This window comes from Bradyrhizobium sp. SUTN9-2 (genome assembly GCF_003122645.1).
Classification (GTDB): Bacteria; Pseudomonadota; Alphaproteobacteria; order Rhizobiales; family Xanthobacteraceae; genus Bradyrhizobium; species Bradyrhizobium yuanmingense.
Map to the genome: position 1 here is coordinate 4559995 of NZ_LAXE01000001.1, position 51294 is coordinate 4611288.

The 51294-nt window shown below is 65.1% G+C and carries 36 protein-coding genes and 1 pseudogene; 23 read left to right on the forward strand and 14 right to left on the reverse strand.

Translation table 11 applies throughout. From position 1 onward, the window contains the following. From XF30_RS21225 to XF30_RS21255, 7 genes are all read left to right on the forward strand, one after another. On the forward strand, positions 1-1024 hold a 1024-nt coding region (locus XF30_RS21225; protein ID WP_244608990.1), incomplete at its 5' end, for a DNA polymerase III subunit delta'. A 108-nt stretch (positions 1025-1132) separates the two neighbouring features. After that, positions 1133-3079 (forward strand): methionine--tRNA ligase, encoded by a 1947-nt coding sequence (gene metG / locus XF30_RS21230; RefSeq protein ID WP_109143758.1) that lies wholly within the window; start codon positions 1133-1135, stop codon positions 3077-3079. A gap of 13 nt (positions 3080-3092) precedes the next feature. After that, entirely contained in the window at positions 3093-3869 is a 777-nt protein-coding gene (locus tag XF30_RS21235) for a TatD family hydrolase (RefSeq protein ID WP_036039597.1), read from the forward strand. A 13-nt stretch (positions 3870-3882) separates the two neighbouring features. Then, positions 3883-4680: an MBL fold metallo-hydrolase gene (locus tag XF30_RS21240; RefSeq protein WP_109143759.1), complete on the forward strand. Its 798-nt coding sequence runs from the start codon at positions 3883-3885 to the stop codon at positions 4678-4680. A gap of 158 nt (positions 4681-4838) precedes the next feature. Continuing rightward, positions 4839-5432 (forward strand): TRAP transporter small permease, encoded by a 594-nt coding sequence (locus XF30_RS21245; protein WP_109143760.1) that lies wholly within the window; start codon positions 4839-4841, stop codon positions 5430-5432. A 2-nt stretch (positions 5433-5434) separates the two neighbouring features. Beyond that, positions 5435-6748 carry a TRAP transporter large permease gene (locus tag XF30_RS21250; RefSeq protein WP_035999234.1) on the forward strand — a complete coding sequence of 438 codons (1314 nt, stop codon included), beginning with the start codon at positions 5435-5437 and terminating at the stop codon, positions 6746-6748. A 39-nt stretch (positions 6749-6787) separates the two neighbouring features. Continuing rightward, positions 6788-7765 carry a TRAP transporter substrate-binding protein gene (locus tag XF30_RS21255; protein ID WP_057029200.1) on the forward strand — a complete coding sequence of 326 codons (978 nt, stop codon included), beginning with the start codon at positions 6788-6790 and terminating at the stop codon, positions 7763-7765. Positions 7766-7819: 54 nt separating this feature from the next. Here the strand turns inward: XF30_RS21255 and XF30_RS21260 are convergent, their stop codons facing one another. The 4 genes from XF30_RS21260 to XF30_RS21275 form a co-directional block, all read right to left on the reverse strand. Next, positions 7820-9469 (reverse strand): acyl-CoA synthetase, encoded by a 1650-nt coding sequence (locus tag XF30_RS21260; RefSeq protein ID WP_192893208.1) that lies wholly within the window; start codon positions 9467-9469, stop codon positions 7820-7822. 21 nt (positions 9470-9490) lie between these two features. Further along, complete coding sequence (locus tag XF30_RS21265) at positions 9491-11380, reverse strand: TRAP transporter large permease (protein ID WP_109143762.1); 1890 nt, start codon at positions 11378-11380, stop codon at positions 9491-9493. A gap of 30 nt (positions 11381-11410) precedes the next feature. Further along, on the reverse strand, positions 11411-12442 hold the full coding sequence (locus XF30_RS21270; protein WP_109143763.1) for a TRAP transporter substrate-binding protein: 1032 nt from the start codon (positions 12440-12442) through the stop codon (positions 11411-11413). A gap of 480 nt (positions 12443-12922) precedes the next feature. Then, positions 12923-13801, reverse strand: coding sequence for a ferritin family protein (locus XF30_RS21275; RefSeq protein WP_109143764.1), 879 nt, complete (start codon positions 13799-13801; stop codon positions 12923-12925). A gap of 199 nt (positions 13802-14000) precedes the next feature. Between XF30_RS21275 and XF30_RS21280 the strand changes: the two are divergent. From XF30_RS21280 to XF30_RS21315, 8 genes and pseudogenes are all read left to right on the forward strand, one after another. Continuing rightward, a pseudogene (locus tag XF30_RS21280) lies at positions 14001-16294 on the forward strand (4Fe-4S binding protein). Between the two features lie 22 nt (positions 16295-16316). Beyond that, positions 16317-18263: a TAT-dependent nitrous-oxide reductase gene (gene nosZ, locus XF30_RS21285; RefSeq protein ID WP_109143765.1), complete on the forward strand. Its 1947-nt coding sequence runs from the start codon at positions 16317-16319 to the stop codon at positions 18261-18263. Between the two features lie 13 nt (positions 18264-18276). Further along, positions 18277-19635, forward strand: coding sequence for a nitrous oxide reductase family maturation protein NosD (locus XF30_RS21290; protein ID WP_109143766.1), 1359 nt, complete (start codon positions 18277-18279; stop codon positions 19633-19635). Then, positions 19632-20552, forward strand: a complete 921-nt coding sequence (locus XF30_RS21295; RefSeq protein WP_109143767.1) for an ABC transporter ATP-binding protein — start codon at positions 19632-19634, stop codon at positions 20550-20552. The genes XF30_RS21290 and XF30_RS21295 overlap by 4 nt, the downstream gene beginning before the upstream one ends. After that, complete coding sequence (locus XF30_RS21300; protein WP_109143768.1) at positions 20549-21376, forward strand: DUF2705 family protein; 828 nt, start codon at positions 20549-20551, stop codon at positions 21374-21376. The genes XF30_RS21295 and XF30_RS21300 overlap by 4 nt, the downstream gene beginning before the upstream one ends. After that, complete coding sequence (locus tag XF30_RS21305) at positions 21373-21942, forward strand: nitrous oxide reductase accessory protein NosL (RefSeq protein WP_036039555.1); 570 nt, start codon at positions 21373-21375, stop codon at positions 21940-21942. The genes XF30_RS21300 and XF30_RS21305 overlap by 4 nt, the downstream gene beginning before the upstream one ends. Continuing rightward, complete coding sequence (locus XF30_RS21310) at positions 21939-22934, forward strand: FAD:protein FMN transferase (protein ID WP_109143769.1); 996 nt, start codon at positions 21939-21941, stop codon at positions 22932-22934. The genes XF30_RS21305 and XF30_RS21310 overlap by 4 nt, the downstream gene beginning before the upstream one ends. 291 nt (positions 22935-23225) lie before the next feature. Next, positions 23226-27047 carry a Dyp-type peroxidase domain-containing protein gene (locus tag XF30_RS21315; protein ID WP_109143770.1) on the forward strand — a complete coding sequence of 1274 codons (3822 nt, stop codon included), beginning with the start codon at positions 23226-23228 and terminating at the stop codon, positions 27045-27047. A gap of 27 nt (positions 27048-27074) precedes the next feature. On the opposite strand, the gene XF30_RS21320 is transcribed toward XF30_RS21315, so the two are convergent. The 4 genes from XF30_RS21320 to XF30_RS21335 all read right to left on the reverse strand — a co-directional run bounded on the left by XF30_RS21320 (position 27075) and on the right by XF30_RS21335 (position 33762). Then, positions 27075-30164: an ATP-binding protein gene (locus XF30_RS21320; protein ID WP_158284399.1), complete on the reverse strand. Its 3090-nt coding sequence runs from the start codon at positions 30162-30164 to the stop codon at positions 27075-27077. 302 nt (positions 30165-30466) lie between these two features. Further along, positions 30467-31294, reverse strand: a complete 828-nt coding sequence (locus XF30_RS21325) for a hypothetical protein (protein ID WP_109143772.1) — start codon at positions 31292-31294, stop codon at positions 30467-30469. A gap of 87 nt (positions 31295-31381) precedes the next feature. Beyond that, on the reverse strand, positions 31382-32674 hold the full coding sequence (fsrB, locus tag XF30_RS21330) for a siderophore utilization protein FsrB (RefSeq protein WP_036028050.1): 1293 nt from the start codon (positions 32672-32674) through the stop codon (positions 31382-31384). 212 nt (positions 32675-32886) lie between these two features. Beyond that, positions 32887-33762 carry a helix-turn-helix domain-containing protein gene (locus XF30_RS21335; protein ID WP_244608991.1) on the reverse strand — a complete coding sequence of 292 codons (876 nt, stop codon included), beginning with the start codon at positions 33760-33762 and terminating at the stop codon, positions 32887-32889. 255 nt (positions 33763-34017) lie between these two features. Between XF30_RS21335 and XF30_RS21340 the strand changes: the two genes are divergently transcribed. The 5 genes from XF30_RS21340 (at position 34018) to XF30_RS21360 (ending at position 40056) form a co-directional block, all read left to right on the forward strand. Further along, on the forward strand, positions 34018-35238 hold the full coding sequence (locus XF30_RS21340) for an amino acid ABC transporter substrate-binding protein (RefSeq protein WP_109143774.1): 1221 nt from the start codon (positions 34018-34020) through the stop codon (positions 35236-35238). 64 nt (positions 35239-35302) lie between these two features. Further along, the gene (locus XF30_RS21345) at positions 35303-36178 is read left to right on the forward strand and encodes a branched-chain amino acid ABC transporter permease (protein ID WP_109143775.1); all 876 of its coding nucleotides are present in this window, start codon (positions 35303-35305) and stop codon (positions 36176-36178) included. After that, entirely contained in the window at positions 36175-37845 is a 1671-nt protein-coding gene (locus tag XF30_RS21350; RefSeq protein ID WP_204524516.1) for a branched-chain amino acid ABC transporter ATP-binding protein/permease, read from the forward strand. The genes XF30_RS21345 and XF30_RS21350 overlap by 4 nt, the downstream gene beginning before the upstream one ends. Then, positions 37838-38569 carry an ABC transporter ATP-binding protein gene (locus XF30_RS21355; protein ID WP_036028046.1) on the forward strand — a complete coding sequence of 244 codons (732 nt, stop codon included), beginning with the start codon at positions 37838-37840 and terminating at the stop codon, positions 38567-38569. Before XF30_RS21350 ends, XF30_RS21355 begins: the two co-directional genes overlap by 8 nt. Positions 38570-38604: 35 nt before the next feature. Next, positions 38605-40056: an aldehyde dehydrogenase gene (locus tag XF30_RS21360; protein WP_109143776.1), complete on the forward strand. Its 1452-nt coding sequence runs from the start codon at positions 38605-38607 to the stop codon at positions 40054-40056. A 51-nt stretch (positions 40057-40107) separates the two neighbouring features. Here XF30_RS21360 and XF30_RS21365 read toward each other — a convergent pair whose 3' ends face one another. From XF30_RS21365 to XF30_RS21375, 3 genes are all read right to left on the reverse strand, one after another. Then, a complete protein-coding gene (locus XF30_RS21365; RefSeq protein WP_244608992.1) occupies positions 40108-42348 on the reverse strand; it encodes a TonB-dependent siderophore receptor in 2241 nt (746 codons plus the stop codon). 327 nt (positions 42349-42675) lie between these two features. Further along, complete coding sequence (locus XF30_RS21370; RefSeq protein ID WP_109145800.1) at positions 42676-44664, reverse strand: primary-amine oxidase; 1989 nt, start codon at positions 44662-44664, stop codon at positions 42676-42678. 15 nt (positions 44665-44679) lie between these two features. Then, a complete protein-coding gene (locus XF30_RS21375; protein WP_109143778.1) occupies positions 44680-45870 on the reverse strand; it encodes a serine hydrolase domain-containing protein in 1191 nt (396 codons plus the stop codon). Between the two features lie 179 nt (positions 45871-46049). Between XF30_RS21375 and XF30_RS21380 the strand changes: the two genes are divergently transcribed. Continuing rightward, on the forward strand, positions 46050-47039 hold the full coding sequence (locus XF30_RS21380; protein ID WP_109143779.1) for a helix-turn-helix domain-containing protein: 990 nt from the start codon (positions 46050-46052) through the stop codon (positions 47037-47039). A gap of 6 nt (positions 47040-47045) precedes the next feature. Here the strand turns inward: XF30_RS21380 and XF30_RS21385 are convergent, their stop codons facing one another. The 3 genes from XF30_RS21385 to XF30_RS21395 all read right to left on the reverse strand — a co-directional run bounded on the left by XF30_RS21385 (position 47046) and on the right by XF30_RS21395 (position 49872). Beyond that, positions 47046-47711, reverse strand: coding sequence for a methionine ABC transporter permease (locus XF30_RS21385; protein ID WP_057029183.1), 666 nt, complete (start codon positions 47709-47711; stop codon positions 47046-47048). Further along, positions 47701-48840 (reverse strand): methionine ABC transporter ATP-binding protein, encoded by a 1140-nt coding sequence (locus XF30_RS21390; RefSeq protein ID WP_192893210.1) that lies wholly within the window; start codon positions 48838-48840, stop codon positions 47701-47703. The genes XF30_RS21385 and XF30_RS21390 overlap by 11 nt, the downstream gene beginning before the upstream one ends. Before the next feature lie 225 nt (positions 48841-49065). Beyond that, on the reverse strand, positions 49066-49872 hold the full coding sequence (locus tag XF30_RS21395; protein ID WP_109145802.1) for an enoyl-CoA hydratase/isomerase family protein: 807 nt from the start codon (positions 49870-49872) through the stop codon (positions 49066-49068). 118 nt (positions 49873-49990) lie between these two features. Here XF30_RS21395 and nthA point away from each other — a divergent pair, with 118 nt between their 5' ends. Then, entirely contained in the window at positions 49991-50623 is a 633-nt protein-coding gene (nthA, locus tag XF30_RS21400) for a nitrile hydratase subunit alpha (RefSeq protein WP_035999337.1), read from the forward strand. After that, positions 50620-51294 (forward strand): nitrile hydratase subunit beta (gene nthB, locus XF30_RS21405; protein ID WP_109143780.1); only part of this gene is annotated, 675 nt, incomplete at its 3' end. The genes nthA and nthB, both read left to right, overlap by 4 nt.

The following is a 51294-nucleotide window of genomic DNA, read 5'->3' on the forward strand; positions in this document are numbered from 1 at the left end:
CGAAACCGCCATACCGCATCCGCGCGAGACGTCGCAGCTGTTCGGCCATCGCGAGGCGGAGGCCGCGCTGCTTGATGCCTATCGCAGCGGACGCATTCCGCATGCCTGGCTGATCGGCGGGCCACAGGGGATCGGCAAGGCGACGCTGGCCTATCGCATGGCGCGCTTCGTGCTCACCCATGCGCAGCCGCTGGCGCCGGCCGTGCAGCGCGCCGAAAGCCTTGCGATCGATCACGACGACGCCGTGGCGCGGCAGGTGGCGGCCGGCTCGCATGGCGGCCTGCTGACGCTCGAGCGCACCGCCAACGAGCGCGGCGTGATGCGCACCGTGATCACCGTGGACGAGACGCGCGAGACGATCGGTTTCTTCGGCTCGACCGCCGCGGCCGAAGGCTGGCGCGTCTGCATCGTCGACACCGTCGACGAGCTCAATCCGAACGCGGCCAACGCGCTTCTGAAGATCTTGGAGGAGCCGCCGCAGCAATCGCTGTTCCTGCTGGTGAGCCACGCGCCCGCGCGGGTGCTCGCCACGATCCAGTCGCGCTGCCGCAAGCTGCGCCTGCGGCCGCTCGCGACGAACGATGTGATCGGCGCCGCCGCTTCGGCGGCTGAGCTCGATCCGAACGATGCCGCGCTGCGCGAGGCGGCCGAGGCCTCCGAGGGCAGCGTCGCACGGACGCTGACGTTGCTCGGTGGCGAGGCCCTGAAGCTTCAGCAGCGCACGGCGGCGCTGCTCGCGCGCCTGCCGCAGGTCGATCCGCGCGAATTGCACACGCTCGGCGATTCGCTCGGCACCAGCGACCGCGTGGCGCTTGCGGCCTTCATCGACGGCATCGACCGCTGGATTGCGGAGCGCCTGCATGCGGATGAGGCCAATGCCAACCAGAACCTGCCGCGCCTTGCGCGGCTAGCTGAGGTATGGGAAAAGATCGTCCGCGCCGCGCGCGACACCGAAACCTACAATCTGGAGCGAAAGCCCTTGGTTTTCTCGGTGTTCGGCTGGCTGGCGGACGCAACGCGCTAAAGCATGATCCGGAAAAGTGCGCAGCGGTTTTCCGAAAGATCATGCGCAAAACAATAACGGAACGCCGAGCCGTTTCCAAAATTCGAGAAGCCGGTAAAGGAATTCGTGGTGGCAACGCGAGCTAAGAAATCCGTCAAACGCAAGAGCGGCAAGAAGGCTGCGAAGAAGGCCGTCAAGAAAGCCGCGAAAAAGGCCAAGGCGCGCGCGGCCAAAGCTGCCAAGAAGGTCAAGAAGACCAAGAAGGCTGTCGTCAAGAAGAGCGTGAAGAAGGGCGCCGCAAAGAAGGCCGCGAAGAAGCAGGTCGTCGCCAAGAAGGCGGTGAAGAAAGCTGCCAAAAAGCCGGCCAAGGCTCCGGCGAAGAAGGTTGCGAAAAAGGCGGCTGCGCCTGCCGTGACCGCCGCACCGACTCCCGTCGTGACGCCTGAGAAGCCAAAGGCGCCGAAGCCAAAGGCTCCTCGTTCGCCGAAGCCCGTCGCTTCTGCGCACGTTGCCGCGCCTGCGGTTGCCGCCGCGCGCGACAACATCTTCTACATCACCACCGCGATCGCCTATCCTAACGGTAGCCCGCATATCGGTCATGCCTATGAGGCGATCGCGACCGACGCCCTGGCGCGCTTTGCGCGGCTCGACGGCAAGGATGTGTTCTTTTTGACCGGCACCGACGAGCACGGCCAGAAGATGATTCAGACGGCGGCGAGCGAAGGCATGTCCACCGCCGCGCTCGCGACGCGCAATGCCGGCCGCTTCAGAGAGATGGACGAGCGCCTGGACGTGTCGTTCGACCGCTTCATCCGCACCACCGAGGAGCAGCATCACCGCTCCAGCCAGGAGATCTGGCGCCGCATGGAAGCGAACGGCGACATCTACGCTGACACCTATTCGGGCTGGTACTCAGTCCGTGACGAGGCCTATTACGCCGAGGACGAGACGCGTGTGAACGACGATGGCGTGCGCTTGGGGCCGCAGGGCACGCCGGTGGAATGGGTGGAGGAGAAGAGCTATTTCTTCCGCTTGTCGGAGTACCAGGACAAGCTGCTCAAGCTCTATGCGGATCAGCCCGATTTCGTCGGGCCGGACTCGCGCAAGAACGAGGTGGTGAGCTTCGTCAAGGGCGGCCTGCGCGATCTCTCGATCTCGCGCACCACGTTCGATTGGGGCGTGAAGGTGCCCGGCGACGAAGAGCACGTGATGTATGTCTGGGTCGATGCGTTGACCAACTACATCACCGGCGTCGGTTTCCCCGATGAGAGCGACAAGAACTGGCGCTATTGGCCGGCCGACGTGCACGTCATCGGCAAGGACATCATCCGCTTCCATGCGGTGTATTGGCCGGCCTTCCTTTTGTCGGCGGGCATCCCGCTGCCGAAACGGGTCTATGCCCACGGCTTCCTGTTCAACAGGGGCGAGAAGATGTCGAAGTCGGTCGGCAACACTGTCGATCCCTTCAACCTCGCCGACCAGTACGGCGTCGACCAGTTGCGCTACTTCTTCTTGCGCGAGGTGCCGTTCGGCCAGGACGGCAACTACAATCACGAGGCGATTGTCGCGCGCATCAACGCCGATCTCGCCAACGATCTCGGCAATCTCGCGCAGCGCTCGCTGTCGATGATCGCAAAACAGCTCGGCGGCGTGCTGCCCGAGCCCGGCGAGTTCAGCGACAACGACAAGGCGATCCTGGCGATGGCCGACGGCATGATCGCTGCCTCGCGTGAAGCCATGGCGACGCAGCAGATTCATCAATGGCTCAACGCCGTCTGGGCCGTGGTCGCGGAGGCCAACCGCTATTTTGCGGGTGAAGCGCCGTGGGCGCTCGCCAAGACGGATCCGGCCAGGCAGAAGACGGTGCTCTACGTCACCGCCGAAGTCGTGCGTCAGATTGCGATCCTGGCTCAGCCCGCGATGCCGACCGCCTCCGGCAAGCTGCTCGACAGCCTCGGCATCCCCGAAGCCGAGCGCAATTTTGACATGCTCGGCGGCGCCAAGCGCATCGCGCCCGGTTCGACGCTGCCGGCGCCGATGCCGGCGTTCCCGCGCTACGTCGAGCCGGCGGCCTGAAGGCGTTCGCACGATGCTGGTCGACAGTCATTGCCATCTGGATTTTCCGGACTTTGCGGAAGATCTCGACGGTATCGTGTCGCGGGCGCGAGCCGCCGGGATCGCCCGCATGGTCACGATCTCGACGCGGGTCCGGCGGCTGCAGGACCTGCTCGCCATCGCGGAGCGCTATGACGACGTCTATTGCTCGGTCGGCACCCATCCGCATCATGCGGACGAGGAGGACGGCATCGCGCCGGATGAGCTGATTGCGCTGACCCAGCATCCCAAGGTCGTCGCGCTCGGCGAGGCCGGGCTCGATTATTTCTACGACAACGGCTCGCCGGAGGCGCAGGCGAGGGGCTTTCGCGCCCACATCGCCGCCGCCCGCACCACCGGCCTGCCGCTGGTGATCCATACCCGCGAGGCCGACGAGGACTGCGCGCGCATCCTGGAAGAGGAGGCCGCAAAGGGATCGTTTCGCGCCGTCCTGCATTGTTACACGGGCGGGCGCGAGCTGGCACTGAAGGCGGTGTCGCTCGGGCTCTATATCGGCTTCACGGGAATCCTGACCTTCAAGAAATCGGAGACCTTACGCGCGATCGCAGCCGAACTGCCGCCCGACCGTATTCTGGTCGAAACAGACTCGCCTTATCTTGCGCCCGGCAAGTTTCGGGGCAAACGCAACGAGCCGGCCTACGTGGTCGAAGTCGCAAAAGTGCTCGCCGAGACGCGCGGCGTGTCGCTCGACGAGATCTCGCGCCAGACCAGCGAAAACTTCTTCCGCCTGTTCTCGAAGGTGAAAGCTTGAGACTGGGAGCCACATGACGCTGACGCTGACGATCCTGGGCTGCGGCTCCTCCGCCGGCGTGCCGCGCCCGGCGCTCGGCTGGGGCGCCTGTGATCCCAACAATCCCAAGAACCGCCGTCGCCGCTGCTCGCTGCTGGTCGAACGGACGTCCGAGCATGGCACGACACGCATCATCATCGACACCTCGCCGGACCTGCGCGAACAATTGCTCTCGACCAATGTCGACCACATCGACGCGGTGTTCCTGACGCACGAACATGCCGACCAGACCCACGGCATGGATGATCTGCGCTCGGTCGTCATGCACATGCGCCGGCGCATTCCAACCTATTTCAACCAGTCGACCGCCAAGGACATCCTGTCGCGGTTCTCCTATTGCTTCATCTCGCCCGAGGGCAGCGATTATCCGCCGATCCTGACGCGGCATTCGATCGAGGCGGGAGAAAGCCAGACCATTCTGGGGAAGGGCGGCGCGGTGACGATGACCGCCTTTCTGGTGCAGCACGGCAACATCCCCGCGCTCGGCTACCGCATCGGGGATGCGGCCTACACGCCTGATCTCAATGATATCCCGCGCGAGAGCTGGGAGGCGCTGGAAAATCTCGATCTCTGGATCGTCGACGGCCTGCGTTACACCGGCCATGTCAGCCATTTCAGCATCAACGACGCGCTGTCCTGGATCGAGCGCTTCAAGCCGAAGCGCGCGGTCATCACCAACATGACCGCCGACGTCGATTATGAGGTTATCCGGCAGTCGCTGCCCCCTGGCGTGGTGCCGGCCTATGACGGGCTGCGGCTCGAGACGCACTAAACCCGCGGTGGAAATTCTCCTGCCAGCCGGCATAGACCTTGCTTGCACCGGCCCCATCATGTTGATCTAACGTCTGAAAGACAGGCGTTGGGCAGGGCGATATTCAAACAGGACCGGCAGTCGGATGCTATCGGTCCGTCGAGTCGCCTCGTGTGAGGATGGGGATCGCGTTGGCAGAGGACGAAGTAGCGACTCAGGGACCGGTACGACGCGCGCTGGACCTCCTCTATCTCGGCGCGGGCTATGCCGCGGGCGTCTTCCTGGTCGCGATCTTCGCAATCATGATGGTGATGTCGGTCGGGCGCCAGTTTGCGCTCAACATTCCCGCCGGCGATGATTTTGCGTCCTGGTGCATGGCGGCGATGGCGTTCCTCGGCCTCGCTCACACCTTCAAGCGCGGAGAGATGATCCGCGTCGGCCTGTTGCTGGAGCGCTTGCACGGGCGGACCAAGCAGATCGCGGAGGTCGTGGCGCTCGGCATTGCCGCTGCCTTCATTCTCTACTTCACCCGTCATGCTGTGCAGATGACCTGCGATTCCTGGCGCTTCAACGACGTGGCGCAGGGCGTGGTCGCGCTTCCGCTCTGGATTCCCCAGCTCGGCTTCGCCGGCGGCCTCGTGATCCTCTCGATCGCGCTGATCGACGAGATGGTCAACGTCATCGGCGGCAACCGTCCGAGCTACGAGAAGGGCTCGCCCGACGAAACTCCGGAAGAGTTCGTCGAACGCATCTCGCAGGGCGGTGGGGGCTGACCATGGCCAGTCTCGGCATGATCGAGCTGTCGTTCGTCCTGCTCGGCGTCATGATCCTGCTGCTGGGAAGCGGCGTCTGGATCGCGGTCTCGCTCGGGCTGGTCGGCTTCGTGGCGATGGCGCTCACCACGAGCCTGCCGCTCGGCACCGTGCTTGCGACCACCACCTGGAGCGCGAGCTCATCCTGGACACTGGCGGCCCTGCCGTTGTTCATCTGGATGGGAGAGATTCTCTTCCGCACCAAATTGTCGGAGGAAATGTTCCGCGGCCTGTCGCCCTGGGTGCAGTGGCTGCCGGGACGGCTGACACATGTGAACGTGATCGGCTGCGGCATCTTCGCGGCGGTGTCGGGTTCGTCGGCGGCGACCTGCGCGACGATCGGCAAGATCGCGCTGCCGGAGCTCGACAAGCGCGGCTATGACAAGGGCCTGAGCCTCGGATCGCTGGCGGGCTCAGGCACGCTCGGCCTGCTGATCCCGCCGTCGATTCCGATGGTGGTCTATGCCGTCACGGCGAACGTCTCCGTGCTTCAAGTGTTTCTCGGCGGCTTCCTGCCGGGATTGCTCGTGATCGCGCTCTATTCCGGCTACATCATCATCTGGTCGCTGCTCAACCCGACAAAGGTTCCGCCGCGCGATCCGCCCATGCCGCTCCGGCAGAAGCTGCGCGAGTCCGCCAAGCTCGCGCCCTGCCTGCTGCTGATCCTGGCGGTGTTCCTGTCGCTCGTTCTCGGCTTTGCGACGGCGACGGAGTGCGCGGCCTGGGGCGTTTCCGGCGCGCTGCTGCTGGCTTGGTGGAGCGGCACGCTCACGCGCAAGAACTTCCTCGAGAGCATCATGAGCGCGACGCGCCTGACCTGCATGATCATGCTGATCCTGGCAGGCGCGGCCTACACCACGGCGGCGATGGCCTATACGGGGATTCCGGCCGCGCTCGCCACCTGGGTCCAGGGCCAGCAGCTCACGCCGAGCATGCTGGCGCTGTATCTGAGCATCATGTACATCATCCTGGGTTGCCTGATCGACGGCATCTCGATGATCGTTCTGACCGCTGTCATCGTGCTGCCCATGGTCAGGCAGGCCGGCCTCGACCTGGTCTGGTTCGGCGTCTATCTGATCATCCACGTCGAAATGGCGCAGATCACGCCGCCGGTGGGGTTCAACCTGTTCGTGCTCCAGAACATGAGCGGCCGCGATACGTTCACGGTCGCGCGGGCGGCCTTCCCGTTCTTCGTGCTATTGCTCGCTGCGGTCTTCATCATCACGGAGTATCCGCAGATCGTGACGTTCCTGCCGAAGCTCGCTTTCCCAGACTGAGCGTACCCGTTCTCTAGATCGACTGTGAGGAGAAGTCCGATGATGTCTCGTTTATTCCACGCATCCTTGATTGCCGGCGTTGTGCTGGCCGCGACACCTGCCTTGGCTCAGAGCAAATGGAATCTGCCGGCAGCGTATCCTGCGGACAATCCGCACTCCGAAAACCTGGTCGCGTTCGCCAAGGACGTCGAAGCCGCCACCTCGGGCAAGCTCCAGATCACGGTTCATCCGGGCGCCTCGCTGTTCAAGGCGCCCGACATCAAGCGCGCCGTGGTGACCGGGCAGGCGCAGATGGGTGAGGTGCTGCTGTCGATCCACGAGAACGAAGACCCGATCTTCGGCGTCGACGTCGTGCCGTTCCTCGCGACCAGCTTCCCCGAGGCGACGAAGCTGTATCAGGCCTCCAAGCCTGCGATCGCCAAGAAGCTCGACGCGCAAGGTCTCAAGCTGCTGTTCGTGGTGCCGTGGGCACCGCAGGGCGTCTACGTCAACAAGCCGCTGGCCACGATCGAGGACATGAAGGGTCTGAAGTGGCGCGCCTACAATGTCGGGACCGCGCGGATCGGCGAACTGGTCGGCGCGCAATCGGTCACGATCCAGGCTGCGGAACTGCCACAGGCGTTGGCGACCGGCGTGGTGAACTCCTTCATGTCGTCGGGCGGCACCGGCTACGATTCGAAGGCGTGGGAGTCGCTCAAATACTTCTATGACGTGCAGGCCTGGATTCCGAAGAACTACACTTTCGTCAACAAGGCTGCGTTCGAGGCGCTCGACAAGCCGACCCAGGAGGCCATCCTGAAGGCCGCCGCCACCGCGGAGACGCGCGGCTGGAAGGCTTGGGAAGAGAAGGCCAATTGGTACCTCGGTCAGCTCAAGGCCAAAGGCATGACTGTCGAGCCGCCGAGCCCGGCACTGAAGGCCGGCTTCCAGAAGATCGGCGACCAGCTCACGGCCGACTGGCTTAAGAAGGCAGGGGCCGACGGTCAGGCGGTGCTCGACGCCTACAAGAAGATGTGAGGATGAGAGAGCTTCCGCCCGCCGCAGGCGGGCGGAAGCTTCTTTGGCCGCTGGTCAGGCCGAGATCGCCTTCACCGAGCCGACTTCGTTGCGCAGCAGGAACTTTTGGATCTTGCCCGTGGACGTCTTCGGGATCGGCCCGAACACGACCGCCTTCGGCGTCTTGAAGCCGGACATCTGGCTGCGGCAGAAGGCGATGATATCCGCCTCGCTGGCACTGGCGCCCTCTTTCAGTTCGACGAAGGCGCAGGGCACTTCACCCCATTTCGGATCGGGCTTTGCCACCACGGCCGCGAACAGCACGGCCGGGTGCTTGTAGAGGATGTCCTCGACCTCGACCGAGGAAATGTTCTCGCCCCCGGAGATGATGATGTCCTTGGAGCGATCCTTGATGATGACGTAGCCGTGCTCGTCGAGCACGCCGAGATCGCCGGTGTGGAACCAGCCGCCTTCGAAAGCTTCCTTCGTCGCCTTCTCGTTCTTCAGGTAGCCCTTCATCACGATGTTGCCGCGGAACATGACCTCGCCGATGGTCTCGCCGTCGCGCGGCACCTGCTGCATCGTTTGCGGGTTAATCACGGTGACGCTTTCCTGCAGCGGGTAGGGTACGCCCTGCCGGCGCTTCATGCGCGCGCGCTCGGCGGCGGGCAGGTCATCCCAGCCCGGCTGCTCGGCGCAGACGGAGGCGGGGCCGTAGACCTCGGTCAGGCCGTAAACATGCGTCAGCTTGATGCCGATGCTTTCGGCGCCTTCCAGCACCGCGACCGGTGGCGCTGCGCCCGCGATCAGGCCGACGACGCGGCGGGCCGCATCGCCCTTTGGTGCATCGGGCGCGTTGATCAGCGTGTTGTAGACGATCGGCGCGCCGCACATATGGGTGACGCCGTGTTGCTTGATCAGCTCGAAGATCCTGGTCGGCTCGACCTTGCGCAGGCAGACATTGATGCCGGCGGCCGCCGCAATGGTCCAGGGAAAGCACCAGCCGTTGCAGTGGAACATCGGCAGCGTCCAGAGATAGACCGGATGCTGGCCGAGATTGCCGGCGAGGATGTTGCTGACGGCGTTCAGATAGGCGCCGCGATGATGGGTGACGACGCCCTTGGGATTGCCCGTCGTGCCCGAGGTGTAGCTCAGCGCAATCGCGTCCCATTCATCGCTCGGCGTGATCGGCGCGAAGCCTGGATCGCCTTCGGCGACGCCTGCCTCGTATTCGATCTCGCCGATGCGGGTGCCGCCCTTGAACGATGCATCGTCGACGTCGACCACCAGCGGCTTGGGGCCGGTCATCTGCGCCAGGGCCGCAGTGATGACGCCTGAAAACTCTGGATCGACCAGGATGATTTTCGCGCCGCCATGATCGAGCTGGAACGCGATCGAAGGCGCATCGAGGCGGATGTTGAGCGCGTTGAGCACGGCGCCGGTCATGGGCACCGCGAAGTGCGCCTCGTTCATCGCGGGAATGTTCGGCAGCATCGCCGCGACGGTGTCGCCGACGCCGATGCCCTTGCTCGAAAGCCAGGAGGCAAAGCGCTTGCAGCGCTCATAAGTCTGCGCCCAGGTGAAGCTGCGGCCTTCATAGACCGTGCTGACGTGATCGGGATAGACCGCCGCGCTTCGCGCGAGGAAGCTCAGCGGGCTCAGCGCCACATAATTGGCTTGCGTCTTGTCGAGGCCGATATTGTACGGGTTCTGTCGCTCGCTCATCGACACCCTCCTTAAACCGCATCAAAGAAATCCGATCGAGATCCAGGGGAAGATCGCGACGATGATCAATCCCACCAGCAGCGCCAGCAGATAGCCCCAGATCGGCCTGATGCCTTCGGCCGGATCGACGCGCCCGATGGCGCAGGCGGCATAATAGCCGACGCCGAAGGGCGGGGCGAATAGCCCGATACCCATGGCGAGAATGATCACCATGGCGTAGTGCACCTCGTGCACGCCGACGGCGCGGGCGATCGGAAACAGCAGCGGTCCGAACAGCACGATCGCCGGGATACCCTCCAGCACGCTGCCGAGGATGGTGAAGGCCAGGATCGACACGGCGATGAAGGTCGCAGCCCCGCCCGGCAATCCCGTCATGGCCGCAGCCAGCGAGCGCGAGAAGCCGGATTGGGTCAGGCCCCAGGCCATGCCGGTTGCGGTGCCGATGATCAGGAGGATCGCACCCGACAGCGCGGCGGTCTCGACGAGCATCGGAAACAGCCGTCGCCAGTCGAAGCGGCGGTAGATCAGGAGGCCGACGAGGGCGCCATAGACGATGCCGATGGTGGAAACTTCAGTCGCGGTCGCGATGCCCTCGACCACGGCATAGCGGATCACGAAAGGCAGCGCGAGCGCGGGCAGGGCGACGACGAAGGTCTTGCCGATCTCGGATGCCGTCGCGCGGCGGACGTGGCCCATGTCCTCGTGGCGGTAGCGCCACCACACCAGCATGCAGAGCGTGACGGCGAGCACGACGCCGGGCAGGAGGCCGCCGGTGAAGAGGGCGGCGATCGAGACGCCCGTGACCGAGCCGATCGTGATCAGCACGAGGCTGGGCGGGATGGTCTCGGTCTGGGCGCCGGTGGCCGCCAGCAGCGCGACGAGATCGCCGGGCTTGGCGCCGCGCTCTTTCATCTCCGGGAACAGCACGGGCGCGACTGCCGCCATGTCGGCCGCCTTGGCGCCAGAGATGCCGGAGACGAGGTACATCGCGCCGACCAGCACGTAATGCAGGCCGCCCCTGATATGGCCGAGCAGGCTTGCCAGGAACGCCACCATGGCCCGCGCCATGCCGGTCATCTCGATCAGCAACCCCAAGAACACGAACAGCGGCACGGAAAGCAGGATGAGGTGGCTCATGCCCTCGTCCATGCGCCCGACCAGCACCATGACCGGCGTGCGCGTGGTCAGCGCGAGATAGCCGTAGATCGCAAGACCAAAGCCGAACGCAATGGGAACCCCGGCAAACACGCAGAAGCCGGCGACGCCGACGAAGAAGATGATGAGGTTGAGATTGCCGAGCGGTCGCAGCAATGGCTCGGCCAGCCAGAACAGGCCGATCACGACCGCAACCGACAGGACGGCGGCCGCAACCATGCGGTGGTCGGCCGCGCGCGCGAGCCGCAGCAGGGCAAAGGCCGCCATCAGGCCGATGCCGGCCGGCAGCGCAGCGGCGCGCCACATATTGGAGATCTGCAGCGCCGGCGTCGTGATGTAGCTTTCTTCATAGGCGTAGTCGCAGGCCGGCCACACAATCAGGATCAGGAACGCCAGGGCCGCGGAGGTCGCGACCAGATCGAGATAGGCCCGCATCGCCGGCCTGGCGCTGGCGACGACCGCCGTCATGCGCATGTGCTCGGAGCGGCGGAACGCGACCGCCGCTCCCAGCATGGCGAGCCACAGGAACAGGATCGAGGCGAGCTCGTCCGACCAGATCAGCGGCCGGTGCAGGCCATAGCGTGCGACCACGCCGGCAAACAGGATCACGATCTCGGCGACCACCAGGATCGCCGTGGGGATTTCGACGACGAGGCCGAGCACGCGCTCGACTGAGGCCAGCAGCGAAGGTCGGCGAGGGGACTGCAACGTCACCTCGCCCACAGCTTCGGTCATCTCGATCTCGACATGAGCCATCCTGATACCGACCTCGACGGCCCCAACGTGCTACGACAGCTTGCCGACGGCCTTCTCCAGAAGCTCCCAGGCCTGATCGCCATATTTGCCCTTCCATTCGGCATAGAAGCCGGCGGAGCGCAGCTTGTCGCGGAACGGCGCGATGGCCGGCTGGTTGAAGGCCAGGCCCTTGCCCGCGAGCTCCTGCTGCAGGTTGGCGTTCAGCTTGGCGGTATCTTCACGCTCCCTAACGGCGGCGGCATTGATGTTCCTGGCGACGACGGTGCGCACGTCCTGCGGCAGCTTTTCCCAGGCTCTGCGGTTGGCCAGGAACCAGAATCCGTCCCACATGTGGTTGGTCAGCGAGCAGTACTTCTGCACCTCGTAGAGCTTGCCGGTCGAGATGATGGCCAGCGGGTTCTCCTGGCCCTCGACGATCTTGGTCTGGAGTGCGGAATAAACCTCGCTGAAATTGATCGAGGCGGGCGCGGCATCGAACGCCTTGAACATCGAGGTCCACAGCGGCGACACCGGCACGCGGATCTTGAAGCCCTTGAGATCGTCAGGCCCGGCGATCGGCCTGGTCGACGACGTGGTCTGGCGGAAGCCGTTGTCCCAGATCTTGTCCATGACCTCGAGGCCGGCCTTCTTGATCTCGCCGCGGACATGGGCGCCGAGATCGCCGTCCATGGCCTTCCAGACCGTGTCGTAGTCCGGGAACGCGAAGCCGATGCCGTTGATGGACGCCGCCGGCACCAGGGTCGACAGGATCAGGCCGGACAGCGTGAAGAACTCGACGCCGCCGGAGCGGATCTGGCTCAGCATGTCGGTGTCGGAGCCGAGCTGGTTGTTCGGGAAGATTTGCAGGTCGAACTTGCCGCCTGTCTCGGTCTTGATCGCCGCCGCCATCTCCTTGGCACGGACGTTGAGCGGATGGGTGTCGGGCAGGTTATTGGCGTACTTGTAGGTGAACTCGGCGCTCTGGGCGCGGGCCACATGGGGCGCACCGAGGCCGCCCAGGACCGCGGTCGCGGCGGAAGCCTTGAGAAGCGTGCGTCGGGAATAGCGCGTGGAAAGGACCATGGGTCTGCTTCCTCGGAAGGTTTGTTGTTGTTCTGAGATGCAAACCTATACGGGCGGTCGGCCTTAGGGTCATCTGCGATCTCGCGGATGCCTCGCTTATTGCAGCCGGACAAGGTCACGGCAATATCGGCTTTCGCAGACCTCGACCCGTTTCAAAACCTGAAAAACAACCCCATGCACAGTAGACGTCAAGAGCTAAGACGACGGCCGACGCGCAGACGGAGATACGGGCTTTGGCGAAGGTCGGATGTCAGCAATTCCGCCCAAATGATTGATCTCATTGTACATAAATATATTCCATAATATACCTTATGCGAATTGTGGATTTTGCTCTGGCAACGGCATCCGACCGCTCGCATCGCACCGAGGGCCCACCCTGAGATTCCGTCTGGGACGCTTTCGACGGCCTGCCGGCCACTGTCCTTCGGACAAGCCGCCATGCGATCGACGGCACCCATAGCCACGATTGCCGCAAGCGCGTTACGCCGCCGACAGCGATCGGAGCCAAGCCAATCTCGAGATCGCTTGCTCTGCCAGTCGCTGCAGGCGTTCGAGGTGGGCCGCATCGGTCGCCCGTTCGGCGCCTTCGAGGTAGCCGTCGACGAGCGCTTCGGCGACCTCCAATGGGCCTTTGCGTTCCATGGGCGCCGGAAAGCTTCCCGCACCCACGGCGGCGTCGGCCATCTCGATTGCCTGTTGGCGAATGCCCCTTATCCGGACCGCCGCTGGCCCGCTCAGGCGTGGTTCCATCTCGGCAAGTTGCGCGGCCAGGCGGAGCTCGAGCCGCTGCGCGTCGATATGCGGCGGTCGAGGCTCCGCCGACGTCTCGGCACGGCTCCGTTCGTGTTCGTGGCGATATGCGCGCCGCCTCTCCTTTCGCAGCGCGGCGACATGGCCGAGTTCCTCCCTTGCCATGGCCTCAGACGCCTTCTTGACTTCAGGATCCCGGGAATAGGCTGCCAGGTAGGACCAGAACGCGAAGGCCCGTTCCTCATTGCGCACTGCCATCGCTAACGCGCGGTACGGCGTCAAAAGCCGCGAGGTGTTCACCTCAGCGGCGGTCTCTGCATCGAAGGTCTCGGGCGCTTCCCAGCGCACCAGCGCAGGATCCGGATCCTTGCCGCAGCGCGATTGCGACCATCGTGCGACGCTGTCGACGTGCTCGCGTTCCGCGGCTGCGAGTTGGGTGAATACCGCCGCCAAGTCGTTCTTGTTCTGCCGACGCATCTCATCGGCAAATCCGCTGTACCTGTTCGCGGCCTCCTGTTCCATGGCATGCGCGAGCGCGAACAGCTCATCAAGCGACTGCAAGGTACCGGTCGGCTCGGCTCCCAGGAGAGCCTTTCGAAGCAGAGGCATTGCCGAATTCCTTCGCTGTTTGATCCAGCGCAATGAGGCATCGTGTCCGGATACTAACAAGGCTGTATTGACGCGAGTCAATTCGGCTCAGGCAATGAGCCTGCCAACCCGGCGTCAGCGGCGATCCCGGGACATCAAACTTTCGAAATCGAATGAAAAGCTGTCCTCGTTTGGGGCGGCTGTTCCACCTGTGGTGCTCATGGCCCGGAGTTGTTCCGCAACCGCAAACGATTGGCTCGGCGGCCCGTTGCTCGCCGTCCTCTTTGCGATCTGTGCAACGCTGTGGCTCGAACCCGCATGCGCCGCAGGAAATCTTGCCGGTTATCTTTCCAAAACATCGCCTGCTGACTTCTTCCCAAGCGCCGAGCGGTTCGGACCTCCGCAGGGCGATCCGCCCATCGTGCCCGTCTATCGTGGCGACCAGCTCCAAGGTTTCGTGTTCCTGAACTCCGACTTCGCCAACACCGTCGGCTACTCCGGCAAACCGATTCACTTGCTGGCTGGAATCGACCCCAACGGCGTCATCACCGGCATCAAGCTCGTCGATCACAAGGAGCCGATCGTGCTGGTCGGCATTCCCGAGGCGCGCATCATCGCTGCCGTGAACGCGCTGATCGGCAAGGACATGAAGCCGGTCGCAAGTGGTGCCGAGAGGCCACCGCAGGTCGACATCGTCAGCGGCGCAACCGTCACCGTGCTGGTGATGGGCGACAGCATCGTTCGTGCGGCGTCCAAGCTGATCCGAAGCGGCCGTGTTGGCGGCGGCAACGGCGCGGCGGTTTCAGCTGCCCTGCCCCCGCCATCAAGACGCTGGATCTCGAACACAGCGAAGTCCGCGACTGGGAGAGCCTCGTCGGCGACGGTTCGATCCGCCGGCTTCATCTCGGGATCGGCGACATCAACGACGCCTTTGCAAAATCCGGCAGCGCGGCGGCGACTCAATATCCCGAACCGGGTGACGCGAACGACACCTTCATCGATCTTTACGTCGCCCTCGCGAGTGCGCCCACGATCGGCCGCAGCCTCCTTGGCGAGGATGGCTATCGACGCTTGAAGGAGGGCCTTAAGCCCGGACAGCAGGCGATCATCGTCGCCGGCAACGGCCCCTACTCCTTCAAGGGCTCGGCCTATGTGCGCGGTGGTATCTTCGATCGGATCGAAATCCTGCAGGAAGGCAACAGCACCCGCTTCCGCGACCGGAACCATACCCGCCTTGGTGCGCTGGACGCGGTCGGCGCGCCGGAGTTCAGGGAAGTCGCGCTGTTCGTCACGCCTCCCGAGTTCACGCTGGATCCAACGCAGCCGTGGCAGCTTCAGCTCCTGGTGCAGCGCAGCCTCGGCGGCCGCGACAAGGCATTCCTGACCTTCGACGTCAACTACACCCTGCCCGATAGCTACATACGCCGCGAGCAGCGGGCCGTGACCGTGCCAGAGAGCGCAGCGCCTCCGCCCTCGCAGGCAGCCGTCGCGGCCGCCCCGCCGGCGGAGGCGGACGAGCCACTCTGGATGCGGATCTGGCGATCGAGCACGGTCTCGATCGCCATCACCGCCTTCATGCTGGCCGCCCTCACCGGCGTCTTCTTCTTCCAAAACCTCTTGGTGCGCCGCCCGGTGCTCTACACCTGGGTGCGGCGGGGCTATCTCGCCTTCGTTCTGGTCTGGCTCGGCTGGTACGCCAACGCGCAGCTCTCCGTCGTCAACGTCGTCACCTTCACCAACGCGCTGGTGACCGGCTTCCACTGGGAATTCTTCCTCGCCGCGCCGCTGATCTTCATTCTATGGGCGGCGACGGCCGGCGGGCTCCTGTTCTGGGGGCGCGGACCGTTCTGCGGTTGGCTGTGTCCCTTTGGCGCACTGCAGGAGCTCACCAACACGGCTGCGAAATGGCTGAAGGTGCCGCAAATAACGGTGCCGTGGGGACTGCATGAACGGCTATGGCCGATCAAGTACATCATCTTTCTCGGACTGTTCGGGCTGTCGCTCTACTCCGTCGAGATAGCCGAGCGATTTGCCGAGGTCGAGCCGTTCAAGACCGCGATCATCCTGAAATTCTCACGAAGCTGGCCGTTCGTGGCCTATGCAGTCGCCCTGCTCGTCATCGGCCTCTTCATCGAGCGCTTCTTCTGTCGCTACCTCTGTCCGCTCGGCGCGGCGCTCGCGATTCCCGGGCGCATGCGGACGTTCGAATGGCTGCGCCGCTGGGAAGAATGCGGCTCGCCGTGTCAGCGCTGCGCCAAGGAATGCCCGGTGCAGTCGATCCATCCCGAGGGGCACATCAACGTCAACGAATGCATCTACTGCATGCATTGTCAGGAACTCTATTACGACGACCACCGCTGCCCGCACATGATCCAGGTGCGGCTCAAGCGCGAGAAGTTCGCGGCGATGTCGTCGCCCTCGATGCGCTCCGGCGGCAAGGGTCCCGCGACCGTCATTACCGCCGGTGGCAAGCCCGTTGCCGCATCGGCAGTCCTCTCTCCACCCCCAAACTGAACCCGAAGCCGAGGAGGCAATCATGAGTGAAAACGAAAAAACCAAGGGCGTCAGCCGACGAACCGTGCTCGGAACGACGGCGGCCGCAGCGGGCGTGGGCCTTGCCGGCGGAGTGATGCTGAAGGACGGCGGATTCGTCGCGCCTGCGGACGCGCAGACCAAGAATGCCGCGCCGAAAGCACCGGCAGCCCGGCCGGCCGTTCACAAGACCGAGGTCGCGCCCGGCGAGCTCGACGAATATTACGTGTTCTTCTCCAGCGGCCAGTCCGGAGAGATGCGGGTCGTCGGCCTTCCCTCGATGCGCGAATTGATGCGCGTTCCGGTTTTCAATCGCTGCAGCGCGACCGGCTGGGGGCAGACCAACGAAAGCATCAAGGTTCTGACCGAGGGGATGCAACCTGCGACCCGCGAGTTCCTGAAGAACCGCGGCGGCACCTACCTGAACGGCGACCTCCACCACCCGCACATTTCGTTCACGGACGGCACCTATGACGGTCGCTATGCCTTCATGAACGACAAGGCCAATAGCCGCGTCGCGCGGGTGCGGCTCGACATCATGAAGTGCGACAAGATCATCGAACTGCCGAACCAGCACACCGTTCACGGCCTCCGCCTGCAGAAATATCCGCGCACGGGCTATGTCTTCGCCAACGGCGAGGATGGCGTGCCGCTGCCCAATGACGGCAAGATCCTGGACGATCCCAAGCAGTATCGCTCGATCTTCAGTGCGATCGACGGCGACACGATGAAGGTAGCCTGGCAGGTGATCGTCAGCGGCAACCTCGACAATGTCGATGCCGATTACCAGGGCAAGTACTGCTTTGCGACCTGCTACAACGGTGAGGAAGGCGTCACTCTCGCGGAAATGACCGCCAGCGAACAGGACTGGGTCGTCATCTTCAACATCAAGCGGATCGAAGAGGCCGTGAAGAAGGGCGACTTCAAGGAGATGAACGGCGTGCCCGTGATCGACGGCCGCAAGGGTTCGGCCTACACCCGCTACGTTCCGGTCTCGAACAATCCGCATGGCATGAACACCGCTCCGGACGGCATCCACATCGTGGCGGCCGGAAAGCTCTCGCCCACCGTGACTGTGATGGACGTCCGCAAATTTGACGACCTGTTCGATGACAAGATCAAGCCGCGCGACGTTGTCGTTGCAGAACCGGAGCTTGGCCTTGGCCCGCTGCACACGGCCTATGACGGCAAGGGCAACGCCTACACCACCCTTTTCCTCGACAGCCAGGTCTGCAAGTGGAACATCGACCTCGCCAAGCGCGCGTTCAAGGGCGAGAAGGTCAACCCCATCCTCCAGAAGCTCGACGTGCACTATCAGCCGGGCCACAACCACACCTCGATGGGCCAGACCAAGGAGGCGGATGGAAAATGGCTCATCTCGCTGAACAAGTTCTCGAAGGACCGCTTCCTGAACGTCGGCCCGCTCAAGCCGGAGAACGATCAGCTGATCGACATCTCGGGCGATCAGATGAAGCTCGTGCATGACGGCCCGAGCTTCGCCGAGCCGCATGACGCGACCATCGTCCACCGCTCCAAGATCAACCCCATCTCGATCTATGACCGCGCGGATCCGATCTTTGCGGATGCGGTCAAGCAGGCCAAGGCCGACGGCATCAACCTCGAGGCGGATTCCAAGGTGATCCGCGACGGCAACAAGGTGCGGGTCTATATGACTTCGACCGCGCCGGCCTATGGACTCGATCAGTTCCAGGTCAAGCAAGGTGACGAAGTGACCGTCTTCGTCACCAACATCGACGCGGTCGAAGACCTGACGCACGGGTTCTGCATCGTCAACTACGGCATCAACATGGAGATCGGGCCGATGGCCACCGCGTCGGTGACCTTCACGGCCGACAAGCCAGGCGTCTACTGGTATTATTGCTCCTGGTTCTGCCACGCCATGCATATGGAGATGAAGGGCAGGATGTTCGTCGAACCGAAATCGGTCTGATCGGAGTGACTTCGTGCGACTTCTGTTACGCATGTTTCCGGCGGCGCTGGCCGCCGCCGGATTATCCGGCTTCGCCGAAGCGGAGACCTTGACGGCTGCACCCGGCCAGCCGCTGCAAGCCGTGCTGGATCATGCGCGCGCCGGCGACGTCGTCGAGCTTGCGCCGGGCGAATATCATGGTCCGATCCGGATCGACCGCCCCTTGCAGTTGGTCGGGAGTCGGGACGCTGTGCTCGATGGCGATGGTTCCGGCAACGTCATTACCGTCAGCGCGGCCGATGTGACCATTCGCGGCTTGACCATTCGCGGGTCCGGCCGCGACTTGCAGGCGATGAATTCCGGGATCTTCCTGCAGAAGACGGCCGAGCGCGCGAGGATCGAGGACAACCGGCTGGTGGAAAACCTGTTCGGTGTCTATGTGCATGGCGCCAGGGGCTCGCGGGTGGCGCGCAACGAGATCGAGGGACTGCGCGGCGGGCGTCTCAGCGAGGCCGGCAATGGAGTCTCGCTGTGGAACGCGCCCGATGTCACCATCGCCAACAATACGTTCCGCTATGGCCGCGACGGCATCTTCTCGATCTCCAGCAGCAAGGACCGCTTCATCGACAACCGCTTCGAGCAGGTTCGCTTCGCGGTCCACTACATGTACACCAACGACAGCGAAGTCAGCGGCAACGTGTCGATCGGCAACCACGTCGGTTACGCCATCATGTACTCGAACCGTCTGGTGATCCGCGGCAACAGCTCCGATCGCGATCGCGACTATGGACTTCTCTTCAACTACGCAAACTACGCCGTGATCGAAGGCAACCGGGTCACCGGCGGCCAGTTGAACCCGACGATGCAGAAGCCGGAGGACGGGCCGGCCGAGGAGCGAGGCATGCTCCCGCAGCAGAAGCGGGAGAGCTCTCTCAAGACCGGCCCGGAAAAGTGCGTGTTCATCTACAACACCAACCACAACAAGTTCCGCAACAACTGGTTCGAGCGCTGCGCGATCGGCGTGCACTTCACGGCCGGCTCCGAAGGCAACGAGATCACGGGCAACTCCTTCGTCAGCAACGCCAACCAGGTGAAATATGTCGGCACCCGGCATCTCGACTGGTCGATCGGCGGGCGCGGCAATTACTGGAGCGACAATCCGGCTTTCGACCTGAACGGAGATGGTATCGCCGATACGGCGTATCGGCCGAACGACCTCGTCGATCGCGTGCTGTGGACCGCGCCGGCCGCGAAGGTCCTGATCAACAGCCCCGCAGTGCAGGTGATCCGCTGGGCGCAGGCGCAATTTCCCGCGCTGCTGCCTGGCGGCGTCGTCGACAGTCATCCGATGGTGTCGCCGCCGAACGGCCGCGCAGCGAAGGAAACGCCATGACGGGGATCGTACGCGTCAGCGACGTCACCAAGACCTATGGGCCGGTCAAGGCCGTGCGCGATACCTCCTTCACGCTTGGCCAGGGCGAGCTGGTCGCCTTGATCGGCCACAACGGCGCCGGCAAGACCACGCTCATGAAGCTCATGCTCGGGCTGATCCGGCCGACCAGCGGCTCCATCGAGGTTCTCGGGGACAATCCCGCCGCCGGTGAATTCGCGGGCCGACGGCAGCTCGGCTATCTCCCGGAAAACGTCTCCTTCGACCCTGCCCTGACCGGCCGCGAGACGCAGGCCTTTTACGCCAGGCTGAAGCGGGAGCCGGTTGCCAAGGGCTTGGAGTTGCTCGATGCCGTGGGCCTCGGCGCCGCCAGCCGCCGCCGGGTCAACACCTATTCGAAGGGCATGCGCCAGCGTCTCGGCCTCGCGCAGGCGCTGCTGGGGCAGCCGCGCGTGCTGCTGCTGGACGAGCCGACCACCGGTCTCGATCCGGAGCTGCGGCAGACCTTCTACGACATCATCGCGCGCCTCGCCGCGGCGGGTGCGACCGTGCTGCTCTCGTCGCATGCGCTGACCGAGCTCGAAGAGCGCGCCGGCCGGGTCATCATCATGAACCGCGGCGTCAAGGTCGCGGACGGATCTATCGACGAACTCCGTCGTCTCGCCCGGCTGCCGACCAGGATCCGCCTCAAGGTCGCCGGCCTTTCGCCCAGCGAGATGCCCGGATGGGCTCCGCAAGACGCCACCTGCCGCCGCTTGAACGGCCACCTCGTCGAGATCGACGCCACGCCGGAACGCAAGATCGAGCTGTTGCATCGCGCCACCGCCTCCGGCAATTCGGTCGAGGACGTCGACGTGGTCCCGCCGAGCCTCGACGAGCTCTACGCTCACTTTCTCCGACGATCGGAGCAGGCCTCATGAATATCCTGATCATCGCAGCCAAGGAGATCCATCAGGCGATCCGCAATCGCTGGGTGCTTGCGGCGACGCTGCTGCTGGCCGGGCTTGCCCTGTCGCTGACGTTTCTCGGCAGCGCGCCGACCGGCAATGTCGGCGTGCGCACGCTCGACGTTGTCATCGTCAGCCTGTCGAGCCTGACCATCTTTCTCGTTCCGCTGATCGCGCTGCTGATGTCCCACGACGCCATCGTCGGCGAGATGGAGCGGGGGACGATGCTGTTGTTGCTCAGCTACCCGGTGGCGAGGTCGCAGGTGCTGTTCGGCAAGTTCCTGGGCCATCTCGCCGTTCTCGCCTTCGCGACCTGCCTTGGCTACGGACTTGCCGTGACGGCGCTGGCGGCGACGGGCGGCCGTACCGATGGCGACAGTCTCGTGGCCTTCGTGGCCATGATCGGCTCCTCGGTGCTGCTCGGAGCTGCGTTTGTGGCGATCGGCTATCTGGTCAGCGCGCTCGTGCGTGATCGCGGAACGGCTGCCGGCATTTGCATCGGATTGTGGCTGCTGCTGGTGCTCATCTACGACATGGCGCTGCTGGGCGTACTTGCGCTCGACCAGGGTCGCAGCATCTCTGCGGCCGCGCTCAACGTCATGCTGCTGGCGAACCCGACCGACGCCTACCGGCTGATCAATCTGACCGGCTTCGCCAATGTCAGCACGTTCGCCGGCATGGCCGGCCTCGCCCAAACCACGTCGCTGACGGTGCCGGTCCTGCTGACCGCCCTGCTCGGCTGGACGCTGCTGCCGCTGGGCCTGGCCGCGCTCGCCTTCTCGCGGAGGGAGCTATGAGGCGCCGAACGCTGCTGCTCGCCCTGCTGCTGCCGCTCGCGCTCGCGGGCTGCAACGACAAGCAGGCTGCCAATATCCCGCCGCCGCATCGGATGACCGCGGAGGACATCGGCCACTACTGCGGCATGAACGTGCTCGAGCATCCCGGACCCAAGGGTCACATCTTCGCCGCGAGCTTGATCCAGCCCGTCTGGTTCTCGTCGGTGCGCGATGCGATCGCCTTCACCATGCTGCCGGATGAGCCCAAAGACATTTTGGCGATCTACGTGTCCGACATGGGCAAGGCGCCCGACTGGGACAAGCCTAGCGCCGACAATTGGATCGAGGCGCGCAAGGCGCTGTTCGTGATCGAGAGCCGAGTCAAGAGCGGCATGGGCGGCGACGAGGCCGTGCCGTTCTCGGACCGGGCCGCCGCCGAGAGGTTCGCAAGTGAGAACGGCGGCAGGATCGTCGGCTTCGACGAGGTGCCGCGGGACTACGTCCTCGCTTCCGCGAATGCCGGCGGCGCGGCGCCGGACGAAGCGTCCGAAGGGGCGCCGGGTGACGGAGCGAGGAGGACGCCATGACGCCAATGCTGTCCCGCCGACGCTTCATCCGGATCAGCGCCGCTGCCGCGGGGCTCGGCGCGCTGTCCGTCGGACGTCCCGTTTGTGCCGAGGCCGCGCCGGTCACCTGGCGCGGCACGATGCTCGGCGCGGTCGCAGCGCTGGAGATTCACGACGAAGACCGCCGCCGGGCCGAGCGGCTGATCGCGCTGGCCTGCGCCGAGGCGCGCCGGCTCGAACGGCTGTTCAGTCTCTATCTCGACGATTCCGCCCTGGTCGCGCTGAACCGGACGGGTGTCCTGGTTGATCCGGCCGCCGAAATGGTCGATCTGCTTTCAACCTCGCAGCGCTACGCCACGCTGACGGGCGGTTTGTTCGACGTCACGGTGCAGCCGCTGTGGGAGCTCTATGCCCGCCATTTCGCGCGAGCTGACGCCGATCCGGCCGGCCCTCGCCCAGCCGAGATCGAGGCTGCGCTGGCGCGCGTCGACAGCAGCCGGCTGTCGGTCAGCCGCGACCGGATCGTGATGCCCAAGGGCATGGCCGTCACCCTGAACGGGATCGCGCAGGGCTACGTTACGGACAAGGTGGTCGACCTGCTGCGGGCGCACGGCATCTCGCACAGCCTGGTCGACATGGGCGAGGCCCGGGCGATCGGCGCGCGTCCGGACGGACGCCCCTTTGACGTCGGTATCGCCGATCCGGACGGCGCGGGCCACACCAAAACGGTGCTGCCGATCGTCGACCGCGCCGTCTCCACCTCAGGCGGTTACGGTTGCCAGTTCGATTCCGGGGCGCGCTTCAACCATTTGTTCGATCCCCGATCGGGCGGCTGCGCCCACCGCTATCGCAGCGTGACCACTGTTTCCCGCAGCGCGACTGCAGCGGACGCCTTGTCGACGGCGTTCAGCCTGATGCCGGACGGCCAGATTCGATCGCTGTTGCGGCGTGTCGATATCGACCGCGTGCACGTGATCGACGCGGCCGGCAAGTCGGTCGAATTATTGGCATAATACCCAACGACGACGCTCGTTTCCTTCCGGCGACTTCCCGGTTTGCGACCGCGAAGAAAGTTCGGAATTGTGGGCCAGTTCATAAAAGCTGGAGAGCCGCAGCCGCAGAGTTGATCCGCTCTGGCTCGAGCTGCCGCAACGACCAACTTCGCGACCGAAATGCCTGCATTAAGTCCATGAGCGCATTGGAAACATTGCGAGCCAGATTGCACGTTTGAGGAAGTGAAGCCGTAATTTTCACATTTTGGGAGCGCGCAGCGAAGAGACGCTCGCAGCAGGGGAGCCAAAAACATGCGTCGTGATTTGACCATCAAGACCGGCAGCATGGCCGGCACGTCCGATTTCAGGGTGATGGCTCCGATCAAGAAGGGATTCGTGCCGTCCCTGGATGCGACCACGTACAAGACCCGCGTCAAATACGTGCTACGGGCGCTGAATGGCGGACGCGCCAACGCGTATGAATACGAGCTCGCCCGCGTGCTGACCGATTCCGTTGACCGCGTCGGGCGGATCCACTCGGTGGGCATCGCCGTGCTCGAACCCGAGGACGAATCCGTGGACGGCGTGGACTATGTGCTGCTGACCGCCACGTTCGACGGCTCCTGGGAAGCCTATGTCCGCGTCATCTGGCAGAAGGCCGCCCGGCTGCTCGACCTCATCTTCTGCAATACCGATGGTTATGTGCTCGGATACGAGAACACGTACGAAAACTGGGGTATCTGGCTCAAGAGCAAGCAGACCGAAGCCTATTTCCTCTATGCCACTCCCGACCTGACCGTGGATGACACGCGCTTCCTGCGGATGGAGGAGCGGGTCTATCGGCGCGCCTCTGGCGCCGGCGCCGACAAGATCGTCACGCGGATCAGGATTCCCTCGCCGGAAGACATCGCGCGCCGCTCGATATTCAAGGTCGACGACCAGATCGGCGTCGATCCGACCAATGCCGGCTTCAGCAAACCGCTGACCATCGAAGCTGCCGCCCGACCTCCGTTTCGCCACGGCATTCGCGCGCTGGCGGGGCTCTACCGTCTCGCCGACTTCTATCCGCCGGGGACGCATGACGGGGTGCTTCTGCATCGGGCCGGCCACGAGCTGCTGCCGGAATTTGTCACCATGATCAACCACCCCGCCTACGCGGAAGGCGTCAAGCGCGCCCGCCGGCGCTATGAGGAGGCCCTGAGCTGGTTGATGACGCCGCCCGATGTGGCGCCGGTCCGGCGCAACCTGCCCCTCGCCCCGCCGGCCGAACTGCCGTTGCAGGATCCAGGCAACGTGCAAGGCGGGATTCTGACCCCCTACAATTCAGATCACGGCTGCCTGCTGCTGCTGCAGTTCGCCAATCCGGCCGCACTGGCCGCGTTTCTCGACGTCCTCGAGGTGACGTCCGAAGCCGACGTCCTGACGCCGGGGCAGATCGTCACCAACATCGCATTCACGGTCGAGGGGCTGCGTCAGGCCGGCCTGTCGGACGAAGAGGTGCGCACCCTCCCGGAAGAGTTCGTGCAGGGCATGGAAAGACGCGCCGGCCTGCTCGGCGACGTGCGCTGGAATCATCCCCAGCGATGGCGCCTTCCCGCCAGCAATTGGGCGCTCGGAATCAACGCGCCGGATCTGCCCGAAGGCGACCCGGCGCCGCGCATCAGCATGAGCTCGGTCCATGCCGTCCTTCAGCTCCGCCTGTTGCTGCCCAAGGACGCGCCGCAGACGGCGGCGGATGCGAGAGACGCGTTGATGACCGAGATGAAACGCCTGGTCCAGGACGAGGCAGGTATCAGGCCCCTTTCAATCCAGTGGATGCAGCGGCAGCGCGACAAGAGATCCGGCAACATGCAGGATCATTTCGGGTTCGCCGACGGCAGTTCGAACCCGGTGCTGCATGAGTGCGAGGCCGGCAAGCATTATCCCAATCGGGTGCATCTCGGCGAGATTCTGTGCGGCTATCCGAACATCGCCGACGAGATCGCGCCGTTCGGCGACCCGACCAATCGTGCTCACGCGATGCTCCGCGACGGCAGCTTCATGGCGCTGCGCAAGCTGCGACAGGACGTCGAGCAGCTCGAGGATGTCCTCGCCCGCGCGACGCGACAAGCAACCGAGACGGCCGGAGCGGACGCACCTGCCCTGACGCGCGAGACGCTGATGGCCAAAATGATGGGGCGCTGGCCGACCGGCCATACCGAGGCAGGGCAACCCCTGACCCCTACTCCGCCCCCTGACATAGGCCTCAACGACTTCAACTACGACGCCGATCCGCAGGCCCAATCGTGCCCGTTCCATGCGCACATACGGCGCGCCAATCCGCGCGTCTCGATCACAAAGGCGGATGCCGGCGCCCGGCCCCCACGGATCGTCAGGCGCGGCATGTCCTACGGTCCGCCCGTGGACCCGCAGGCCGCCAAGTCCGGCCAGCAAGCAGAGCGGGGCCTGGTTTTCATGGCCTACAATGCCAGCCTCGGCGAGCAGTTCGAGGTGGTGCAGAGCTGGCTCTCTGGCGGCAACAGCGCGGGTTCGTCCTCGGGGGTAAGCGATCCTTTCCTCGGCCTCGCCGAGCCTGGCCGGCTCCGGCATTTCCGTTTCGAGCATGAAGGCCAAACCATTCGCGTCGCGCTCGACGGCTCAGACCGGCTCCACGACGAACCTCGTCCGTTCGTTCGTCTGGAATGGGGAGCATATTTCTTTGCGCCATCGAAGAAGGCGCTTGCCGATCTAAAGCAATGGGCGGCGAGCCAGGGGTACAAACCGGCCGTGACGTGGTGCGCGGATCAGGGGGAAAAGGAGATCGCGCGTCTGCGCCTGATCGAGCGCCAGCAGGGCGAAGCCGCGGCGATGGCCGCGTGGAAGACAGCGCTCGAAGATCCGGATTCAGCCTCGCATTTCGTCAACGCCTCGATCTGGGCTGCGATCCGCGAGCGCCACGGCGGCGCGCTTCGCACGCCCTTCGGGGTCTTGGTGGCCGACCGCGACATGGTCTACAAGGTGTTCGCCGATTCTGACACGAAGCTGACCATCACCGGCTATCTTCCCCGCATGCTGCGGTCGTTCGGCATCCTCTATCTTGGCCGCGACGCCGGGCAGCCGGACCAGGTCTACGAGCAGGAATCCGAGGCCTGCAACGCCGCGATCATGGCCCTCGACCAACCCGCCGCATTCGAGCTGGCGCGCGCGGTCACACAGAAGGTGCTGGGCTTCATGGTCAAGCAGACGATCGACTATGCCGCCAGCGACGGCGAAGCGAGCTGGGAGCTGACCGTCGACGTGCACGAATTGGTGGATCCGTTGCTCGCCGCCTTCTGCGAAACGTGGTTCGGATTGAGCGAAGACGGGGGCCATTTCCGCCGCGTCGGCTATCGCTGGGATTGGACGCCGGGCGAGCCGCCTGGCTATCCCGGCCATTTCCTGTCGCCTTCGCGCTACATCTTCCAGCCGCACCCGAACGCGACAGTGGAGGCGATCGGCGCGGCACATGGCGACGCTGCGCGCCGTGCGATGGAAGGTTTCCTGACGCAGTTCGGGCCGACAAACGGTCCGGTGACCAAGGCGGTCTATAACTCGCCACGGGGCAACGGCGACATTCCGTTCGTGGCCCGCACGGTCGCCGGCGCCATGATGGGATTCATTCCGACCGTCGACGGCAACCTGCGGCGGATACTGAACGAATGGCTGCGCGAAGGAACGCTATGGGCGTTGCGCGCTCGCTACGCCGGCACGAAGGCAAAGAACTACATGGACGCCCTCAACCGGCTAAGAGACGACTTCATCCCCGCGATGCAACTTCGCGCGGTGCCCGAATTGATCTGGCGGACGGCGGTTGTTTCGCAGACCATCGGAGGGGTCGAGGTGAGGCCCGGAGACGTCATCGTCGCCGGCGCAGTCTCCGCCACCCAGCAAAGTCTCGCCGAAGGTCGCCAGGACATCTACCACGCCTTCGGCGGCAACCGCAGGGTCGCGGGGCATCCGACGCATTCATGTCCCGGAGCAGACCCGGCACTGGCGGTGATGCTGGGTTTCTTCAGCGCACTGGTGGAGACGGAGCTACCCTTGCGGACAGGCCCCATTCCAATGAGCCTGACGATGGACGGAAGGGTTCCCGCGCCGAGCCCACCTCCACCCTAGAGCCGTGTAAGGAAAGGTGCGCAGGGGTTAGACGGCACAATGCCGAGCGAGCTGATCGTTGGCGTAGCCGACGGGTATGCCAATGACGAGCCTGATCGTCTCCTCCGCATGCCAGTGCATGCCGAGCGCGCGCAGCTTCTCGGCGGCTTCCATCATGGTCTGGCGGGCCGCCTCGCCCCGGCCCTGCCCTGCGAGAAGCTCGCCGCGCAGGGCCAGGTTCAGGGCCGCATCGCGCAGCGAACCACGCCAGCCTGCGGAAGTTTCAGCCCGTCGCAACCAGCGCTCGCTAAGGCCGAGATCCTGGCGCAGGGCTGCGAGCTTCGCCAGCGAGCGGCATGCCGCCGCCTCGCCCAGTCGCTCGCCTTCGCGTGCGCGGCGCAGGACATGGGCGGCATACCGCCGCGCCGTCTCGACATCGCCTTCGGCGGTCGCCGCCTCGACGAGCCAGCTATATTGAACCGACGTGTAGAATTGAAAATTGCGCCGCTCCATCCATTCGGCGGCGTTCCGCAACTGCAGCAAGCCATCGGCGTCGCCGGTCGCCGACCAGCGGGCAAATCCCGAGGCTGCCCGGCAATCCGCCAGAAGCAGCAGGCTGCGCGTGTTCTCGGCGATGCGCGCCCCTTCCACGGCGAGTTGCTCCGCCTCCTGCCAGCGGCCCTGCCAGATCAGCGCGACCGCAATCCAGTTGCGCACGGAGTTGACGACCGGGTGGGTCGAGCCTCCGACCAGAGCCATGGCTTCACTGAAACAGGTGTGGGCGCCCTCGAAATCGCCGCGGTCCGCCAGGATACCGCCCTTGCACGACAGCGCGTAGGCCGCTCCGAAGGATATCGCACCATGCCGCCGGCTGCGCTGCTGCTTGGTCGAAATGGCAGCGTCGATCAAGGCGATCGCTTCGTCGTACTGACAGCTTGCAGCCAGAATCTGCCCGAGCGTAGCTTCGATCTGGGCGATCAGGCGACGATCTTCGAGCTTGCGCGCCAATTCCAGTGCCGTCCGTGTGTGGGTCACGGCCTCCCGGAAGCGACCGAACCCGTAACACATGTAGCCGAGCCATTCATAGGCGCTGGCCATTGCGGCGGTCTCGCCGAGGGAGGACGCGATCGCAACCGCGCGTTCGAACACGGAGGTGTCGTCGGTCAGCGACAGCGGGTCGAAGATGTTGGCCATACCCAGCTTGTTGGCCAGCAAGCACCAGCGCAGCGATTGCTCGCGCGAGCGATTGGGCACGCGATCCAGCGCCTGCATCGCAACCTGGTACTGCGCGCTGGCACGATCGAGCGCAAATGCAGCCATGGCCTTGTCGCCGGCACGTTCAGCATAATGGGCTGCGCTTTCCCAATGACCTGCGCCTTGCGAATGGTAGGCCAGAGCTTCCATCGCATCCTCGCGATCAGCCTGCTCGGACCGCGCCAGCAGGGTGTCTTCGATCCGCTTGTGCAATGCCTGACGCTCGTGCAGGCCAATGGTGTCGTAGACCGCATCGCGCGTGATGCCGTGCTTGAAGCGAAGGACGCCGCCCGCTGGATCCGCAAAGAGAAAGTCCGCATCCGCCAATGCCCGCACGATGGCCGGGTCGGGTTCGCTGCCGCAGGCCGAAACCAGCAACCCGTGCGGCACGGTGTTGCCGATAACGGCCGCGGCGCGCACCACCTTCGCCTCATCGGGCGGCAGGCGTGCCAGGCGCGAAGCGACCAGGGTTGCGATCCAGCCCTGTTTGCTGCGCGCTTCGAACGAGGCAGGATCGTTGGCGGCGATGGAATGGCAGAGCTCTTCGATGAACAACGGCACCCCGCCCGCATAGGCATGGATGCGGGCTACGAGGAAGGGATCGGCCTGCGGGACCCAACGTCGTACGGCAAAGTCGGTTTCCGGCCCCTGAAACGGTTCGAGAAACAGGTGCGGCGCGCCGGAAATCCATTCGGTGCCGTCCTCGCGCGGCCGGCTGGCGAGGATGACGCGAGGTCCGTTGGGCAATTCCAGCAAAGCCTGCAGCAATTGGCGGCTCGCGTCATCAGACCATTGCCAGTCGTCGATCACCAGCACCAGCGGGCCATGTGCCGACAGTCCGGTGAAGAACCCGAGCAGATCGCCGACGACGCCATCGACGGTGATGCGGCCGCCACGCGCATCGGCGCCGGCCGACGCCAGTGCCAGGATCGATTCTGCATTCGGACCGAGCTGGGCCGCCCATGGCTCCAGAGCCGCGCGCGCCGTCTCCTTTGCCTCGACGAGGGAGGCGTCCGCTCGAATTCCCAGCGCAGCGCGCAGCATTTGCAGGAATGGTTGCAGAACCTCGGCACCGACGTAACTCTCGCAACTGCCTCGCAGCAGCCTGATGCGCTCGGTGCCGACGTGCCCCAGCACCTCTTCCAGAAGGCGCGTCTTGCCGAGTCCGGGCCCGCCGACGACCACCGCGCAGCGTTGCGCCTGCGCAGGTGCTTCGCTCAGAAAGCGTGTCAGGAAGCCGAATATCTCGTTGCGGCCGATGAAGGGTGTCAGGCCGCGGCGCGAGGTTGCTTCGAAGCGTCGGGTCGCCGTGCTTCGACCCAACACCAGCCTCGCCTGCGGCATTCCCGAAGCCGCCGGGAGGTGGGCGGCGAGCTCGAAGAAGTTGGCATGCGGCCCAAGGGCATCGAGGCTGGCCAGGATCTGATCCGGACCGGCGTGGCGCGACAGGTGCGCTGCCGTGTTCACGACATCGCCGATCAGGTCATACCGGCCGGACTCGATGTCGCCTTGGGTCAGGAGCACGGTGCCGGCATGGATACCCGAATGCATTCGAAGCGGCATCAGCGCCGGCGATACGCCATCGTGGCGCAGCTCTCCGACCCATTCGTGAATATCGAGTGCTGCTTCCGCAGCACGACGACCGTCATCTTCGCCGGATTGGGGATAGCCGAAAATGGCGAGCGCACCGTCTCCCTGCGTTCGGATGATGCGACCACCGTGCTTCGCCACCGCGCGATGCCAGATCTGCCGCAACTGGCTGAGGAGTTCGGAAAGGTGCTCGGACTCGACATCCCGGCCCAGGGCGGTTGATCCGACAAGGTCGGAGAACAGCACCGTCAATCGATGACGTTCACCTTTTGGGTCGCGGGTCTGCGTAATCATCGTCAATCGCAGCCAACTCGTTGACGAACCGCAAGAACGGTCTCCAGCGGGTGCCAGACCGGATGCAGCAAGTATCGCAAAAGGCCATAGTAACTCGCCCAACCCGCAAGTGGAAGCTCGCGGGGATTGCATCCGCCGAATATGACGATCAGGACGACCGCATTGGCCTAACCTATTAAAAAACCTCATGTCTTCCGTTTGCCGACGGCGCGGCGCCGCCTCGCCTGCGCAGGCCAAGGCGTGGTTCAAAGCCGGTGGTTCACAGCCGGAGGATCACGGCGGAGAATATCGAGCTGGCATTCCTAGGGAAGCGGCAGCCGGTCCAGCTGGCTCTGCGCCGTCTTGACGGCGGCCGCATACCAGCTCTGGCTCGGGGCTTCCTTGGCGAAGCACGCCGTGAAGGCGGTCATTGCCTTGTCCTCGCGGGCCATCTCGCCGCGCGGGTCTTTCTTGTCGACGGGCTTTGCCATCATCTGCTTCCAGACCTTCTCGCAGGTCGGGATCGGGGCGGTCTTCACGGCCTCCCTTGCCGCGAGGAAATAGACCTTGTCGCCCTGGATCGCGACGACGTCGATTTCGTCCGGCGGGCCCTTGAGGCCGCCATTGCCGCGCACGCCGAGCACAGCGACTGCGACGCTCGCCCTTGCCGGCTTGGTGATCGGCAGCTCCGCGTAGATCGCAAAGGCGGCGTCCTGGATGGCGTAATAATAGAAGCGGTCGGATTTCGACGCGGCGCCGCTCTCCTGAGGCATGCCGTCGGCGCGATGCTCGCCAAGCCAGTGCTTGAGCAGCCCGGTCGTGGTCACCACAGCCTGCATCTTGTCGCCTTCGGATGCGAAGCTCAGCCCGTCGAGATGGCCGAAGCCGATGTCGTCCTTGAACAGCGTATCGACGTTCGACTTGCCCTCGGCCGGGAGTCCCTTGATCGCGACCGGACCGACCAGGCCGCGCAGCACGCCGGCCAGCTCCTTCAGGGCCGCATCGTGCTGCTTGTAGATCTCGTCGCTCTCCTTGGCATTCGAGAATTTTGCGATGTAGTGGTCGCGCAGGTCGAGATAATGCTGCTCGGGCGCGGCCGCCCCGGCGGGCGCGGCCAGGACGAGCAGGCAGAGCAAGGCAAGCAATCTCATTGCAATTCCGGGAAGACTGGAGAGCGATCTCCATCTTTGTGCCGACGCCGCGTGCCAAGGTTCATCCATTGGCGGAACGCGGGTGCCCTACTCTGCCGGCGTCAGTTGCTCCCGGTTCAGCCGCACGGCCGCCGTCTCCCGCACGCGAACGCGGGCGCGGCGCTTGCGCCACCAGATCACGACGCCGGTGACAGAGAGCGCGGCGACCACGAGGCCCATCACCGAGATCAGGATACGCCCGAACAGTCCGACGATGCGGCCCGAATGCAGCGGAAACTGCGCCTGCACGAAGATGTCGGCGGCGGTGCCGACCCAGGGCAGCCGCTCGCCAATGGGGCGGCCGTCCTCGCTGTCGTAATAGAGCTGCGCCGGGCCGACGCCGCCGGCACCGTGATCGTCGCCGGGATGGAAGAACGCGGCGGCGTAGACGCCATGGGCCGGGCCGTAGCTGAGCGCGCCGACCGGGGTGGTCCAGCCTCGCGCCTTGCCGTCGGCGGCCGCGCGGGCAGCGATCTCGGCGAACGTCATCTTGGGCTCGATCGGATTATCGAGATCGCGATAGGGCCGCTGCTCATAGGGTGTCGGGGTGTAATTCGACACCATCTTCATCAGCGGCGAGAACACCTCGAAGTAGAGGTTCAGCGAAAACGCGGTGAAGGCGATGATGAACAGTACGCCCCAGGTCCACAGGCTGAATGCGCGGTGGATGTCGAAATTGATCCGGTAGGCGCTGCCCGAGGTCTTGATGGTCCAGGCCGGCGCCCAGCGCGCCCAGAAGCCGCGCTCGAGCTGGCGCGCGACCTCAGGCGCCCGCGCGGCCTTGGCGCGCCGGCGCGAGGGCAGCGTCAGATAGAACCCGACGAAGCAATCGATGGTCCAGATGATGGCGATGATGCCGAGCACGCGCATGCCCCAGCGGTCGCTGCCCCAGAATTCCGGGATGTGCATCGTGTAGTGCAGCTTGTAGAGAAACGAGACGAAGTTTTCCCGCGTGACGGGCCAGACCGCGCCCCAATAACGCCGGCCAAGCTCCGCGCCGGTGTTGGGATCGAGGAAGACCTGATTGTAGTCGAGCGGGTAACGCTTGCCGGTCGCGGGATCGATCCGCGGCATGACGAAGAACCACAGCGAGTGCCCCTGCTCCGGCGTCATGAAGAGGTAGACGACGCGCGCGCGGGGATCGCGCTGCTCGATCATCTTGGCAAGCTCGAGCGAGGGAATGGCCGGGCCCTTCGTCGAGACATCGAACAGATGGCTGTTCAGGACGTCGTCGAGCTCGTGATCCCAGGAGATGATCGCGCCGGTGATGCCGGAGAAGAACAGGAAGGCGGCCGTCAGCAGTCCCGCCCAGCGATGCAGTTTGCCGAATATCGCTCTCATCGCTCAGATCTCATTCCCACTGGGCCCGGCCCCTCACTTGCCGGACCGCTTTTCGATTGGACTCGCCGCCGGCAGTTCAGCCGGTGGGCCTTCGGCCTAACGCAGGGACAGTTGCAGTGCGAGAGGTCCGACATTAGAATTTATCGAGACTGGCCAATAAGCTGCGCGACAAAGCGTCCATGCGTGATCGGGTGTTCGCGCAGCCGCGTGCGTTACGGCCAATCGGCAAAATTCAGCGTCGGTCTCGATCGCCCCGCTCTCGCGCGTGCCGCAACGCGCCGACGCCATACGCCCGGTGCCTCGCCGGTGTGCTTGCGGAAAAAGCGGCTGAAATAGGCGGTGTCCGTGAAGCCCAGCGCAAATGCGATCTGCTTGACGGCGATGGTTCCAGCCTCCAGCCGCGCCGCCGCTTCCTTGACGAGGCGCTGCTGAATCAGCTCGCTCGGCGAGCGCTTCAGCTCGCGGCTGCACAGCGCGTGCAGGCGATCCGGCGTGGTGCCGAGTAGCCTGGCGTAATCGCTGACGCGCAAGTGCTGTTGATAGCGCTCCTCGAGCAGCCTGCGGAACCGGCTCAGGATCTCGGTGCTGCTGCTCTCCTCGTTGCGGTTCCCGTCGCCAGCGAACAGGCGCCAGAATCGCAGCACGCACAGCGTCAGCTCCGCCGACATGATCGACGCTGCACCGCTGCGTGCGGGCGTGGCGACCTCGGCGGCGATCGCCGCGATGGAACGCGCGATCGTGGCCGCGAGATCGGCCTCGACCTGCAACGCCAGGATGCCGCCTGCGCCCTCGAGCGCGAGATAGGCCGCCTCTGCCGATGGCGGGAGATAGCGATGCCAGATACCGGCGCGCAATTGCAGCAGCTGCGCCGTCGTGCCTGCCGACACCTCCAGATAGTCGGCGGATCCTGCCGGGAGCCAGACCAGCGCGGGTCCGACCGTCCGCATGGACTTGCCGGCCTGACCGATCTCAGCGGTCCCGCCGCCGGGAAGGCAGAGCAGATGAAAGAACGGACGGGCCGCTTTCGAGGTCAGCGTCCATCGCCGCGCGACGTAGTGCGCCGCGATCAGCTCGGCGCCCACAGGCACAGCCCCACTCGGGGCGGTTGCCGGTGCCGGATCTGGGCCCGCGACGCCTCGACGCACTTGGCCACCGAGACCAGAACCGTCCAATCTTTCACCGGATTTGTCCATTGTGCGAGCAAAGCTTGGGATGCTTGCTAGGTCAAGTCCCGGTGGCGGCCGGCTCAATGATGCCGCCCTAGAGAAAGTCGGGACCAAGGGGAAACGACCACTCACGTCGATGCCGACCATCGCTTGAGTGCAACAGGAGGGAGACACGATATGTTTTCAGCGAACCGTCGAACGTTGCTGCGCGTCGCTGGCCTTGCGGCTCTGGCCGGAACGCTATGGACCTTTCCGTCCACGGCCGATGCGCAGGAGAAGATCCGGATCGGCTACGCCATTTCCAAGACCGGTCCCTATGCCGGCGGCGCCGGCATCACCACCCTGCCCAATTATGAGCTGTGGGTGAAGGACGTGAATGCCGCCGGCGGCATCAAGCTCGGCGACAAGAAGCTACCGATCGAGGTGGTCGAATATGACGACCGCAGCAACTCGGAAGAAGCCGTCAAGGCGATCGAGCGCCTCGCCAACCAGGACAAGGTCGATTTCATTCTTTCGCCGTGGGGCACGGGCCTCAACCTCGCGGTCGGCCCGACTCTGAACCGTCTGGGCTACCCTCACCTCGCGGTCACGTCGGTGACCGACAAGGCGCCGGAGCTTGCCAAGCGCTGGTCGAACGCGACGTTCTGGCTCGGGACGTCGGCCCAGATATCCGAGGGGCTCGCCGATCTGCTCGGCAAGCTGAAGAGCGAAGGCAAGATCGGGGCGAACATCGCGATGGTCAGCATCGCCGACCAGTTCGGCATCGAGCTGTCCGCCGCGGGCCGCGAGGCCTTCAAGAAGCACGGCTTCAAGCTCGGCTATGACAAGACCTATCCGATGGGCACGCAGGATCTCCAGCCTCTGTTGAAGGATGCGATCGCCTCGAACCCGGATGCGTTCGTCGCCTTCAGCTATCCGCCGGATACGATCGCGCTGACCGAGCAGGCGCAGCTGTTGAAGTTCAACCCGAAGGTTTTCTATGTTGGCGTCGGCACCGCGTTCCCGCTCTACAAGGGCAAGTTTGCCGCCAACAGCGACGGCGTGATGGGCATCGGCGGTTGGAATGCCGAGTCTCCGCAGCTGAAGGAGTATCTGGCGCGCCACAAGGCCACGACCGGCAAGGAGCCCGATCGCTGGGCGAGCTCGATCACCTATGCGAGCCTGCAGGTGCTCCAGCAGGCGATCGAAAAGGTCGGCAAGCTCGATCGCACCGCTGTCGCGGCGGAAATCCGTGCGGGCACGTTCGAGACCATCATCGGCAAGGTCAAGCTGAAGGACGGGCTGCTTCAGGAGGTCTGGAGCGTCGGACAGTGGCAGAACGGCGAGTTCTACGCCCTCGCACCGACCTCGCTGCCGGGCGCGCGTGCCGCGGTCGTGCCCAAGCCGCAGTGGCAGTAAGGCTGGTTGGCAGGCCTTGCGTCGGCGAGGCCTGCCTGCCGTCCGCTCAAGGGGACGCCGTTTCATGTTGCTTGTCGACATCATCCTGCCGGGCCTCGTGCTCGGCGGCATGTACGCGCTGATCGCGCTCGGGCTGACGCTGCAATATGGCGTGGCGCGGATCATGAACCTCTCCTATGGAGAGTCGCTGGTCGCGGCCGCCTTCGGCGCGTTCTCGCTCTACGGCGGCCTTGGGCTGAGCCCGCTCGCGGCGCTGCTGCTGGCGGTCCCGGTCGCGATGGTGCTGAACTGGCTGCTATATCGCTTCCTGCTGGAACGGCTGATGCGGCGCGGCAAGGACCGGGGCGCACAGGAGATCGACAGCATCCTCGTCACCTTCGGCGTTCTGTTCGTGATCCAGGGCGCCATGCTGGTCGCCTTTGGCGGCCAGTACTACAGCTACAGCTATCTCTCCATTCCGCTGACGATCATGGGCTCGACGCTTGCCGTCAATCGGCTCGTCGCGCTGCTGTTCGCGGCGCTGGTCGGCGGCGCCGTCTATCTCGCCCTCACCCGCACCCGGATCGGCACTGCGGTACGCGCCATCGCCGTCGATGCCAACGCCGCGCGTCTCGTCGGCATCGACGTCGCGGCCCTGTCGGGGCTGGCGTTTGCCTTCGGCGGCGGCCTCGTCGCCGTCGGCGGTGTGCTGATCAGCATGTTCCTCACCTTCAATGCCGCGATGGGCGTGGTCTTCACGATGAAGGCGCTGGTCGTCGTCATCATGGGCGGTGTCGGCAACGTCATCGGCGCGCTGGTCGCCGGGCTGCTGCTTGGTGTGGTCGAGACCGCGGTGGCGCGGCTGGTCGATCCCGGTCTGACGCTGGCTGCGACCTACGCACTGTTTCTCGGCGTGCTCGTGATCAAGCCCACCGGCCTGTTCGGCAGGGCGGCGTCATGACGGGGCCCGTCCGCATTCTGCTGTGGTGCGCCGGCCTCGCCCTCGCCGCATGCCTCGTCACCTATCCGCTCTATGCCAACGGCTATTATCTCGCGCTCGGCATCAGCGTGCTCTATTTCACGATCCTGGCGACCGCGTGGGCGATGTTCTCGGGCCCGACGCGCTACATCTCGCTTGCAACGGTCGCGTTCTTCGGGCTCGGCGCTTACACGGCTGCGGTGCTCGGCGAGACCATGCCCTGGCCGGTCGTGCTGCTGGCCGCAGCCGGCGTGGGCGCACTCACCGCCGCAATCACCGGGCTTTCGACGCTGCGGCTGTCCGGAATCTATTTCGTGATCTTCTCCTTCGGCCTGGCCGAGCTGATCCGGCAGCTCGTGATCTGGTACGAGGTCAACATCCACAAATCGGTCGGCCGCTATCTCTTCAGTGCGGTGACGCAGGACGTTCTCTACTGGCAGCTGCTGGGCTTGACCGCGGTTGTCTTCCTGGTGGGCTGGATGCTCGGGCGCTCGCGCTATGGGCTGGCCCTGCGCGCCATCGGCGCCGACGAGACCGCGGCGAGCCATTCCGGCATCGATGCCACGCGGATCAAGCTCGGCGTCTTCATTCTGAGCGCGACCTTCATGGCGGTGACCGGCGCGGTGATGGCGCCACGCTGGACCTATATCGATCCAGCCATCGCGTTCAATCCGACCATCTCCTTCCAGGTCGTGATCATGGCCCTGCTAGGCGGTGCGGGCTCGCTGTTCGGGCCCGTGCTGGGCGTCATTCCGCTCGTCCTGCTGTTCGAGGTGCTGACTGCGATGCTGCCCAACCATTTCAGCATCGTGCTCGGCGTCATCTTCGTGTTCATCGTGATGGTGCTGCCGAACGGCGTGATCGGCCTGTTCGGGGCGGGCCGCTGGCGCGTTCCGGCCGGCGGTCCCGCCGCCGCGCCTGCCCGCACGAGCGATGCACCGCTGCTCGCGGTCGACGGCGTCAGCAAATCGTTCAGCGGACTACGCGCCGTCGACGGTGTCAGCTTCACGGTCACGCCGGGCGAGATCATCGGCATCATCGGCCCGAACGGATCCGGCAAGACGACGCTGCTGAATACGCTGTCCGGGGCGCTGCGGCCCTCCTCGGGCACGATCCGGCTGGGCGGCATCGTCCTCAACGGTATGCGCGCGCACCAGATCGCGCGCCTTGGCCTTGCGCGCACGTTCCAGCTGGTGCGCGTGATGCCGGACCTGACGGTGGCGGAAAACGTTGCGGCGGCGCAGCTGTTCTCGACGACGAACGGCTCGGGCGCAACGGCAAGCGAGCTGCTGGACCTCGTCGGGCTCGGCAAGCTGCAGGAAACGCCCGCGAGCGAGCTGACCTATATCGACCAGAAGCGGCTCGAGCTTGCCCGCGCGCTGGCGCTGCAGCCGCGCCTCGTGCTGCTCGACGAATGGCTGGCGGGCCTCAACCCGAGCGAGCTCGAGACCGGCATCGCGCTGATCGCGAAATTGCGCGATCGCGGCCTCACCATCATCATGGTCGAGCATGTCATGGATGCGATTCGAGCGCTGTGCAGCCATTGCATCGTCATGAATGCCGGCAGCGTGATCGCGCGCGGCGCGCCGGAGGCCGTGTTGTCCGATCCAAAAGTCGTTGCAGCCTATCTCGGAGGCGACGATGCTTGAGGTCGCCGCCCTCTCCCATTTCTATGGCAAGCACCAGGCTCTCGCCGACATTGCGCTCGCTATTGGGCAAGGCGAGATCGTCGCGATCCTCGGCGCCAACGGCGCCGGCAAGTCCACCCTGCTCAAGAGCATCGCCGGGCTGGTCAAACCTGCCCCCGGCGCAACGATCCGGTTCGAGGGACATCACATTGGCGAGCTGCCCGCCCACCTGATCGTGGAGCGCGGCATCGCGCTGGTGCCCGAAGGCCGCGGCGTATTCGGCGATTTGACGGTTGCCGAGAATCTGCAGCTCGGCGCCTACCCCGCCCGCGCCCGCGCAGGCGAGGCAGACCGGCTCGCGAGGATCCTGCGACTGTTCCCGCGCCTTGCCGAGCGTATGGCCCAGGCCGTTCGCACCATGAGCGGCGGCGAGCAGCAGATGGTGGCGATCGGCCGGGCGCTGATGTCGAACCCGCTGCTGCTCCTGCTCGATGAGCCTTCGCTCGGCCTGTCGCCCCTGCTCAGCCGCGAAGTGTTCCGTGCACTGGCGGAGATCCGTAGCAGCGGCCTCAGCGTGTTGCTGGTCGAGCAGAATGCGCGGGCGAGCCTCGACATCGCCGACCGTGTCTACCTGATCGAGTCCGGCCGCAACGCCGGCAGCGGGCCGGCCAGTGCGATGAAGAACGATCCGGAGGTCCAGCGCGCCTATCTCGGCAAGGCCCGCGCGGCCCCGTCCCCACCATAATCGCTCAATCCCGCCTGCAACCTTTGGAGTGCATCATGAACGCGATCGACCTTCTCATCGGCGGCAAGGACCAGTCGGCCAGCCATCAGCGTACCTTCCAGCGCCACAACCCGATCTCCGGCGACGTCGCGACGATCGTGGCGGCGGCCTCGATCGACGACGCGATGCGGGCCGCGGACGCTGCGGCCGCCGCGTTCCCGGCCTGGTCACAGCTCGGCCCGTCGGAGCGCCGCAAGCGGCTCAATGCGGCCGCCGACATCCTCGCGCGCCGTGCCGCGGAGTTCACCGCGCTGATGGTCGCTGAAACCGGCGCCACCGCGGGCTGGGCCGGATTCAACGTGCACCTGGCCGAAGGCATGCTGCGCGAAGCCGCGGCCATGACGACGCAGATATCCGGCGAAGTCATACCGACCGACAAGCCCGACAATCTCGCCATGGCGTTTCGCCAGCCGGTCGGCGTCGTGCTCGGCATCGCGCCGTGGAACGCTCCCGTGATCCTCGGCGTGCGATCGGTCGCGATGCCGCTCGCCTGCGGCAATACCGTGGTGCTGAAGGCGTCCGAGATGAGCCCGGGCGTGCATCGGCTGATCGGAAGCTGCCTGGCGGAGGCCGGCCTCGGCGACGGCGTCGTCAATGTCGTGACCAACGCGCCGGAGGATGCGCAGGCGGTGGTCGAGGCGCTGATCGCCCATCCTGCGATCCGCCGTGTCAACTTCACCGGCTCGACCCGCGTCGGCCGCCTCATCGCACTCGCATGCGCCAAGCACCTGAAGCGCGCGCTGCTGGAGCTCGGCGGCAAGGCCCCGCTCGTGATCCTCGACGATGCCGATCTGGACGCCGCCGTGAATGCGGCAGCGTTCGGCGCCTTCATGAACCAGGGGCAGATCTGCATGTCGACCGAGCGGATCGTCGTCGACGACAAGGTGGCGGACGCCTTCATCGCCAAGTTCGCCGCCAAGGCCAGGAGCCTTCCCTTCGGCGATCCCCGCAAGGGCAATGTCGTGCTCGGCTCGCTGGTCAGTGACGCCGCCTGCGAGCGCGTCCGGGGCCTGATCGACGATGCCGTCGCCAAGGGCGCCGTGCTTGCTGCCGGCGGCCACGGCAGCGGCACCATCATGCCCGCCACCATCGTCGATCATGTCACGCCGGCGATGCGGATCTATGGCGAGGAGAGCTTTGGTCCGGTCGTGACCGTGGTGCGCGTGAGCGGGATGGACGAGGCCGTGCGCGTGGCCAATGACACCGAATACGGCCTCTCCTCGGCCGTGTTCGGCCGCGACATCGCCCGTGCGCTCGGCGTTGCCAGGCGGATCGAGGCGGGCATCTGCCACGTCAACGCTCCGACCGTGCATGACGAGCCTCAGATGCCGTTTGGCGGGACCAAGGCGTCAGGCTATGGCCGCTTCGGCGGCAAGGCCGCAATCGACGAGTTCACCGAACTGCGCTGGATCACCGTGCAGACCGGGCCCCGGCACTATCCGTTCTGATCGGCGGGATGCAGGTCCGGTCTCCAAGGCCGGACCGTCCTCGCATTGTGCTCACCAGCGGTAGGTCAGCCTGGCGATGGCTTTCCGCCCTTCCGCGTAGAAGCAGCCCGACATGCTGTAACATGAGGCGACATAGCGGGTGTCGGCGAGATTGGTGACGTTCAGCGCCAGGCGCCAATTGTCCCTGTTGTAGGCCAGCAGCGCGTCGAGAACGGTCGACGATCCCACCTTGAACGTGTTGGCCTCGTCGCCCCAGGTCGCGCCGACATAGCGGATGCCGCCGCCGAACTGCAGGCCGGCGAGCGGCCCGTTCTGCAGCGTATAGTCGCTCCACAGCGAAGCGCGGTTGAGCGGCACCGTCGTTGGCGCCTTGCCGACATTTACCGGATCCTGCGTGACCATGGCGTCGACATAGGCATAGGCGGCGCGCAGGTTCCAGCCATCGGCGAGCGACATCGTGCCTTCGAGCTCGATGCCGCGCGACTTCACCTGCCCGATCTGTTCGTAAAAGGTGGCCGCGGGCACGTACACAGCGACGTTGTCGCGCGTCAGGTCGAAGGCGGCGAAGGTGAACAGCGCGTTCCAGCCGATCGGCTGATACTTGACGCCGACCTCGTATTGGACGCCGGTCTCGGGATTGAGCATTTGCCCGCCAAACCCGGTTGCGAGCAGCGGCAGGAAGGATTCCGAGTAGCTGAAATAGGGCGCGATGCCGCTATCGAAATTGTACATCACAGCGGCTCGGCCGGTGAAGGCCGAGGCGTCCTTCGCGGCCGTGGTATTGGCGATACCGTTGTCGACCTGCGTGGTCACGAAATCCTGGCGGCCGCCAAGCTGGAACGAGAGCCGGCCGAGCTTGATCTGATCCTGCGCATAGACGCCGACCTGGGACTGCTTGACGCCGGTGTTGTCGTACATGGCGCCGATGGCGTAGTCGTAGCTGTAGTTCGGGTTGAAGACGTTGATCTCGGGGGACGAGGTCGTGACGCCGAAGGCGGTGTCGCGGAAGGAGGTGTTGCGATAGTCGACGCCAACCAGCGTGGTGTGGCTGAGAATGCCGGTGGTGAACTTGCCCTGGAGCTGGTTGTCCACGGCGAATGAGTTGATGTAGGAGTTGCTGTAGCTGCCATAGCGCGCGAGCTGCCCTGCGGCCTCGTTGGTATAGCCGCCGCCGTAAAACACCTTCTCCTCATTGTGCTGATAGGCGTAGCGCAGATTTTGCCGGAACGTGACGTTGTCGGTGAAATTGTGCGCGAGCTGGTAGCCGACGGTTGCGATCTCGGTGTTGAATGCGTCGAAGCCCGGCACGCCCGCGAAGAACGAGACCGGGATGGTGCGGCCGTTGTTCGGCCAAACCGTGCCCGAGGCCGGCAGGAACTGAAGGCCCCACCCTGCCCGGTCCCGCTGATAGTTGGCGAGCAGGGTGATGGTGGTGTCCTCGTTCGGCTTGAAGGTGACGGCGGGCGCGATGAAGACGCGGTTGTCCTTGCTGAAATCGACCTGGGTCTCGCCGTCGCGCACGACGCCGGTCAGGCGCCACAGCACCGTGCCTTCCTTGTTGGCGGCGCCGCCCATGTCGAACTGGCCCTGATAGCGGTTGAAGCTGCCACCCGAGATCGAGACCTCGCCGAACTGCTGCGCCGTCGGCAGCTTGGTCACGTAGTTGAGAACGCCGCCTGTGCCGCTGCCGCCATACATCGCGGAGGACGGACCCTTGAGCACCTCGATACGCTCGGCCCCATAGGGCTCGAGGCCATTGAAGTGCACGTAGTTGCTGGAGGGAATCCGCAAGCCGTCGACGAAGAGGCCCGGCATCGTCATGTCGAAGCCGCGGATCTGGAGGCCGCCGAAGCGGGTGTCCGAGCCGCCATTGACGTCGCCGCTGACGCCGGCGGTGTAGCGCAAGGCCTCGCCGATCGAGACCGCGCCCTGGTTTCTGATCTGGTCGGTGGTGATGACCGACACCGACTGCGGCGTTTCGATCAAGGGCGTATCGGTCTTGGTGGCGGTGCCGCTGCGCGTCGCGACGAAACCGCGTACCGGTCCGTTGGCGCGTTCGCTCGTGGCACCGTTCGATGCTGCCGACTGAGTGGGCGCGGCCTGCTGCGCCGGGCCCCGACGATTGGCGCGTGCGGTTCGCGCCGCCGCAGCCCGTCGCGACGACGCAATCGCCGCTGGACGGGTGCGCTGCGTCGGCGCTTCGACGGTGACAGAGGGAATCTGCGTCTGGGCTTGGGCAGAGCCGAAGGGCACGGCGAGAGCGAATGTGCTGGCCGCACCGAGGAAGAGCATCTGGATTTGTCGGCGGCGCGTGTTCTTACGCGAAGAAGGTTGGAAATCGGTCACGTCTGTTGAGCCCCACGCACTGCCGGCTTTGCCGGTATCGATCTTGATGGCCCGCCCTAACTCAGGCGGTTTCGGAGTGCGATAGGAACGGCGTTAGAATTTCTCCAGACGTGTGCACAGCACGTGCGACGCATGCGCTCATGCGCGCTGCTTCTTTGGGATTGGAATCCCTCTAAAATGATTCTGTCAGTGTGTTGGGAGCCCGACCGGATGCGACAGCCGCGTCGCGCAATCAGTGTTGCGACCACAGCCAGGGGTGGGAGCGGATGAAGGTCACGTCCGGTCCGCGTGACAACAGGTCGTGCTCTTCTCGCCAGCCAGCACGCTGCGGCTGTTGCGGTCCGGCGGAAGGTCGCCAGCCGCATTCGCCGCAAAGAATCCGGTTGGCTTCAACACGAAGCCGGCATATTCCACCGGCATGATCGGAAAGTCTTCGGGTTTGCAGACATGGGTGTGGCCGAAGGAGTGCCACACCACGATGTCGGCATCCTCGATGTTGCGATTCTGCGCGGCATAGCGCGGCAGGCCGTCGCCGCCGGCGTGAACGTTGGGATAGTCGCCGCTGGCATATTTCTCGGCCGGATCGAATGCAGTTACCCAGACATGCTTGGTGGCGAAGCCGCCACGCTTGCGCACGTAACTACCCTCCTGGGCCAGCATCAGCGGGCTGGGATTGACGACGAGCTTGTAGGCCGGTGCACCGCCGACCGAGTTGATCTCGTTCGGATTACTGATCTTCCAGAATCGGCCGGTCTCGCCATTGGCGACCGCTGCGGCGTCGCGCTCGCGCGACAGCACGCGCGTGGTGGTGTCGAACACGTTGCCGTGCGGATTGTCGTCGCCCCAGGGCCGCGGCACGAACTCGTGCTCCGTCACCGTGTTAGCGCCGCCGTCGAGATCCATATGCAGGCGGACGTTGAAGAAGTGCTGGTGCGTGGGGCCGCCGAGATTATCGTCGACCATGCCGCCCCATCGGTACTTTTCGCCCGGCCGCACCGCGGCGGTCTGGATGATGCCGGTGAGTTTCGTCTCCAGCTGAATCGTGCCGTCCTGATAGAGATACCAGTAGAAGCCGTAATCGTAATTGCCGACGGTGGCGAAGAACGAGATCACGAGCCGCCGGGATCTCCGCACCTCGAACAGGCCGTTGCGAAACTCGTAGTGCTTCCAGGCAATCCCGTAGTCCTCCTCATGCATGCAGATCGCGTTCTGCATGACGAAGGGCTCGCCCTTGTTGTCGGCAGCAGGCACGTCGAAATAGTGGATGTTGCCGAGGCAGTCGCAGCCCAGCTCCAGCGCGTTGGCGAGCATGCCGAGCCCGTATTCGCCGGCATCGAAAGCCGACTTCCAGAAATGGTTGGCGGTCGGATCGGCATAAGGCACCACCATCTCGGTGACGCTGGCGCGGTGGATCAGCGACCGCTTACGCGCGCCGTCCTGGTAGGCGAGCTGATGCAGCACGAGGCCCTCGCGCGGCGTGAAGCCGACTCGGAAGCTCCATTTCTGCCAGTCGACTTTCCAGCCGTCGACCTTGAAGCTCGGCCCTTCCGGCTGCTCGATATGCAGCGGCTTGATGTCGGTGCGCGGGTTTGGCACCTCATGCGCGCCGTAGTTCCGTTTCTTGCGTGGAATCGGCACGATCGGATCTTCATCCGTGAGCTCGATGATCTTGCCCCCGATGAGGTCGACCACAGCGACAACGCCCTCGATCGGATGGGCGTAGCCGTTGTCCTGAAGGTGCTCGCGAAAATAGCTGACGGCCCGCACGATGCGGGCGCCGCGCTCGAACTCCTTGTCGAAGAATCCGGAGGAGAACGGGTCGACCTGAACCAGCTCGATGTCCTTGTCGGTCAGCCCGCGCCGAACCATCGCCGCCCGCCAAGCGGGATCGGCCTTCACCACGGCATCGCACTTGAAGAACTCTTCCAGCATCACCGGCGGCTGCCCATAGGGCGCCTCGCGATTCGGCACGACCTTGCGGCCGACGATCTCGCCGCGGCCGAGGTCGACGATATGCTCGATCGCCTCGCCCGTGGCGACGTCGAGCGTCAACGCGAAGGCACGGCGTCCCACCTCGCCTGAAGCCAGCTCCTGCTTGGTCGGCTCCTCCAGCCGCACCGTCGGGAAACGGCAGTTCGCCGCTGAGGCGGCCGCCGCCCGCACCAAAGCGCAAGCCGCGGTGATCTCGTCGGCCGTCAGCGGATCGAGCGGATGCGGTGTCGCGGTCTGCGCTTGCGGTTGGGCTTTGGCGGTTTCAAGCATGAGGACGTCCAAATATCAGGCGAGATGTGCGGTGATGGCGCGGAAGGCAGCAAACCAGCGCTGGTCGATCGACACGTCCATCGCCTTGGGCTGTGTTGCGAGCTTGACGATGACGGTGTCGGAGTCGAGGTCGACATAGAGGTGCTGGCCGTGAATGCCGATCGCGGTGAGCGCGTTGCGCGAAGGATCGATGGTGAACCATTTGCTGCGGTAGCGCGCGCCCGGGAAGAACTCGGCGAGGTCGCCATCGGCCCACGCCTTGGGATCACCGTTCTCGCGGATATCGTCGATCCACCAGCCCGGCACCACCTGCCGGCCCTCGACGACGCCGCGGCAGCGGATCATCTCCCCGAAGCGGACGAGATCGCGCGCGGTGACCGAGATGCCGCCGGCAATGCGGCCCATGCCGTGGCTATCGAGTGTGAGAGAGCCGTCCTCCTCCGCGCCCAGGGGCTGCCAGAGAAACTCGGAGAGAATAAGATGGTAGGGCATCCCGCAGGTGCGTTCATACACCCAGCCGAGCACCTCGGTATTGGGCGAGACGTAGTGGAACACCTTGCCGTGCGGCTTGCCGCTGCCGCGCAGCGTCGTCAGATAAGCGCGCTGATGGCTGGGCTCGACGCCCGGCGGCGGCACGTCCCAACCCGAGGAGAACCGATAGCGCGCGAGGTCGCCGGCGGGGTCCTCGTAATCCTCCTCGAACTTGATGGCGACGGCCATGTCGAGCAGGTTGCGGACGGTGCAGCCGGCGTAGACCGATGTCTCCAGCTCCGGCACGTAGCGCAGCACCCTCGCCTCCGGATCGACCAGGCCGCGCGCGGCCAGCACTCCGCCGAGCGTGCCAGCGATCGCCTTGCTGATCGAGCAGATCAGGTGCGGCGTGGTCGCGCTCATGCCGTCGCCGTACCATTCATGGATCAGCGTGCCCTGATGCATCACGAGGAGCGTGTCGGCAAAGGTTTCGCGCAGCGCGCATTCGATCGTGGTCGCTTTGCCATCAGGCCCGGTGAAGCCGAGCTTTGCCAGTTCGCGCGGGGCGCTTCTCATCGGCGTCGGCTGGGCGGAGCGGCGGATCTCTGCGGTCGGCAGCACTTCGCGGGTGTGGGTAAAACCCCAGCGGATCGCGGGAAAGCTACGCCAATTGGCGCGCGTCACCTGAGCCTCGGGTACGGGCGGGCTGCCGCGCATGACATCGGTCGGTCGCATCTCGATCCCTCCGCGAAGCGCCGTCCCAGCGATGTCGGAACGGCAGGACGGAAGCCTGCACGGCGGCGCTGTCAGGCGTTATCGAGATCCGGCAATATTTTGCTGGACAGCGTCTCGGGCCGTGCCAGTCTGGCGCGGGTCCTGCTCGGTGCTGGACTCAAGGATTTCGACGTATTGCCATGGCCTTAAGGGCAACTCTTCCGATTCAAGACTCGGCTGCCGGCTTGCTCCAGGCGAACAGCACGGATGTCGATGAGCATTGCGCAAGCCTCGGCCGCTGGCGGCTGAGCTACGATCAGATCAGCGCCGGCGCGTTCCGGGGCAGTTTCACGCAACTCTCCTTGCCGCGGCTGGAGGTGTTCTGCGAGATCACCAGCCAGCAGGTCCGCCAATATGGCCAGCTTGGCGCCGACAGTTTTGGCATCGGCCTGCCCTGGCACGGCGACGGCGAGCTCAGCTTCAACGGGACCGGTGCCAGCGGCGCCCGCGTCCTCGCCAGCATCGACGCCGAGATCGACATGTGTACCCCGAAGGCCTTCGAGCTGCGCGGCGTCGTTGCCAGCACGGTGTTGATCGCAGAGCTCGCCGCCCGGCTCGACATCGAGCTGCCGCGCACCGCCTGGCACCGGCTGCAGGTGATCGAAATGGCGGAAGCGCCGGTCGCGCGGCTGCGGGCGCATCTGGCCGCCATTCAAGCGACGATCACGACCGCTCCGGCAACGTTCAACGATCCGGCGGCGAGGCAGGCCCTGGAAGACGCCCTCCTCGTCGAAATCATGGACATGCTGCCGACCGCACGTCCGAGCGATCCCGGCCGCAGTGCGGCGGCTCGGAAGCGAACCGTGGATCGTGCCCGCGAGCTGATGCATGGCAGGGGCGATCGCTCGCTCTCGCTGCTGGAGGTCTGCAAGGCCGTCGGCGCCAGCCCGCGCAAGCTCGGCTATTGCTTCCAGGAGGTTTTGGGCACGAGCCCGATGCACTATTGGCGCGCGATGCGACTGAACCGTGTGCGGCGCGATCTCAAGGGCGCCGGCGGCAACGAGACCTCGGTCTACGACGTCGCGGTGCAGCACGGATTCTGGCACTTCAGCCAGTTCTCGCTCGACTACAAGCGTCACTTCGGCGAGCTGCCCTCGCAGACGCTGCGTCGCGCGAGGTGTGCCGCCTGATCGGATTCAGCGATGCCGCAGCCGGCGGTTGACCCGGCGCGCCAGGTAATCGCCGGCGCTCTGGACTATCTGCACCAGTGCGATCAGCACGACCACGACGGCCAGCATCATCTCCGGCATGAAGCGCTGATAGCCGTAGCGGATGCCGAGATCGCCAAGGCCGCCGCCGCCGACTGCGCCGACCATCGCGGAATAGCCGAGCAGGCTGACCACCGCGAGCGTCAGCGCCAGCAGCAGGCCGGGCAGCGCCTCCGGGATCAGGACCTTGAGCACGATCTGAAGGGGCGAAGCGCCGAACGAGGACGCAGTCTCGATCAGGCCGCCGTCGACCTCGCGGATCGCAGCCTCGACGAGGCGCGCGATGAACGGCGTCGAGGCGATGGTCAGCGGCACGATAGCGGCGGTCGAGCCGATCGAGGTGCCGGCAACGAGGCGCGTGAACGGGATGATGGCGACGACGAGGATGATGAAGGGCGTCGAGCGCGTCGCATTGACGACGATGCCGAGCACGCGATTGACGATGGGCGCCGCGAACAGCTCGCCTTTGCGGCTGGTGGCCAGGAAGACGCCGAGCGGCAGGCCGAAGGCGGTGCCGAGCAGCGCCGCGATGCCGACCATGTACAGGCTTTCGAAGGTAGCCTGGACGATCAGGTTGATGAGTTCAGGCGACATAGCCGAGACGCTCCGCCGAGAATTGATATTGAGAGAGCCAGGCGAGCGTCCGCGTCACCGCGTCCTCGCCGCCGGGAATGCCGAGCGTGAGCGAGCCCACGTGCTGGCCGCCGATCTCGTCGATGCGCGCAGACAGCAGCGCGACGTCGAGCCCGAGCTCGCGCGCGAGCCGGGCCACCACGGTGTCGCCCGCCCCTGCCCCGCGCACCTGGATCCGGATCACGGCCTGCCCGCCGGCAGGCTGCTTCGAAACGATTCGGCTCTCCAGCGAGACCGGCAGGCTGTCGCCGATCACCTCGGCCAGGAAGGACTGCGTGATCGGATGTCTTGGCTGCGTGAAGATGTCGGCGACGTGACCACTCTCGACGACGCGGCCGGCGTCCAATACCACCACCTCCTTGGCGAGCTGGCGCACCACGGACATCTCATGCGTGATCAGCACGATGGTCACGCCGAGCTCGCGGTTGATGTTCGCAAGCAGATCGAGGATCGCGCGCGTGGTCTGCGGATCGAGTGCCGAGGTCGCCTCGTCCGACAGCAGCACGCTTGGCCGCGTCGCCAGCGCGCGGGCGATGCCGACGCGCTGCTTCTGGCCGCCGGACAGTTCGGAAGGATAGCGGTCATGCTTATCGGCGATGCCGACCAGCGCGAGCAGCTCGGCGACGCGGGCCTTGATGTCGGCCTTGGTCCAACCGGCGATCTCCAGCGGCAGCGCGATGTTGTCGGCCGCGGTGCGCGAGGACAGCAGGTTGAAATGCTGAAAGATCATGCCGATCGAGCGCTGCGCCAGCCGCAGCTCGCGGCCGGCCAAGGCCGAGATATCGCGGCCGTCGACGATCACGCGGCCCGTGGTCGGCTTCTCCAGGCCGTTGATCAGCCGGACCAGGCTCGACTTGCCGGCGCCAGAGCGGCCGATCACGCCGGTGATGGAGCCGCGCGGAATGGCGAAGTCGATGTCTTGCAGCGCGTTGACGCCGGGCTTGCCGCGATAGGCCGGATAGGTCTTGGAGATGCCGGCGAAACGGACCATCGCGTCCGGCTCGGCGGGCGCGGGTGAAATCGCTTCGAGCGTTTCGATCGGTCGTCCGATCGCGAGCGATTGGCGGGCATTCATGGAGATGGCCTTCATGCACGATAGCTCGGTCACCCACATGCCCAAAGCACACGGGAACCGGTCGCGTCTGCGACGGGGTGAGAATGGCGACGAGGGCTCAATCGAGCGCGCTGCACCGCAGCACGCACCTTCGCTCTTTCTGGTCTTCCTTGCAATCACAGATATTTGGGAGGACTTGGAGGAAGTTTTCCCGATCGCCTCCAGCCGGAGAAGATTATCCGCCGACTATCGGCGCTGTGATCACCGACCCCGGAACCGCGGCTTGCGGCGCGTCAGGAACGCCTCCACGCCCTCCTTGTGGTCCTCGCTGAGGCTGGCGAGCGCGAACTGATCGACATCCATGTGGCTCGCAAGGTCGTCCAGCGCATGCGCGAGCCGGTTGACGGTCAGCTTGGTCATGGCGACGGACAGCGGCGGCTGCGCGGCAACCTTGCGGGCAAGCTCCATGGCGGCATCGAGCGCATGGCCGGGATCCGCCACCTGCTCGACGAGCCCCCATTCATAGGCCTCGTCCGCGCTGATACGCTGGTCGGCCAGGATCACCGCCTGCTTGGTGCGGGCCGGCCCAATCAGATGCAGCATGCGCGGGATGCTCTGCCAGCTCATATTCATGCCGAGCCCGATCTCGGGCACGCGCAGATGCGCATCGCGCCCCATCACCCGGAAATCGAGCGCCACCGCGAGGGCGACGCCGCCGCCGACGCAAAAGCCTTCGATCGCGGCGATGGTGATCTGTTCCATCTCTTGCCAGGCGTGCGTCAGGCGCGGCCCGACCTTGAGGTGCCGCCGCAGCGCGCCGAGGTCCATCTCCTTGCGCGAGCGTCCCTCGGCGTCCTTGAGATCGAAGCCGGCGCTGAAGGCGCCCGAGCTGCCGGTCAGCACGACGACCGAGGTCGCTGCATCGTCCTCGAAGCTGCGCGCGGCCGCCGTGAGTTGGCGCAGCGCCTCCGGCGAGAGCGCGTTGATGCCGTCGCCGCGGTCGAAGCGCGCGACCGCGATCCGCCCCTCCGGCCCGAGACCCTTCTCGATCTTCACGTAATCGGTCACCATCATCTCCACGCTGTTTGCGGGATGCTAGCGTACAACTGCCCTCACGCATACGTGCCAGGACTGCGCTGCAACGAGCCCTCGACAGCCCCTAGCCATTGCGCCTATCTTCCGCGGCATGAGCCAAGATCACGACCATCATCACCACGATCACGATCATTCCGAGCTGTCCGAGACCGAGCTGCGCGTGCGCGCGCTCGAGACGATCCTGACCGAAAAAGGCTATGTCGAGCCGGCTGCGCTCGATGCCATCATCCAGGCCTATGAGACCAAGATCGGTCCGCACAATGGCGCGCGCGTGGTCGCCAAGGCCTGGACCGATCCCGCGTTCAAGACCGCGCTGCTGCAGGACGGCTCCAAGGCGATCGGCACGCTCGGCCATGTCAGCCGCGTCGGCGATCATCTCGTCGTGGTCGAGAACACGCCCGAGCGGCACAACATGGTCGTGTGCACACTGTGCTCCTGCTACCCCTGGGAAATGCTCGGGCTGCCGCCGGTCTGGTACAAGGCCGCGCCCTACCGCTCCCGCGCGGTGAAGGACCCGCGCGGCGTGCTCGCCGATTTCGGCGTCGCGCTGCCGAAGGACACCGAGATCCGGGTGTGGGATTCCACCGCCGAGACGCGCTTCCTGGTGCTGCCGATGCGCCCCGCGGGCACGGAAGGCTGGAGCGAGGAGCAGCTCGCCGAGCTCGTGACGCGCGACTCCATGATCGGCACCGGTTTCCCCAAGACGCCGGGCGCACCGTCGTGAACGGCGTGCACGACATGGGCGGCATGGACGGGTTCGGCAAGGTCGAGCCCGAGCCGAACGAGCCGATGTTTCACGAGGAATGGGAGTCGCGCGTGCTGGCCATGGTGCGCGCGATGGGCGCGGCCGGCGCCTTCAACATCGACACCTCGCGCTTCTATCGCGAGACCTTGCCGCCGCACGTGTATCTGTCGAGCTCCTATTACAAGAAATGGTTTCTCGGGCTCGAGGAGATGCTGATCGACAAGGGCTATCTCACCCGCGAGGAGGTCGCTGCCGGCCATGCGATGCAGCCTGCAAAGGCGCTCAAGCACGGCAAGTTCGACCGCGCCAATGTCGAGCGCGTGATGGTGCGCGGCAAGTTCGGCCGCCCTGCCCCGGCTCCGGCGAAATTCAACATCGGCGATCGCGTCCGCGCCAGGAATATTCATCCAGCCACGCACACGCGGCTGCCGCGCTATGTCCGTGGCCATGTCGGCGTGGTCGAGCTGAACCATGGCTGTCACGTGTTTCCTGACACGGCGGCGATGGAGCGCGGGGAGAACCCGCAATGGCTCTACACCGTGGTGTTCGAGGGCCGCGACCTCTGGGGCGAGGACGGCGATCCCACGCTGAAGGTCTCGATCGACGCGTTCGAGCCCTATCTGATCCGGCGTGATGAGCAGCGCGCTTGC

Excerpts from the sequence above, each read along its gene's own strand:
- XF30_RS21315 (WP_109143770.1), top strand. The coding sequence starts at position 23,226 with ATGCGTCGTGATTTGACCATCAAGACCGGCAGCATGGCCGGCACGTCC.
- XF30_RS21325 (WP_109143772.1), bottom strand. The coding sequence starts at position 31,294 with ATGAGATTGCTTGCCTTGCTCTGCCTGCTCGTCCTGGCCGCGCCCGCC.
- XF30_RS21295 (WP_109143767.1), top strand. The coding sequence starts at position 19,632 with ATGACGGGGATCGTACGCGTCAGCGACGTCACCAAGACCTATGGGCCG.
- XF30_RS21360 (WP_109143776.1), top strand. The coding sequence starts at position 38,605 with ATGAACGCGATCGACCTTCTCATCGGCGGCAAGGACCAGTCGGCCAGC.
- XF30_RS21370 (WP_109145800.1), bottom strand. The coding sequence starts at position 44,664 with ATGCTTGAAACCGCCAAAGCCCAACCGCAAGCGCAGACCGCGACACCG.
- XF30_RS21350 (WP_204524516.1), top strand. The coding sequence starts at position 36,175 with ATGACGGGGCCCGTCCGCATTCTGCTGTGGTGCGCCGGCCTCGCCCTC.
- XF30_RS21320 (WP_158284399.1), bottom strand. The coding sequence starts at position 30,164 with ATGATTACGCAGACCCGCGACCCAAAAGGTGAACGTCATCGATTGACG.
- nthA (WP_035999337.1), top strand. The coding sequence starts at position 49,991 with ATGAGCCAAGATCACGACCATCATCACCACGATCACGATCATTCCGAG.
- XF30_RS21235 (WP_036039597.1), top strand. The coding sequence starts at position 3,093 with ATGCTGGTCGACAGTCATTGCCATCTGGATTTTCCGGACTTTGCGGAA.
- nosZ (WP_109143765.1), top strand. The coding sequence starts at position 16,317 with ATGAGTGAAAACGAAAAAACCAAGGGCGTCAGCCGACGAACCGTGCTC.
- XF30_RS21260 (WP_192893208.1), bottom strand. The coding sequence starts at position 9,469 with ATGAGCGAGCGACAGAACCCGTACAATATCGGCCTCGACAAGACGCAA.
- XF30_RS21310 (WP_109143769.1), top strand. The coding sequence starts at position 21,939 with ATGACGCCAATGCTGTCCCGCCGACGCTTCATCCGGATCAGCGCCGCT.
- XF30_RS21340 (WP_109143774.1), top strand. The coding sequence starts at position 34,018 with ATGTTTTCAGCGAACCGTCGAACGTTGCTGCGCGTCGCTGGCCTTGCG.
- XF30_RS21305 (WP_036039555.1), top strand. The coding sequence starts at position 21,373 with ATGAGGCGCCGAACGCTGCTGCTCGCCCTGCTGCTGCCGCTCGCGCTC.
- fsrB (WP_036028050.1), bottom strand. The coding sequence starts at position 32,674 with ATGAGAGCGATATTCGGCAAACTGCATCGCTGGGCGGGACTGCTGACG.
- XF30_RS21240 (WP_109143759.1), top strand. The coding sequence starts at position 3,883 with ATGACGCTGACGCTGACGATCCTGGGCTGCGGCTCCTCCGCCGGCGTG.
- XF30_RS21390 (WP_192893210.1), bottom strand. The coding sequence starts at position 48,840 with ATGAAGGCCATCTCCATGAATGCCCGCCAATCGCTCGCGATCGGACGA.
- XF30_RS21275 (WP_109143764.1), bottom strand. The coding sequence starts at position 13,801 with ATGCCTCTGCTTCGAAAGGCTCTCCTGGGAGCCGAGCCGACCGGTACC.
- XF30_RS21345 (WP_109143775.1), top strand. The coding sequence starts at position 35,303 with ATGTTGCTTGTCGACATCATCCTGCCGGGCCTCGTGCTCGGCGGCATG.
- XF30_RS21255 (WP_057029200.1), top strand. The coding sequence starts at position 6,788 with ATGATGTCTCGTTTATTCCACGCATCCTTGATTGCCGGCGTTGTGCTG.
- XF30_RS21270 (WP_109143763.1), bottom strand. The coding sequence starts at position 12,442 with ATGGTCCTTTCCACGCGCTATTCCCGACGCACGCTTCTCAAGGCTTCC.
- XF30_RS21245 (WP_109143760.1), top strand. The coding sequence starts at position 4,839 with ATGGGGATCGCGTTGGCAGAGGACGAAGTAGCGACTCAGGGACCGGTA.
- XF30_RS21375 (WP_109143778.1), bottom strand. The coding sequence starts at position 45,870 with ATGCGACCGACCGATGTCATGCGCGGCAGCCCGCCCGTACCCGAGGCT.
- XF30_RS21365 (WP_244608992.1), bottom strand. The coding sequence starts at position 42,348 with ATGCTCTTCCTCGGTGCGGCCAGCACATTCGCTCTCGCCGTGCCCTTC.
- XF30_RS21385 (WP_057029183.1), bottom strand. The coding sequence starts at position 47,711 with ATGTCGCCTGAACTCATCAACCTGATCGTCCAGGCTACCTTCGAAAGC.
- XF30_RS21265 (WP_109143762.1), bottom strand. The coding sequence starts at position 11,380 with ATGGCTCATGTCGAGATCGAGATGACCGAAGCTGTGGGCGAGGTGACG.
- XF30_RS21355 (WP_036028046.1), top strand. The coding sequence starts at position 37,838 with ATGCTTGAGGTCGCCGCCCTCTCCCATTTCTATGGCAAGCACCAGGCT.
- XF30_RS21250 (WP_035999234.1), top strand. The coding sequence starts at position 5,435 with ATGGCCAGTCTCGGCATGATCGAGCTGTCGTTCGTCCTGCTCGGCGTC.
- XF30_RS21300 (WP_109143768.1), top strand. The coding sequence starts at position 20,549 with ATGAATATCCTGATCATCGCAGCCAAGGAGATCCATCAGGCGATCCGC.
- XF30_RS21380 (WP_109143779.1), top strand. The coding sequence starts at position 46,050 with ATGGCCTTAAGGGCAACTCTTCCGATTCAAGACTCGGCTGCCGGCTTG.